This window comes from Streptomyces sp. NPDC037401, assembly GCF_055602345.1.
In genome coordinates, this window is record NZ_JBVJWO010000003.1 from 125026 (window position 1) to 182696 (window position 57671).

Here is a 57671-nt window from a genome sequence, read left to right on the forward strand (position 1 = left end):
CTGCCCGCCCCTCCTCCTCCCCCTCCCCGCCCTCCCCCCCCCCCCCCCCCCCCCCCCCCCCCCCCCCCCCCCCCCCCCCCCCCCCCCCCCCCTCTCCCCCCCCCCCCCCGCTCCCGTCGTGTACGCGGCGGAGAAGCCGGTGGGGGTCAGGCGCGGCAGGGCGGGCATCGGGCCGCTGCCGGGCGGGCGCTAGATGACGTTCAGGGCTGCGGCCCCGCCCACTCCCCCTAGCAGCATGAACACCGGCATGAGGACCTTCAGCTCGACCCAGCTGCCCGCACGGAACCGCATGGCCTTCGGCGGGCCGAGCGGGTACCAGCGCTTGCCCGCGATGGGGATCGGCCACAGGACCGGGCAGCCGGAGACGGTCAGCGCGTCCCCGATGTCGTGCACCAGCGCGCCCAGCACGATCGGCAGGCCCAGCCACAGGTACTCCTGCCCGGGGGCGGAGAACAGCCAGTCGGCGCCGTTGCCCGGCTGGTCCAGCACACCGGCGAGGATCCAGGCGCTGGTCGCCCCCAGCAGCCAGACCAGCACGTCGCTGGACATCCGGGCGGCCCGCCACAGCAGGCCTTCCACGGCCAGCACCAGGTGTATGAAGAGGAGCGTGAGCACTCCCCACCGGTCGGCCGTGACCGCGATCGCGGAGGCCCCGGCACCGATCAGCACGGCCCAGACCCAGGTGTGGGTCAGGGTCCGGTGGCCTCCGGAGCGGCGCGGGTCGCGGGTGGTGCGGGTGGCCTTGTAGACGGCGTACGAGATCTTGTCGACCACCTCGCACAGGCCCCGGGACAGCGGGCCGAAGGCGCGCGAGATCGTCGCGGACTTGTGGTCGAGGTCGGGAGCGAGGGCCGCGCCCGCGCAGATCAGCGCTCCGACGACGAGGACGGGCCAGGGCATCGGGTGCCCGGCGGCCGCGGTCGCCGCTCCCACCCCCAGCCAGGCCGCCGCGCCGGACAGGGAGTGCGCCGGTCCCATCATGGTCGTTCCCGCCCCAGGTCAGTGGTGTGCGGGCCCTGTTGACGGATGCGGTCGGGCCCGGTCGACGGCACAGCGTACCTTCGATGATCTTCACTACGTCGTCCGGTTCCCTCTTCCGGCGAGAAGCCAGGCAAGATGGGGGGTGTGACCCTCATTGATCAGCTGCCGCCGAACGCCGACCCCGACGCCCTCTTCGAGGCCTTCTCCTCGTGGGCGGAGGGACAGGGCATCGCCTTGTACCCGGCGCAGGAAGAGGCGCTGATCGAGGTCGTGTCCGGGGCGAACGTGATCCTTTCCACCCCGACGGGCTCCGGGAAGAGCCTGGTCGCCGCCGGTGCGCACTTCACCGCGCTGGCCCAGGACAAGGTGACCTTCTACACCGCCCCGATCAAGGCGCTGGTCTCGGAGAAGTTCTTCGACCTGTGCAAGCTCTTCGGGACCGAGAACGTCGGCATGCTCACCGGCGACGCCTCCGTCAACGCCGACGCCCCGGTCATCTGCTGTACCGCCGAGGTCCTCGCCTCCATCGCCCTGCGCGACGGCAAGAACGCCGATATCGGCCAGGTCGTCATGGACGAGTTCCACTTCTACGCCGAGCAGGACCGCGGCTGGGCGTGGCAGATCCCGATCCTGGAGCTGCCGCAGGCGCAGTTCGTCCTGATGTCGGCGACGCTCGGCGACGTCTCCCGCTTCGAAGAGGACCTCACCCGCCGCACCGGCCGGCCGACCTCCGTGGTGCGCTCCGCGACCCGGCCCGTCCCGCTCTCGTACGAGTACGTCACGACGCCCATCACCGACACCATCACCGAGCTGCTGGAGACCCGGCAGGCCCCGGTCTACATCGTGCACTTCACTCAGGCCCAGGCGGTCGAGCGGGCGCAGTCGCTGATGAGCATCAACATGTGCACGCGCGAGGAGAAGGACAAGATCGCCGAGCTGATCGGCAACTTCCGCTTCACCACCAAGTTCGGCCAGAACCTCTCCCGCTACGTCCGGCACGGCATCGGCGTCCACCACGCCGGCATGCTGCCCAAGTACCGTCGCCTGGTCGAGAAGCTCGCGCAGGCCGGTCTGCTGAAGGTCATCTGCGGTACGGACACCCTCGGCGTCGGCGTCAACGTCCCGATCCGCACGGTGCTGTTCACCGCCCTCACCAAGTACGACGGCAACCGGGTGCGCACGCTGCGGGCCCGTGAGTTCCACCAGATCGCCGGCCGCGCCGGCCGGGCCGGCTTCGACACGGCGGGCTACGTGGTCGCGCAGGCGCCCGAGCACGTCATCGAGAACGAGAAGGCGCTCGCAAAGGCGGGCGACGACCCGAAGAAGCGCCGCAAGGTGGTGCGCAAAAAGGCTCCCGAGGGCTTCGTCGCCTGGTCGGACACCACCTTCGAGAAGCTCATCGCCGCCGACCCGGAGGCTCTGACCTCTCGCTTCAAGGTCACCAACATCATGCTGCTGTCGGTGATCGCCCGGCCGGGCGACGCCTTCCGGGCGATGCGTCACCTGCTGGAGGACAACCACGAGCCCCGCAAGGCCCAGCTGCGGCACATCCGCCGGGCCATCGCGATCTACCGCTCGCTGCTGGACGGCGGCGTGGTCGAGAAGCTCGACACCCCGGACGCGGAAGGCCGCACCATCCGGCTCACCGTCGACCTCCAGCAGGACTTCGCGCTCAACCAGCCGCTGTCCACCTTCGCCCTGGCCTCCTTCGACCTGCTGGACCCGGAGTCCCCCTCCTACGCGCTGGACATGGTGTCCGTCGTGGAGTCCACGCTGGACGACCCGCGCCAGATCCTGGCCGCCCAGCAGAACAAGGAACGCGGCATCCAGGTCGGCCAGATGAAGGCCGACGGGATCGAGTACGAGGAGCGGATGGAGCGTCTCCAGGACGTCACCTATCCCAAGCCGCTCGAAGAGCTCCTCTCGCACGCCTACGACGTGTACGCCAAGAGCCACCCTTGGGTGCGCGACCACCCGGTCTCCCCCAAGTCGATCATCCGCGACATGTACGAACGCGCGATGACCTTCACCGAGTTCACCTCCTTCTACGAGCTGGCCCGCACCGAGGGCATCGTGCTGCGCTACCTCGCGAGCGCGTACAAGGCGCTGGACCACACCATCCCCGACGACCTCAAGTCGGACGACCTCGAGGACCTGATCGCCTGGCTCGGCGAGATGGTCCGCCAGGTGGACTCCAGCCTGCTCGACGAGTGGGAGCAGCTGGCCAACCCCGAGGTGCAGACCGCCGAGGAGGCCGTGGAGAAGGCCGACCAGGTCAAGCCGGTCACCGCCAACGCGCGCGCCTTCCGGGTGCTGGTCCGCAACGCGATGTTCCGCCGGGTCGAACTGGCCGCCCTGGACCACGTCAGGGAACTCGGCGAGCTCGACGGCGAGTCCGGCTGGGACGAGGACCGGTGGGGCGACGCCATGGACGCCTACTGGGACGAGTACGAGGACCTGGGCACCGGCCCCGATGCCCGCGGTCCGAAGCTGCTCATGATCGAGGAGGACCCGGCGCACGGCCTGTGGCGCGTCCGCCAGACCTTCGCCGACCCGAACGGCGACCATGACTGGGGCATCAGCGCCGAGGTCGACCTCGCCGCCTCCGACGAGGAGGGCCGCGCCGTGATCCGTGTCACCTCGGTCGGACAGCTGTGAGAGTGGAGGACGAGGGATGACGAACCCGGCCGAGAGACTGGTCGATCTGCTCGATCTCGAGCAGATCGAGGTCAACATCTTCCGAGGGCGCAGTCCGCAGGAGTCGCTGCAGCGCGTCTTCGGCGGCCAGGTGGCCGGCCAGGCCCTGGTGGCCGCCGGCCGCACCACCGAGGGGGACCGGCCGGTCCACTCGCTGCACGCGTACTTCCTGCGCCCGGGCATCCCGGGCGTGCCCATCGTGTACCAAGTGGAGCGTGTCCGCGACGGGCGCTCCTTCACCACCCGCCGGGTCACCGCCGTCCAGCAGGGCCGCACGATCTTCAACCTCACCGCCTCCTTCCACCAGCCGGAGGAGGGCAGCATCGAGCACCAGCTGCCTCCTCGCCTCGACTTCCCGCATCCCGATGCGCTGCCGAAGGTGGCGGACGAGATCCGCGAGCACCTGGGCGCACTGCCCGAGGCACTGGAGCGGATGGCCCGCCGCCAGCCCTTCGACATCCGTTATGTGGACCGGCTCCGCTGGACCCCGGAGGACCTCAAGGACGCCGATCCGCGCAGCGCGGTGTGGATGCGCGCGGTGGGGCCGCTCGGCGACGACCCCCTCGTGCACACCTGCGCGCTCACCTACGCGAGCGACATGACGCTCCTCGATGCCGTGCGCATCCCCGTGGAACCCCTGTGGGGCGTGCGCGGTTTCGACATGGCCTCGCTCGACCACGCCATGTGGTTCCACCGGCCGTTCCGGGCCGACGAGTGGTTCCTGTACGACCAGGAGTCCCCCATCGCCCACGGCGGCCGGGGCCTTGCCCGAGGCCGCATCTACGACGTGGAGGGCCGCCTGCTGGTCTCCGTGGTCCAGGAGGGCCTGTTCCGTCCGTACGCCCCCGCCTCATCCAAGAAGGGATGACCCTGCTCCCATGAGCTCCGCCGCCCCGTCCCCCTGTCCCTGCGGACTGCCCGCCGCCTACGCCCTGTGCTGCGGGCGCTTCCACGCGGGCACCGCGCAGGCGCCGACGGCCGAACTGCTGATGCGCTCGCGCTTCAGCGCCTTCGCCGTCGGCGACACCGCCTACCTGCTGCGGTCCTGGCACCCGGACACCCGGCCCGCCCGGCTCGACCTCGACCCGGGGCAGCGCTGGGAGAAGCTGGAGATCCTGGGCGCGCAGCACGGGGGCGTGTTCGAGACGGAGGGTGCGGTGGAGTTCCGGGCGCACTACCGCGAGGGCGGGCACAGCGGCTCACTGCACGAGCACAGCCGCTTCACCCGCGAGGGCGGCGCATGGGTCTATGTCGGCCCCCTCTCGCCCGTCGTCTTCGACTGAGCCTCCCGGGTCCGGGCCGGCTCCGGCCGTGCGGGCCACGGCCAGCTCGGTGTCGAGGCTGGTCCGGAACCGGAGGATCTCGTCCGGCTCCTGCGCGCGCAGCAGCCGGGCGGCCACCTCGGCTGCGGCCGGCCGCTTCGGGTAGCCGTACGGCAGCGGCGGGGCGAGTCCCGCGAGCACGACGCGCGCCGCCTGATCCGGTACGGCGCGGGCCAGTTCGTCCGGGGCCAGCAGCGCGGCCGGCACCGCGGCCCGCTCCCACGGGTCCGTACACCGGCGCAGCACCAGCTCGGCGTACCGGGCGCGCCAGGTGCGGGCCCGCAGGTCCGCGCCGGCGGCGATCCGCTCGCGGTCCGCTTCCCTCGCTCGTCCGGTGAGCAGGGTCGGATCCCGCCGGGCCAGGTCCCGGACGTCGTCGGCGAGATAGAGCCAGACGACGGCCCGGTAGCGGTTGACCCGGAATCCGGCCGGGGGCAGGTGCCCGCAGCGGGCGAGGCGCGTGAACCTCCCCTCGCTGATGCCGAGCAGCACCGCCCCGGAGACCGTTCCCACCGTGCGGACCCGCTCGCGCAGTTCGTCCGGGAAGCCGGCGCCGGCTTTGATCCGGTCCAGATCGGCCCGGCCGAACCGCGGAGTGCCGTCGGGTCCGCGCGCGGCCGCCCGTACCAGCCCCAACTGCACGGCCATCTCGAACTCGGCACGCCTGAGCACCAGTTCCGAAGCGGCGCGCGCAGCCGCGCACCCGGCAGGGGCCGCATCCGGGGCCCCGGCTCCCGCTGCGGCCACAGCTGCGGCCACGGCTTCTGCACCGGCTTCCGACGTCCTGAAAAACACCATGACGGCCCTCCCCCACGAGCGGCAGTGACTCTGTGTGAAGACCGTAACTCAGCGCAATGACATCGCGCCGGGCCTGTGGATAACTAATCCAGGCGGCTGCGCTCCGCGACACCGAGGTGCTCCCCGACGCGGTTGACGAGCAGGGTCATCTCGTACGCGACCTGCCCGATGTCCGCCTCCGCGGCGCTGAGCACGCACAGGCTGCTGCCTTCGCCCGCGGCCATCACGAAGAGGACCCCTTCGTCGTACTCCACCATGGTCTGGCGCACCTGACCGGCCCGGAAGTGCAGTCCGGAGCCCTTCGCCAGGCTCTGCAGCCCCGCCGAGACCGCCGCGAGGTGCTCCGCGTCCGCACGCGCCAGGCTGCTGCTCGCGCCGGTCACGAGTCCGTCGTTGGACAACACCACGGCGTGCCGCACCTGATGAACGCGCCGTGTCAGATCGTCGAGAAGCCAGTCCAGTTGCTTGTCCAGGGCCATCTCGGTCCCCCTCCCCCTTCGCGCGGTCGCCCCCGCCCCCGCGTCATCGTTTCGCCAGCCTTCCCCACCAGCGGCTTTCGGGCAAGGATGATGTCCGCATGGCGAAGAGAATGACTCAAGAGGAGTGGCGCGCCTTCGCGTCGCATTCCACCCGAACCGGCAAACTCTCCACCGTACGTGCGGACGGCAGCCCGCACATCGCCCCGATCTGGTTCGTTCTCGACGGGGAGACGTTCGTCTTCACCACCGGGAAGGACACCGTCAAGGGGCGGAATCTGGCCCGCGACGGACGGGGCGCGCTCTGCGTGGACGACGACCGGCCGCCGTTCTCGTACGTGGTGCTGCAGGGCCGCGCCGAGATCAGCGAGGACCCGGAGCAGCTGCTCGACTGGGCCACCCGGATCGGCGCCCGGTACATGGGCGAGGAGCGGGCCGAGGCCTTCGGCAGGCGCAATGCCGTTCCGGGTGAACTGCTCGTCCGCGTCCGCATCGAGAAGGTGGTCTCGGAGTCCGGCGTGGCCGACTGACGCCGCCGTGCGCAGGGGCGGGGGCGGGGCGGGCGTCACACCGGTCCGGCCGGATGACCGACCGAGTCCAGCAGCCGGGCGGTGTGCACCCGCCCCGCGTACTCGACCAGCCTGATCAGGACTTCCTTCCCGGAGTCCTTGTCCCGGGCGTCGCACAGCACCACCGGGGTCCCCTGGTCCAGGTCGAGTGCCCGCGAGACGTCGGGCGCGCCGTAGCGGCGGGCCCCGGCGAAGCAGTTGACGGCCACCACGAAGGGGATGTGGCGGTGCTCGAAGTAGTCGACGGCCGGGAAGCAGTCCTCCAGCCGCCGGGTGTCCGCGAGGACCACCGCTCCCAGGGCGCCCTGGGACAGCTCGTCCCACAGGAACCAGAAACGATCCTGCCCGGGGGTCCCGAACAGGTAGAGCGACAGCCCGGACCGGATGGTGATCCGGCCGAAGTCCATGGCGACGGTGGTCGTGGTCTTCTGGTCGACGCCACCCGTATCGTCCACCAGCTCACCGGCCTCGCTGAGGAGTTCCTCGGTGCGCAGCGGCCTGATCTCGCTGACCGCGCCGACCAGCGTGGTCTTGCCCACGCCGAAGCCGCCCGCGACCAGGATCTTCAGCGCGAGGGCGGCCGATTCCTCGCCGGGTGCCGCCCCTGTTCCAGGTCCCGGTCCGCTGCCGTCGGTTCTCATCACAGCGCTCTCAATCCCTCGATGACTTCACGCAGAATCCGTTCGTCCGGCAGCTGCGCGGGCGGTACGGGCCGGCTCACGCGGACGTGACCGGCCTCCAGCAGGTCGCCGAGCAGCACGCGGACCACTCCGACCGGCAGGTCCGCGTCGGCCGAGAGCTCGGCCACGGACTGGGTTTCCGACCTGCACAGTCCCAGCAGCGCCCGGTGTTCGGGGCCGAGCAGCGATTCGGCCGCCGCGTCGGTGCCGTCCGGGTCCACGACGACGAGCGCGATGAGGTCGAAGCGCACTCCGCTCGGGCCCGGCTTGGTACGGCCGCCGGTCATCGCGTACGGGCGGACCAGGGGGCCCGCATCGGCGTCGTACCAGCGGCCGCCCGCCTCGCCCGGTGCGGCGGCGGCTCCGCCCGTGCTCTCTCCGTGCCCGGTCATGTGCGGGCCGCCCTCAGCCGGCGGCCGGAGGCCGGGCGGCGAACCGCGGTGGCGTGTAGAGGTGTTCGCCGACCCGCTTGACCAGGCGGGCCATCTCGTACGCGATCAGGCCGATGTCGGCGGAGGCGGCGCTGAGGACGGCCAGACAGGAGCCGTCACCGGCAGCGGCGACGAACAGGAAGCCGTCGTCCATCTCCACCATCGTCTGGCGCACGCCCCCGGCGTGGAAGTGCCGCCCCGCGCCCTTGGCCAGGCTGTTGAACCCGGAGGCCACGGCGGCCAGGTGCTCCGCGTCCTCGCGGCTCAGCGCGCTCGACGCGCCGACCGCCAGGCCGTCGTTGGACAGGACGACGGCGTGCCGGACCTCCCGGACCCGCGCCACCATGTCGTCCAGCAGCCAGTCCAGTTCCCCTGAACGCCGTGCGCCGTCCATGTCGATCCTCTGGTGTTCGATCACGACTGTTCTCCTTCACTGCCTGCGTGGGCGGCGTCGGCCGAGCCGCGGGCCCAGCCGGCGCGGTAGGCCGTCATACGGTCCCTGGCCTCCTCGGGGCTGCGCCCGTCCGGGTCCCCGGGCGTACGGGCGGGCTCGGGCGGCGCGGGGACGGGGGCTTCGCGCAGCTGGGGGACGAGGCTGGCCTGCCGGACCCGGCGGGGCAGTTCGGTGACTCCGGCGGGCAGCGCAGCTGCCCCGGCCGCCGGGCCGGCGATTCCGCCGCCGGGGCCCGGCGAAGCGCCGCCCGGGTGGCCCGCCGGCGCGCCCGAGCTGCCCGTACGCCCTCCGGGACCCGCGGGTCCCCGCGGCCGCAGGGTGGCGACCGGCGCCGGGGGCTGCTCCTGCACGACCGAGGGGGCGGGCGCGGGGCCGGAGGCCGGGACGCCGGGTCCGGGAACCGCCACGGGCCGGCGCCCGGGGATCCGCGGCGCGGGCTCCCCCGCCGCGGCCACGGCCGGGCTCGGACGGGCCCCGGCTGCGGGGCCGGTTGCGGAGGCGGCCTGACCGGGGGCGGTGGCAGCGTCGGCGGCCGGAGCGGGCGCCGACGCCCCGCCCGCGGTCAGCGCGCCCTGGAGGAGCGCGTGCGGGATGAGCACCACGGCGGTCGTACCACCGTACGGTGACGTGCGAAGGTGCACTTTCACACCGTGCCGGGCCGACAGCCGGCTCACCACGAACAGGCCGAGCCGGTCGCTGTCGAAGAGGTCGAGGGCCTCCGACTGCTCGATCCGCCGGTTCGCCTCGGCCAGCGACTCGCGGCCCATGCCGAGTCCGCGGTCCTCGACTTCCAGCACGTACCCGGCGCCCACGGGCTCGCCGCTGACCCGCACCTTGGTGTGCGGGGGCGAGAACTGGGTCGCGTTCTCGACGAGTTCGGCGAGCAGGTGGGTGAGGTCGGCGACGGCGGCGCCGACGACGGCGGCCTCGGGCAGCTGGCGCACCTCCACCCGCGGATAGTCCTCGATCTCCGAGACCGCGGCGCGGACGACGTTGGTCAGCGGTACGGGCATCCGCCAGGCCCGCCCGGGTGCCGCACCGGAGAGGATGATGAGGCTTTCGGCATGCCGGCGCATCCGGGTGGTGAGGTGGTCGAGCCGGAACAGGTCGCCGAGTTCGTTGGGGTCGTCGGCGCGGCGCTCCATCGAGTCGAGCAGGTTCAGCTGGCGGTGGACGAGCACCTGGCTGCGCCGGGCGAGGTTGACGAAGACGCCCGATACCCCGCTGGCCAGTTCGGCGCGTTCCACGGCGGCGCTCAGCGCGGCCCGGTGGACGGTGGCCAGCGCCTGGCCCACCTGCGCGATCTCGTCCTCCGCCGGGGGCTCGGCGGGGGCCTCGGCGGCCACGTCGATGTCCTGACCGGCGCGCAGCCGGTCCATGGCGTCGGGGAGTTTGCGGTGGGCGATCTCCAGGGCGCCGTTGCGCAGGGAGACCAGTTCCACGACGAGCGCACGGCCGATGCGGACCGAGATGACGAGGGACGCGGCCACGGCGAGCAGGCCGAGCAGCACCGCCGCCCCCGCGACGCTCACCGCTCCCTCGGCCAGCGGGTCGGCCCGGTCCGCGGCGCCCGCCCGCGCCGTGTTCTCGATCTCCCGCATCGCCTCGGCGACCTCCCCGGCGACGGAGTCCCATCCCGCGGGCACGGTACGGGCCGCCTGCCCGCCGGTGCCCGCGGCGAGCAGCCGGTCCTCGGCAGCGATGAGCGCGGCGTACGCGGCGCCCTTGGCGGTCGCCTGCCAGGCCGTGCGCGCGTCGGCCGGAAGGTCCGCGGCTGCGGCGTCGGTCAGCGTACGGCGGCTCTCGGCGGCCGCGGTGAAACGGCGGAGCTCCTCGGCGCCGAGTGCGGTCCGGCCCGTGCGGCCGGCGAGCAGGGCGTCCTCGCGGGCCAGCTGCTCGGCGGCGCGCCCGAATTCGAGCAGGACGCGGGTGCCGGAGCCGTGGCCCGCCGCAGCCGCCGCGGCACCGGCCCCGCTCGCGTCGCCACTGCCGGCGAGGCTGCCGCCGACGGCGAAGGCCGAGCCGATGACCCGTGCGTACGCCTCGAAGGCCGCGTCCGAGGTGGCCTTGCGGGCGTCGATGTCCGCACGCACCGGGGTGAGCGATTGCGCGGCGGTGATGAACTCCCGCAACCGCTCCGCCACCGCGGCCGGGTGGTCGCCGGAGTCCGCGACGGTGTGGTCGTCGCCCAGCCGGAGCCGGGCCACGGCGGCGTCGGTGCGCCGCCCCTGGCTCTCCAGCGCGGCCGCGAGGTCTCCGGTCGGCGTCGCCAGGAACCGTACGGCAGCCCGGCGTTCAGCCTGGAGTTCGGTCACGGCCCGGCCGACGGGGAGGCGGATCTCCTCGTCCACGCGCTGGATCCGGCTGAGCCGGGCCACGTCCTGGGCCGTGCTGACGGTGGCGAACGCCCACAGGGCGAGCAGCGAGACCACGGGCACCATCAGCAGCGAAACGATCTTCGCGCGCACGGTGCCGGGGCGCAGTCGCAGACCGCGTACCGGAGCGGACGCGGCGGGACGGGAGCCCGGTCCCGCCGCACCGGTGCCCGCGCGGGGCCGGTCGTCCGGGTGCTCGTCGGCCGGGGGGCCGGCGTGCGCCCGTCGGCCGCGCGCCGGCGGCGCGGGCAGCCGGGACGACGGGGCGTCCGGTGTCCTGCGGGGTGTGCGCATGGGCTCCTCGTTCCGGATGGCGGTGCGGTTGCTGCCTTTGTTGCCTGTACGCGGTACGGCGGTGCGGTGGTACGGACGGGCACGGATACGGGTACGGCGCCCCCGTCGCCCGGGCGGCTCAGGAGCTCAGGGGTTCAAGAGCTCAGGGACTTCGGGGGCTCAGGGACTCCGGGGGCTCAGCGGGAAGCCGCGGCCCGGCCGCCGAGGCGCTGCGCGGAGGCGGAGGCGGCGCGTTCGTCCGCCGTCGGGGAGAGGGCGACGAAGGCGGAGGTGAGGAAGAGGTACGAGCCGAGGCCGACGGCGAGCGGGAAGATGAACTGCATGGCCGTGGCCCCCGGCAGGGCGGCATCGGAGGGGGTGACCTCGACGCTCACGGCCATCATCCCGGTGTAGTGCATGCTGCTCACCGCGGCGCCCATGACCAGGGAGGCCACGGCCACCGCGACCGGAGCCTTGATGTTCAGGGCGGCCCACAGGGCGGCGGTGGCGGCGACGACCGCGATGGCCACGGAGAACCCGACCGTCAGCGGGGAGTAGTCGACGTCCCCGTGCAGGCGCAGGGCCGCCATGCCGAGGTAGTGCATGCTCGCGACGCCGAGTCCGGTGGTCAGCCCGCCGAGCACGAGCGCCCGGCCGCGGTCGCGGCCGTAGCCGACGGCGAACACCCCCGCACCCACCACGGCCATCGCGACGAGGAGGCTGAGGATGGTCAGCGGCACGTTGTAGTGGATGTCGGTGCCGGTGACGCTGAAGCCGAGCATGGCCACGAAGTGCATGGTCCAGATCCCGGTGCCGATGGCGGAGGCGGCGGTGAGCAGCCAGTTCCGCCGGGAGCGTCCGGTGGCGGCGAGCGCGCGGACGGTGCAGCGCAGCCCGAGGGCGGCGCCTATGGAGGCCATCACGTATGACAGCACGGGTGTCAGCCAGCCGAAGGCTGCGTGGTCCAGGTGTCCCATGGCCCAGGGACGCTAGTCCGGGTGAAGGCGCGAACAGGGGGCGCATTTCGAAAGCTGATGGAATATGACAGAGCTACGTTCGCGTTCGATCACACGCGGTGCCATCCTGCACACGGAATGTGGGGACGCCGGGTGAGGGATCATGGGCACATGAGCGAAGACCACACAGAAGTCCAGGAGTTCTTCGGGACCCGTGCCGCCGACTGGGACAGCCGGTTCCCCGACGACGGCCCCAAGTTCGCCGTCGGGGTGGCCGAGCTGGGCCTGCGTGCGGGGGACCGCGTACTCGACGCGGGGTGCGGCACGGGCCGGGCGCTGCCGCACCTGCGCGAGGCGGTCGGCCCCGGCGGAACCGTGATCGGCCTCGACCTCACGCCGGCGATGCTGACGGAGGTCGTACGGGCCGGCCGGGACCGCGGCGCCGCCCTCGTCCTCGGCGACGTGGCGCGGCTGCCGTTGCGCGACGCGTCACTCGACGCGGTGTTCGGCGCCGGACTCATCTCGCACCTGCCCGAACCGGCACGGGACCTGGCCGAGCTCGCCCGCGTCGTGCGCCCGGGCGGCAAGCTCGCGCTCTTCCACGCCATCGGGCGCAAGGCCCTCGCCGCGCGCCACGGCCGCCAGATCACCCCCGACGACCTGCGGGCCGAGGACAACCTCGGCCCGCTGCTGGCCGGTTCGGGCTGGCGGATGCTGTCGTACGCGGACGAGGACGCCCGCTTCCTCGCACTGGCCGTCCGTACGGACTGACCCGATCCGGGGCCGGGGCTGCTCAGCCGACGGCAGGGGGCTGCTGCTCTGCCGCGGCCGTCCCCGGCGTTCCCGTGCGGCGCGCGTGCGGGACCGGGCAGCCGGCGCGCCCCGGGACCGGGAAGGTGCCGAGCTCGGCCACGACGTACCCGCCCGGGTAGCTCTTGATCTCGGGGTTCTGGCGGGCGTAGTGCGGCCGGCTGCGCGGGGGCAGCAGGCGTACGGCGCGGCCGCGCAGCCGCAGCGCCCCCCGCACCAGGGAGCGGAGGGCGGGGCGGGGCGGGGCGTAGCGGAAGGCCGTGAGCAGGGAGTCGTCGAGGAGGGCCAGGCTCGCTCCGCGCACCAGCGGGGCGAGCGGCGCTGGATACCAGGAGGCCATCAGGCCGAGGGTCGCGTCGGAGACCCGGCGGCCGCCTTCGTCCCAGCCGAAGTGCTCCGACTCGTAGGCGTCGAGGTAGCTCTCGAACTCCTCGAAGGAGCCCGGGATTCCCTCGATGCCCATGTGGCGGCCGAGCGTGGCGTAGTAGTGGGCGGCCGCCTGCTTCTCGTGGTTCGTGAGGGGGCGCCATCCGTACGCGTCCATCCAGCGCTTCGGAATGACCACGAACGTGCACAGGACGTAGCGCATGTCGTCGTTGCCGATGTCGTAGCTGCGGTGCATCTGGTTGACGCGGCGGATCGCCGTGCGGGCGGTCTCGCTCTCGAAACCGTGCTCGATCACCGCGTCGAGCAGCAGCGCCGTGTCGTCGTAGCGCTTCTGCGGGCGGTCGGTGAACTCGGCGGTCTCGGCGAGCAGCCGGCCGATCGACGGCACGGCGTAGGTCCGGTAGAGGGCGAGCTCCAGGGCCCGGGTGTAGTCCCAGGGGAACTCGTACGTCGCGGTGAGCCGGTAGATCGTGAGGAAGTCCTTCTCCGGGTCGAGCCGGAGGATCTCCCTGAGCCGGTCGTAGCGCGTCACCGCATGGTCCCCTTCCGTGGCCGATACCCAACTCTACGTGCGCGGACAGACCTTGCTGCCCGCACCGGGCCGGGAAGGGGGGCGGGGGCCGCCGGAGCGGAAATCGCGTCCGGCCGCCTCTCGACGGCTGGGTTACTCACTGGTTAGGGTGCGCCGACGAACAGCAACGGGAGGGCACGTGACCGGGACGGACGAGGACGCCGGAGCAGGCGGCGCGGTGGCGGGCGCCGGCGCGGACGACGAGGGCGGGGACGGCGCGCTGTACGTGCTGTCGGCGCTGCTGCTCACGCCGGCGCAGTTCCCGAGCGTGCTCGGCGACGACTACCCGGAGGCCTGCCGGGCGCTGGGCCTGGAGACGCGCGCCGGCGGCTACGGACTGGTCCTGGGACAGGACGGGGAGGGGGCGCGCTGGACCGTGGTCGTCGACGACGTCTCGCTGGTCGCGGTCGCCATCGCCTCCTGGGACTGCGGGATGGAGTACGACCTCTCGCCGGACGAGCGCACCATCGTGGTCTCGCTGGCGGGCTGGCCGCTGGACCTGGCCGTGGCGGCACCCGGGCTGCCGGATCCCCATGATCCCGAGCAGGGCGCGGACGGGACCGGGCGGGTACCGCTCGCGCCGCCGCGGGCCGACGTGTGGGGGCCGGCGCAGCGGCGGCTGGGGGCCGACGAGATCGCCCGGCAGTGGACCGCCTGGCGGGAGCAGTACGAGGCGCCGGCGTCCGGGGCCCCGGCGGCCGGTTCTGCCGTCCCCGCCGACCCCGCGGACTCCGCCGGGGCCGTCGCCGGGGGCGCGGAGGCCGCGGAGGCCGCCTCGCGGGCACCGGCGCACGCCGGGGTACGACGGGTCCTGGACGAGGCCCGCGGCTACACGCAGGACCCTCCGCCGCCGGGCCGGATCCGGTCGGCCTTCGCCGCGGGAGACGCGCGCACGCTGCGGGTCGACGGGCCGGGATGGTCGATGGTGGCACGGACCGACGACATGGCCTTCGTCCTGCTCGACGACGAGCCGGGAGAGGTGCGCCCGGTCGGTCGGGGCCCCGAACTGCCGGGTCTGCTTGCTGCGTTGGACCGGATCGCGGTCCGCCCGGCCTGACGGGTGCCTCCGCTGCCCGGTGCACCCGGCTGCGATCATGGAGCGGCAGCCGAAGACACGACGGGTGGAGGACGGGCATGGCGGAGCAGGGACAGCGCGACGGCGGACGTCAGTCGGCGGTGGAGTGCCTGCCGGTGGGCCGGGTGGTCGGCGGCCGGGTGGAGACCACGGACGACGACTGGGGCGGCGAGGCCGCGGTGATCCGGCTGGATGCAGGGCAGTTCGGGCCGGAGGCCCTGTTCGGCCTTGCGGACTTCTCCCACCTCGAAGTGGTCTACCACTTCGACCGGGTGCCCGTTGAGAAGATCGAGACGGGCGCCCGCCATCCGCGCGGGAACACGGACTGGCCGCTCGTCGGCATCTTCGCCCAGCGCGGCAAGAACCGGCCGAACCGGCTGGGCGTCTCACGCTGCCGCCTGCTGAAGGTGGACGGCCTGGACGTCTACGTGGAGGGCCTGGACGCGGTGGACGGGACGCCCGTGCTCGACCTCAAGCCGTACCTCGCGGAGTTCGGCCCCCGGGGCGAGGTACGGCAGGCCGAGTGGTCCGTGGAACTCATGCGGGACTACTACTGACGCCCCGCACCGACGCCCCGGCGGGCCGGGGTGTCAGACCCGCTGGAGCGGTACGTGCGGACCCTCGGGAGCCCGGACCCGGATGGAGTCGCCGGGGCGCACCACACCCCCCTTGCGGACCACGCCCATGATCCCGGCCTTGCGCACGATCCCGCCCGCTTCGTCACGGCCGACGACCTGCTTGAGCAGGCCCTCGCGGAAGTTGTCGATCTGCAGGCAGGGGTTGCGCAGTCCGGTGACCTCGACGACGGCCTCGTCGCCGAGCCGGAGGAGGGTTCCCGCGGAGAGTGCGAGCAGATCGATGTCCTCCGTGGTGACGTTCTCCCCCAGATCGCCGGGCGACACGTCGAAGCCCGCCTGCGCGACCTCCTCGAACAGCTCCCGGTGGATCAGGTGCACCTGGCGGAGGTTGGGCTGCGCCGGGTCCTGGGCCACCCGGGAACGGTGCTTGACCGTCACTCCCGCGTGGACGTCGCCCTCCACACCGAGCCCGGCGAGCAGCGTGATGCTCTCGCGGTTGGGCTTGGTGAACGCGTACGTGCCGTTGCTGCTGACCGCCGTGACGGAGCCACTCATCTCTCGACATCCTCCCCCTGTAGGTCCGGCTGGACCGGCCGGACCGAGGATTGCGAGCCTATGTGATCACGCCACCGGGGCTCCTACCTGCCTATCTGCTTGCGCGTGACACCCTTGACCCGGCGCCGCTGGGACGGGTCGAGGAGGAAGTACGCCGCTGCCGGCACACCGATCAGGACCAGCAGTCCCGCCCAGAACCCGACCGCCCAGAACAGGACGATCGCCGCCACCACTCCTGCGGCGGCCACCTTCGCGCGTGTCGACATCGCGAGGCCTCCCTTCCCACTGCCGGACGGCGCCCCACGGCGGTGCGCCTCCTGCCTCCTCAACGCCCGGCCCGGCCGGGGCGTTCCCCGCCATCCCGCGTGATCGGGTTCACGGCGCGGCCGACGCCGTCCCGGGTGTGCCGTGGGGTAACCTCGGCCGCCCCGGTCATCGGTAGTCAAATTTGAGGAATGCGTGCTTCAGGAGATCTCCGACCTCGTCCGCTGCTCCGCCGTCTTCCTGCCCGGTGACCCGGCCCGCACCGGCAGGGTCGCCTTCTGGCACCCGGACGGCGAGGTCCCCGCCGTCCCCGCTCCCCTCGGTACGGCCGCCGTGACGCCCGGCGGGGCCGGTGCCGGGGACGGGGCCGCCGAACTGACCGTGCTGACCGTGCTCACCCCGTCCCTGCGGCCCGTGACCGTTCCCGCCCTGCTCCTCCCCCTCCGCACGGCCCTCCCCCTGCTGACGCGGGCGCGGGCCGCGGCCCTCGCCGATCCGGAACTCGCCCGTACCTCCGCCGCCTTCTGGGGCGCCGCGGCCCTGCTCGCCCTGGAGTTCACGGCACGCGGCCTGCTGCTGCCCGGTCTGAGCGCGAGCGGCCACGACGCCTGGCGGGCCGGGCCGCTGGACGCCGAGGACCTGGAGCGGGTCCGCGCACTGGCGGCCGCCATGCCGCCCGACGCCCACGGGGTGCCCCTGCCGGGACCGGACCCCCTGCGGCTGCCGGCGCCCGGCGAGCTGCTGCGCGCGTTCCTGGACTCCGTGGCCGACTCCTTGCCGCGCACCCCGGCCGCCGCCGCGGCCGCGGGCGGGCCGGCCTTCGCCGCCGTCGAGCCGCAACTGCTGCCGGAACACCGCGCCTGGGCAGCGGCCGTGGCCGCCGCTCACGACGCGGGCGTCCGCATCTCCCTGCGCATCGAGGTGTCCGGCCTTCCCGACACGAAGGACCTCCCCGATGTCGAGGACCACCCCGACGCGGAGTACCACCCCGACGCGGAGGACCTCCCCGATGCCGAGGACCCACCGGCCCCCGCGGGCTCCGCGGACGCGGCGCCCCTCGTCCGGCCCGCCTTCCGCGCCGTGCTCCAGATGCACAGCCTCGCCGACCCGTCCCTGGTCGCCGACGCCGCCGACGTCTGGGCCGGATCCGCGCGGGACGGCGGCGCGGACGTCGGTGCCCCGGCCGGCGGCGGCGCCTTCACCCCGCAGGCCCGGATGGACGCCCTGCTCTCGCTGCGCCGCGCGGCGCGGATCTGGCCACCGCTCACCCCGCTGCTGACTGCTGCCGTTCCCGATGCGGTCGCGCTCGCGGACGAGGAGGTCGCCGAACTGCTGGGCCCCGTCTCGGCAGCCCTCGCCGACGAGGGCGTCCAAGTGCACTGGCCGCGCTCGCTCGCCCGGCGCCTCACCGCGCGCGCCGTCGTGGGCCTGCCCGAGGACACGGCCCCCGGCGGAGCGGGCCGCCCGGATGTGGCCGCACTGCCCTCCTTCCTGTCCCCCGACGCCCTGCTCGCCTTCAACTGGCGCTTCGCGCTGGGCGACGACGAGCTCACCCGCGCCGAGCTGGACCGGCTCGCCGAGGCCAAGCGCCCGCTGGTCCGGCTGCGCGACCGCTGGGTGCTGATCGACCCCGCGGAGGCCCGCCGCGCCCGGGCCCGCGGGGACCGCGTGCTCGCCCCGGTGGACGCCCTGTCGGCCGTACTGACCGGCTCCGCCGAGGTGGACGGCGTACGGGTCGACGTACAGGCCGTCGGCGCGCTGGAGCGGCTGCGCGCACGGCTGGCCGACCCGGAGGCACCGGGCCGCGGATCGGACGCAGGACCGGACGCGGCACCGGTGCCGCAGCCCGCCGCCCTCGACGCGACCCTGCGCGACTACCAGCTGCGCGGGCTCGACTGGCTGGCCCGCACCACCGCGCTCGGACTGGGCTGCTGCCTCGCCGACGACATGGGCCTCGGCAAGACGGTCACGCTCATCGCCCTGCACCTGCACCGCGCGCAGGACCCCGGCACCGCCGGACCCACCCTCGTGGTGTGCCCCGCTTCCCTGATGGGCAACTGGCAGCGCGAGATCGAGCGGTTCGCGCCCGGCACGCCGGTGCACCGCTACCACGGCACGGCACGCAGCCTGCCGGACCCGGCCGCACCGCCGGCCGGCGGCTTCGTCCTCACGACGTACGGCACGATGCGCCTCGACGCGGCGGCGCTCGCCACCGTGCCGTGGGGCCTGGTCGTCGCCGACGAGGCCCAGCACATCAAGAACCCGCGCTCCGGCACCGCCAAGGCGCTGCGCACGATCGGCTCCCGGGCCCGGGTGGCCCTGACCGGCACCCCGGTGGAGAACAACCTGTCCGAGCTGTGGGCCGTCCTGGACTGGACGACGCCCGGTCTGCTCGGCCGTCCCGGCGCCTTCCGCGAGCGGTACGCCCGTGCCGCCGAGGGCGGCGATCCGCGGGCCGCCGAGCGGCTCGCCGCGCTGGTGCGCCCCTTCCTGCTGCGCCGCCGCAAGTCCGACCCGGGGATCGCGCCCGAGCTGCCGGCCAAGACGGAGACCGACCACCCGGTGTCGCTGACGCCGGAACAGGCGGGGCTGTACGAAGCGGTGGTACGGGAGACCCTGGCCGAGATCGCCGGGGCGGACGGGCTCGCGCGGCGCGGGCTGGTGCTGAAGCTCCTCACCTCTCTGAAGCAGATCTGCAACCACCCGGCCCAGTACCTCAAGGAGGACCGTCCGCGGCTGCCCGGCCGGTCGGGAAAGCTCGAGCTGCTCGACGAGCTCCTGGACACGATCCTGGCCGAGGAGGGCGCGGTCCTGGTGTTCACGCAGTACGTGGCGATGGCACGGCTCGTCGAACGCCACCTGGCGGCGCGAGGGATCCCCTGCGCGCTGCTGCACGGCGGCACGCCCGTCGCGCGGCGGCAGGAGCTGGTGGACCGCTTCCAGGCGGGCGGGGCACCGGTGTTCCTGCTGTCGCTGAAGGCGGCGGGGACCGGGCTGAACCTGACCCGGGCCGGGCACGTCGTGCACTTCGACCGCTGGTGGAACCCGGCCGTCGAGGCCCAGGCCACCGACCGGGCGTACCGGATCGGCCAGACGCAGCCTGTGCAGGTCCACCGGCTGGTCTCCGAGGGAACGGTCGAGGACCGGATCGCCCGGCTGCTGGAGCGCAAGCGGGCACTGGCGGACGCGGTGCTCGCCGGCGGCGAGAGCGCCCTGACCGAACTGACCGACGCCGAGCTGGCGGAGCTCGTGGAGCTGCGAGGGAGCGCCCGATGAGCGGAGCACGAGACGGCTACGGGGACGTGCACGGAGACGGTGACGAGCGGACGTTCGCGGCGCTGCCGCCCGCCCGGGGCCGCGGGTTCGCGGTCACGTGGTGGGGTCAGGCCTGGCTGCGGGCGCTGGAGGACAGTGCGCTCGACGGCGAGCAGGTGCGCAGGGGCCGGCGCTACGCGCGCGGCGGCGCGGTCGGCGCGGTGTCGGTGCGGCCGGGGCGGCTCACGGCCGTGGTGACCGACACCGACGGGGCGGCGCACCGTACGGACGTCCTGCTCCAGCCCTTCGGCGACGCGGACTGGGACCGGTTCCTGGACGCGGCGGTCGCGGAGGCCGGGCACATCGCGGCGCTCCTGGACCGGGAGATGCCGCCGGAGCTGGCCGAGGACGCGTCGGCCGCCGGGGTGGAACTGCTGCCCGGTCTGGGCGATCTGGACCCCCGGTGCGACTGCGGGGAGTGGGACCACTGCGCGCACACGGCGGCGCTGTGCTACCAGCTGGGGCGGCTGCTGGACCGGGATCCGTTCCTGCTGCTGCTCATGCGGGGGCGCTCCGAGCGGGCGGTGCTCGACGAGCTGCAGGCGCGCAGTGCGCAGCGGGCGGCCCCGGAGACCGGGGGCCCGGGCGGCGCGCGTCCGGCGGGGGTGTCGGCGGCGGAGGCCTTCGCCGCGCGGGAGTTCCTGCCGCCGCTGCCCGCTCCCCCGGAGCTGCCGGCGGGGCCGGGCCAGCCGCCGCTGCTCGACACCGAGGCGGAGCCGGGGCCGGGCCTCGACGCCGGGGCGGTGGAGTTCCTGGCGGAGGCGGCGGCCGGTGAGGCGTACCGGCTGCTCGCCCAGGCGCTGACCCCGGGGCACGAGGACCAGGTGCCCGGCCCGGAGCCGGATCCGGCCGGCGACCTCGTACGGCTCGCGGCCGCGGCTGCCGATGTCCGGGTCCTGGCCCGGCTGGCCGCGGCGAGCGGGCGGGAGCGGGCGGAACTGGCCCTGGCCGTGACCGCCTGGCGCTTCGGGGGCGAGGCGGCGGTGTCCGTACTGGAGGAGGAGTGGACGCCGGGCCGGGAGGCGGCTGCCCGGGCGCGGGCGGCGCTGGCCTCGGCGTGGCAGGACGAGGAGCCGGCCCGGCGGCCGGTGCTGCGGGGGGTGCGCAACCGGTGGACGGTGGCGGGTTCGGACGCCCAGCTGCGGCTGGGGCGGGACGGGCGGTGGTGGCCGTACCGCAGGGAGGGCGCCGGCTGGGCCCCGGCGGGTCCGGCCGAGGCGGATCCGGCGGCGGCACTGGCGGCACTGGATCCGGCGGAGGCGTAAGGCGGCGACGGGGCGACGGCGGCGAGAGGCCGGCGGCGGAGGCGCAGGGGGGCAGTGCCGGCGGCGAGGGGGCGGCGTGGCGTGGGCAAGCGGCCGGCGCGCGGGAACCGGCCCTGCGGGAACCGGCCGTGCGAACCCTTCCTCCGGCCGCACGCTGGCCGACGGGACGCTTGCCGCCCCTCCCTGCCGGTACGACGATGGGGGCGCGCCGGGGTGGGACGGGGCCCGCGCGGGGGTGAAGGCCGGGCCGGGAGGGCGAGTTGGGCGAACCGTGGGTGGCGCTGCCGGCCGGGGCCGATCCGGCCGAGCGGCAGCGGGAGCTGCGCCGGGCTCATCGGACCTTCACCGCGGAGGGGCGTGTCGAAGCCCGGGTGCGGCCGGTCGTCGCGGAGTCGTGGCGGCGCTGCGCGCGGGCGCGGATCAGCCCGGAGTGCAGTGCGCGGGTGGAACTGCCCGAAGGCGAACTCCGGGCCTACCGGGAGCAGCATCCGCTGGCCCGGGTGATGCCGCTGTTCCGCGAGCTGATGGGCGCGTTCGCCGCGGACGGGGAGCACCTGCTCGCGGTGTGCGACGCGCAGGGCCGGCTGATGTGGGTGGAGGGGCACGCGGCCACGCGCCACCGGGCGGACGGGCTGGGGTTCGTGCCCGGGGCCCGCTGGGCGGAGTCGGCGATGGGGACCAATGCGCCCGGCACGGCCGTGGCCGTGGACCGGCCCGTCCAGGTCTTCGGCGCCGAGCACTTCAGCAGGCGGGTGCACCCGTGGACCTGCGCTGCGGCTCCGGTGCACGAACCGCGGACCGGGCGGCTGCTCGGGGCGGTCGACGTCACGGGCGGCGAGGGGCTGGCGCATCCGCACTCGCTGGCGTTCGTACAGGCCGTCGCCCGGGCCGCGGAGTCGCAGCTGGCACTGCTGGCTCCGGGCCCGCCCGCGCCGGACGGGCTGTCGGCGCTGGGCCGGGACGAGGCCGTGTTCGCCACCGGTGGCCGGGAGGTCCGGCTGGGGCGCCGGCACAGCGAGATCCTGGTGCTGCTGTCGCGGCATCCGGGCGGGCTCAGCGGTGACGAGCTGCTGATCGGGCTGTACGAGGACGAGTCAGTGTCACCTGTGACATTGCGCGCTGAAATGTCACGCCTGCGCGCGCTCCTCGAGCCCGGCGCCCTCCTGTCCCGCCCCTACCGGCTGGCCGCGCCGGTGGCCACGGACTTCGCGGACGTCACCCGCCACCTGGCACTGGGCGCCACCTCCGCCGCCCTCGCCGGCTACCAGGGCCCGCTGCTGCCCTCCTCCACGGCGCCCGAGGTCGTCCGGCTGCGCGGACGGCTCGAAGACCAGCTGCGCGCCGCGCTCCTCGCCCGCGCCGATCCCGGACTGCTCACCGACTGGGCCTACAGCCCGTGGGGCGAGGACGACCTCGTCGTGTGGCGGGCGCTCGCCGCGTCCCTGCCGCCCGACCGCAGGGGCGGCGCCCTGGCCCGCGTCCGCGGCCTCGACGCGGAACTGCGCGGCTGAGCCGCGCATCCGGGCCGGGCGCCGGGGCTCCGCAACGTGCGCGCAACGTACCCGCTCCTAGCCTCGCGCCGAGCGCAGTCCGGCACGGACCGCGCCCTCACCGGGAGGACACAGGGATGACCCGTTACGCAGCGCCCGGCAGCGAAGGCTCGATCATGTCCTACGAGTCCCGCTACGACCACTGGATCGGCGGGCAGTACGTACCGCCCGCCAGGGGGCAGTACTTCGAGAACCCCTCCCCCGTGAACGGCCGGCCCTTCACCGAGGTCGCCCGCGGTACCGCCGAGGACGTCGAACGCGCCCTGGACGCCGCCCACGCCGCCGCCCCCGGCTGGGGCCGGGTGCCTGCCGCCGAGCGCGCCACGATCCTGCTGCGCATCGCCGACCGCATGGAAGAGAACCTGGAGCGGCTCGCGGTCGCGGAGAGCTGGGAGAACGGCAAGCCCGTCCGGGAGACCCTGGCCGCCGACATCCCGCTCGCCGTCGACCACTTCCGCTACTTCGCGGGTGCGGTGCGGGCCCAGGAGGGCGCGCTGAGCGAGGTCGACGACGACACGGTCGCCTACCACTTCCACGAGCCGCTCGGCGTGGTCGCGCAGATCATCCCGTGGAACTTCCCGATCCTCATGGCGGTCTGGAAGCTGGCTCCGGCCCTCGCCGCGGGCAACGCCGTCGTCCTCAAGCCCGCCGAACAGACCCCGGCCTCCGTGCACTTCTGGCTGAGCCTGGTGGCGGACCTGCTGCCGCCCGGTGTCGTCAACATCGTCAACGGCTTCGGCGAGGAGGCGGGCAAGCCCCTCGCCTCCAGCCCCCGCGTGGCCAAGATCGCCTTCACCGGGGAGACCGCCACCGGCCGCCTGATCATGCAGTACGCGGCGGAGCACCTGAAGCCCGTGACCCTCGAACTGGGCGGCAAGAGCCCGAACATCTTCTTCGACGACGTGTGGGCGGTCGACGACGACCTGCGCGACAAGGCGCTGGAGGGTTTCACGATGTTCGCCCTCAACCAGGGCGAGGTGTGCACGTGTCCCTCCCGCGCGCTGATCGAGCGCGGCCGCTACGGCGACTTCCTCGACGCGGCGGTCGCCCGCACCGAACTGATCGTCCCCGGGCACCCGCTGGACACGGAAACGATGATCGGCGCCCAGGCCTCCCAGGAGCAGCTGAAGAAGGTCCTCTCGTACCTGGAGATAGGCCAGAAGGAGGGAGCCACGATCCTGACGGGCGGTCAGCAGGTCGAGTACGACGGCGAGCTGGCGGGCGGCTACTACGTCCAGCCGACGATCTTCGAGGGCGACAACCGCATGCGGGTCTTCCAGGAGGAGATCTTCGGCCCGGTGGTCTCGGTGACGTCGTTCCAGGACTTCGAGGACGCCATCCGGATCGCCAACGACACGGCGTACGGCCTCGGCGCCGGCGTCTGGACCCGCGACATCAACACGGCGTACCGCGCGGGCCGCGCGATCCAGGCCGGCCGCGTCTGGACCAACTGCTACCACGCCTACCCGGCCCACGCGGCCTTCGGCGGCTACAAGCAGTCGGGCATCGGGCGCGAAACCCACAAGATGATGCTGGACCACTACCAGCAGACGAAGAACCTCCTGGTCAGCTACTCCCCGAAGAAGCTGGGCTTCTTCTAGCCCACCGAAGTCCGTCGTCCGTCGTCCGCGGGCCCGCCGCCGAGTACGCGCCGGTAAACACTCGGGATGATCCTGCGCGTCGTGAATTCGACGCCAAGGATTCCCGCGTTCCGGCCCCTCAACTGGTTCCCGGCAGGTAATCCTCGGTTCATTTCGGCCAGCCGTCTTCCGGCAGAAGTTGCGAACGCACCGGAAGGCTGCGGGAAATTCCAGCACGCGCAGAGCTCCGCCGGACCGGAGCGGCGGGGTCCCTCCTCTCACGCGCCCGGCGGGCACCCCGCCGCACGGCGCCACCGGGGAGGGGGAGGGGGCGGAGCCGCACGGACCCGAGCGCGGCCCGACCGACCGCGCCGGGACCCCTCCGGGCTGCCGGTGCCGACAGCCCGGAGAACTCCCGTCATCGCAGGTCACACGGCCCGTCTGCGCCGTCATGGCACCCGCAGGCGATCCGCCCGTCGTGGATCCGTCTTCGCAACTTGACCGCAAATTGCACACATCCCCCCTCCGGACGGGCCCCGATGCTCTAGATTGACACGTGCTTCAGATGCCTGGACACGAGCCGACAAATAATGATCTATGGGTCCCGCACCAGGGACGGCCTACGGCCGCTCCCTCGATGCCGGACGTTGAAGTGATCAATTCCTGGAGCCCGGGGGGGCGCGCGAAGCATCCGGAATTCAACGGGTTCCCGCGCACCTCGAAACTCTGATAGAAAATGCGAGTCCGCTTCCGCCTGAGCGGGGTTCACGTAGTGCTGCAATAGCCGGTAGGCCATTCTCGGGAGCGTGGCGTCTCCCGAGGGAGTAAACAGTGTGAGGCGAATTCGCCGAACCGCTGTCGACCTGGGGGGGTCCTGTGCAGCAGAGGGAGTTAGTCAGCCCGTTTCCGGCGACGCGTGGGCGGCCGGCGAACGGGAAAATCAATCGGCCTGCAATCGACTGGGAGCAGCGGTACCGCCGGACCGTCATCGCCGGCGATACGGTGGCCACCGCCTTCGTGGTGGCGGCGATCGGCGTCTTCTTCGGGGCCAGGGACGCGGCCAACTGGCACGAGAAGTGGGGAATTCTCGCCTTCGGCACCGAGCTGCTGGTGCTGGGAGCACTCGCCGTGAGCCGGGCGTGGGCACCGGCCGTACTCGGCCAGGGCGCCGAGGAATTCCGCCGGCTCGGACGCTCTCTGTTCACGGCGGCCGTCGTACTGGCGCTCGGCGGGATCGCCCTCACCTCGCGCAACATCAAGCTCTGGATCTTCGTCGCGATCCCGGCGATCGCGCTCGTCACCATGACCGCGCGATACGTACTGCGCCTCCGGCTGCACAAGCAGCGGCAGGAAGGGCGGTGCCTGCGCCCGGTGCTCGCCGCCGGGAGCCCGGCCACCGTGCGCGACCTGATCACGCGGACCCGCAAGTTCCCGCACCTCGGCTGGCGGGTGGAGGCGGTGTGCACGCCGGATGGTCTCGGGTTCGACGGTGACCGACTGGACGGGGTGCCGGTCGTCGGCCGGCTGACGGCGGTCGCGGGCCACGTCCGCCGCGACGGCTACCGCGTCGTCGCCGTCACACCGGACCCGCACTGGTCACCGGACCGGCTGCAGCGGCTGGCCTGGAACCTCGAAGGCAGCGATGCCGAAATGGTCGTGGCCCCCGTGCTGATGGAGGTGGCCGGCCCGCGGCTGCACGTCGACGCGGTGCTCGGGATCCCTCTGCTGCGGGTCAGCATGCCGGCCTTCACCGGGGGCCGCCGGGCGGTCAAAGAGGTCGTCGACCGGATGGGCGCGGCGGTCCTGCTGATGCTGTTCGCGCCGCTGATGGTGCTCGTCGGGGCGGTCGTGCTGGCGGACAGCCGGGGTGGGGCGCTGTACCGCCAGCGCAGGGTCGGCAAGGACGGCCGCGAGTTCACCATCTTCAAGTTCCGCACCATGGTCGCCGGGGCCTGCGGGGCACGTGCCGAGCTGGCCGACCGCAACGAGGGCGCCGGCCCGCTGTTCAAACTCCGCCGGGATCCGCGGGTGACCCGGGTGGGAGCGGTGCTGCGCCGGTACTCGATCGACGAGCTCCCGCAGCTCTTCAACGTGCTCACCGGATCGATGTCGCTCGTCGGTCCGCGGCCTCCGCTGCCCGAGGAGTGCGCTGCGTACGACCCGGACATCCGGCGGCGGCTGCTGGTCAAGCCCGGGCTCACCGGCCTGTGGCAGATCAGCGGACGCAGCGACCTGCCGTGGGAGGAGGCCGTCCGGCTGGACCTGCGGTACGTGGAGGACTGGTCGCTCGCCCTCGACACGGTGATTTTGTGGAAGACCCTGCGTGCGGTGCTTCAGGGGCAGGGGGCCTACTGATGCGCGGGGAGCGTCGTCCGGTCGGCTCGCGGACGGCAGGCCAGAAGGGCCTGCCCGGGGGGAGGAACGGATCATGAAGGTCAGCGTCTTAGGACTCGGGTACGTGGGCTGCGTGTCGGCCGCGTGCCTGGCCAGCCTGGGCCACGAGGTCATCGGGGTGGACGTGAACCAGGTGAAGGTCGACCTGGTCAACGACGGCAAGGCCCCGGTGGTCGAGGAGCGGATCGGCGAGCTCATCGCCGAGGTCGTGCGGACCGGGGCGTTGCGCGCCACCGGCGACGTCCGCGAGGCGATCATGAACAGCGAGGTGTCGCTGGTCTGCGTGGGCACGCCGTCGGAGCCCAACGGCAGCCTGTGCACCACGTACCTGGAACGGGTCACCGAGCAGATCGGTGCCGCGGTGACGGATCTCAGTGGGCGCAGTGGGCGGCACACCGTCGTGTTCCGCAGCACCATGCTCCCTGGCACGTGCCTGAACCTGCTGACTCCGATCCTGGAGAAGTACACCGGCGGCACGGCCGGGGTGGACTTCGGGGTCGCGGTCAACCCGGAGTTCCTGCGCGAGGGCACGAGCGTGCGGGACTTCTTCGACCCGCCCAAGACCGTCATCGGCGAACTCGACCCGGCCAGCGGCGACGTGGTGGCGGCGCTGTACGAAGGAGTGCCCGGTGAGGTGTTCCGGGTGCCGGTCCCGACGGCCGAGGCGATCAAATACGCGGACAACGCGTTCCACGGCCTCAAGATCGGCTTCGCGAACGAGCTGGGCGCCGTGTGCCAGGCGCTCGGGGTGGACTCTCACCAGGTGATGGACGTCTTCCTCGCCGACCGCAAGCTGAACATCAGCCCCGCCTACCTCCGGCCCGGGTTCGCCTTCGGAGGCTCCTGCCTGCCCAAGGACCTGCGCAGCCTGGTCCACGCGGCGCGGCAGGCCGACGTTTCGGTGCCCATCCTCGCCCACGTGCTGCCCTCCAACTCCGAACACCTGCAGCGCGCGGTGGAGCTGGTCGAGCGCACCGGCAAACGCCGGGTGGGCCTGTTCGGGCTGTCCTTCAAACCCGGCACCGACGACCTCCGCGAGAGTCCGCTCGTCGAGCTGGCGGAGAGGCTCTTCGGCAAGGGTTACGACCTGCGGATCTACGACCCCAACGTGAACCTCTCCCGGCTGCTCGGCGCGAACCGCGAGTACATCGAGACCCGGCTGCCGCACCTCGCGCAGCTGCTCACGGACTCCGTGGGAGAGGTACTCGAGCATGCCGAGGTGTGCCTGGTCGGGACCGGGGATCCGGCCGTGCTGTCCGCGTTGCCGCCCCGTGGCTACGGCCCGGTGATCGTCGACCTCATCCGCCTTCCCGACGCCGAGGCGCGCCGGGCCGAACCGGGGTACATGGGCCTTGCTTGGTGACGCGGCGTTTGATGACACGACCAGCGGCGGCGGGCCGGCCCGTCGCGCGCTGATCCTGGTGGAGAACCTGTCCGTGCCGTTCGACCGGCGGGTGTGGCAGGAGTGCACGACGCTGCGCGACGCGGGCTGGGAGGTGCACGTCATCTGCCCCCGGGGGGAGAAGCGGGACACCGAACCGGAGGCGGTGATCGACGGGGTGCGGATCCACCGCTATCCGTTGCGCGCGGCCACCGGAGGGCCGGCCGGCTTCGCGCAGGAGTACGGAACGGCGCTGTGGCACACGTTCCGGCTGGCCCGCAAGGTCGGCCCCGTCCACGTGGTCCACGCCTGCAACCCGCCGGACCTGCTGTTCCTGCCCGCGCTGTGGCTGAAGCGGCGCGGGACTCGGTTCGTCTTCGACCAGCACGACCTGGTGCCCGAGCTGTACCTCTCCCGGTTCGACCGCGGCAAGGACCTGCTCTACCGCGCCGTGCTCGCGCTGGAACGGCTGACCTACCGGACCGCGGACGTCGTGCTCGCCACGAACGAGAGCTACCGGGACGTCGCGCTGCGCCGTGGCCGCCGGCGGCCGGAAGACGTCTTCGTGGTGCGCAGCGCGCCCGACACCGACCGGTTCAAGCCGGTGCCGCCCGAGCCGGAGCTGAAGCGCGGCAAGCCCCATCTGCTGTGCTACCTCGGCGTCATGGGCCCGCAGGACGGCGTCGACTACGCCTTGCGTGCCCTCGCGAAGCTGCGTGACGAGCTCGGGCGGACCGACTGGCACGCGGTGTTCGTCGGCGGGGGCGACACCTTCGACGCGATGGTGGAGCTGTCCCGGCAGCTCGGGCTCTCGGAGCAGGTGCAGTTCACCGGGCGCATTCCGGACGCCGACCTGGCGCGCTACCTGTCCACCGCGGACGTGTGCCTCTCCCCCGACCCGCGCAACCCGCTCAACGACGTGTCGACCATGAACAAGGTCCTGGAGTACATGGTGATGGGCCGGCCGATCGTCTCGTTCGACCTCCGGGAGGCCCGGGTCTCCGCCGGCGACGCGGCCGTCTACGCGCCCGCCAACGACGAGGGCGAGTTCGCCGGGCTCATCGCGCTGCTGCTGGACGATCCGGAGAAGCGGGCCCAGATGGGCAAGATCGGCCAGGAACGGATCAACGGGCCGCTCTCCTGGCGGAACTCGCAGGCGTCGCTGCTCGCCGCCTACGCCGCGGCCTGCCGTGGCCGCGCTCCGGTGCCGGTGGCCGGACGGGACGGGCAAGGAGGAGACCGCTCCGTTGAGCGATGACACGATACGCCTGGTCACGATCGGTCGGATCATCGGTCGGCGCCGGCGGCTCCTCACCATCCTCGCCGTGGTGGGTGCGCTCGTCGGCTACGGCACCTCGCTGCTGCTGCCACCGCGTTACACGACGTCGGCATCGGTACTGCTGCCGGGGGCGTGGGAGGAGCGCGAGCTGCTGACCCAGGCGGAGATCGCGGCCAGTTCGGTGGTGGTCGACCGCGCGGCCGCCACGCTCGGCTGGACCGGGGTCGGCGGCGGCGAGCTGCGGGACCGGGTGAGCGCCAAGGCCGCCGACGGGAACATCGTCAGGATCTCGGGTACGGCCGACACCCCGGAGCGCGCACAGCAACTCTCCGACCAGGTGGCCCGGCAGTTCGTCGCGTTCGCCGCGAGGATCGCGGGAGACAACACCGACCCCGAAGCGGCGGCGGGACCCGAGGCGCTGCGGGAGATGGTGGTGCAGACCAACCGCCGCATCACCGATCTGGCCGAGGCCGCCGATCCGGGGCGGACCGTGGAGAGCGTGCAGACCCGCACCGAGCTCGCGAAGCTGCGCACCGCACTGCAGGCGGCCGTCAACAAGCTGGACCAGGCCGACCCGGCTGCCACCAAGGCCAACATGGTCGTCATGGGCCCGGCGGCCCGGCCGGACGGCGAGGCACCGCCGACGCGGACGCAGCTCGTCGTCGGCGGGGCGCTGTTGTTCTTCCTGCTCGCGGTCATCGGCCATCTCACCGCCGCACGGATGAGTCGCCGGCTGCGCACCGAGCCGGAGATCGCCGCGGCGCTGGGCGCGGCGCTGCTGGGTACCGTCGACGTACCCGAGGAGGGGCCCGCGCACCGGCCGGAGGACCGTGGCGCACGGGCCCGGATCCGCCGGCTGCTGGGCGTCGACATCCGGTGGGACGTACCGGCCCCGCAGGCCTCAGGCGACGAGCCCGGCCGGCAGATCCGCTACCGGCGGGTGTGCGCCCGCCTCCGGGACCGGCTGCCGGCCTCCCGGGGGCTGCTGGTCGTCGTCCCCGACGGCGACGAGATCGCCCGCCGGGCCGCCGGGCAGCTCGTCGCCGAGGCCGGGAGCGATCCTTCCCCGAGCTCTTCCGGCAGGGGAAACCCCGTGCTGCGGGTGGTGGGGGTTTCGGTGTCCCGGCCGCTGGTGCCGGACCGCGACGACGAGTCCGGTGCGCTGGTCGTGCTCAGCGCGGGCAGCTGGACCGCAGCGGAGCTCGCCGGCATCGCCGAGGCGTGTGCCGACGCCCGGTACGAGCTCGTCGGCACCGTCCTCGCCGGCACGGTCAGGGCCCGTCCGGCGCGGTCTGCCGGCCCTGCTCCGGAGGGCGCCGCGCCGGCGCTCGCGGTGGGCGACGACGCGAGGCGAGGTTCGGTGTGACGACGAGCACGACTGCGGAGTCTCCGGCCGCCGCTCCGCTGCTGGACCTGCAGGCGCTGGTGGTCGCGGTGCGCAGGCGCCGCCGCCTCTGGTTGTCCCTGGCGCTGCTGGGGCTGCTGGCCGGCGCGGCGGTGGCGGTCCTCATGCCGCAGCCGCCGGCCGCGGTGACCAAGGTGCTGGTCGCGCACCAGGCGGACCAGCCGAACGACCCCGGAACGCTGATCCGCACCGACGTCGCGCTGCTGCACACCACGCGGATCGCGCGTCACGCCCTCCGGTCCCTCGGGTCCCCGGAAAAGCCAGAGGACTTCATGCAGGACTACGGGGGTATCGGCTTGACCAACAACCTGCTGCAGATCGATGTGACGGGTGACAGCGACGCGGAAGCGGTGGCCCGGGCCGAGGCGCTGGCCGAAGCGTTCGTCGCGGACCATGTGAAGCGGATACAGGAAGCCGCGACCGCCGAGGCCAAGGCCCTGCTCGCCCAGCGTGACCGCATGCGGGACGAACTCGCCCAGGTCGACAAGGCGATCGGAGACGGACCGCCGGACAGCGGGCCGAAGGCGTCGGCGACCATGGAGTCGCTCTTCGCCCGCCGGGCCGAACTGACCTCGCGGATCACCGATTTCGGCCGGCGGGCCGCGGAGGCGCGCATCGGCACGCCCCAGCTCGTCGCCGGCACACAGATCGTGGACGCCCCGCGCGCGGTGCGGCACTCCCTGCCCAGGACCGCCGGCACCAACGCCGCGATCGGGCTCGTCCTCGGGCTCGTCCTCGGGCTCGCGGTGGCTGCGGTCGGCGCGGTGGTGGCGGACCGCCCCGTGCTGCGCCGGGAGATCGCGGCGAACCTCGGCGCCTCGGTCATCGCGGAGCTGCGCCGCACGCCCCGCCGGCCGGCCGGGCTGTGGCAGCGCCGACGGACCCGGGCGGCACGGACACGGCTCACCACGACCCTGGCCCGCACCGTACGCGGCTCCGCGGAGCCGGTGTCACTGCTGGAACTGGGCTGTGCCCGCAGCACGACGGGGATCGCCCTGGACCTCGCCGGTGCACTGGCGGAGGAGGGGCCGGTGGTGATCGTCGACGGTCTGCCCGGCCTGCCGCTCGCCAACCGCCGCCCGAAGCCGGGCGACCCCACCGTGGTCAGCGGCGAGCGTGCCGCGGCCGGGTCGCATCACGAACGCCGGATCGGCGTCGGCTCGGTGGCGCCCGGCGCGGCGTGGACCGACCTCCAGTACCTCGGTACGCGGACCGTGCTCGTCGTACGTGCCGGGCACGGCAGCGCCGCATGGCTGCACACCGTGGCGCGGCAGCTCGCGGACCTGCGCATTCCGGTGCTCGGTGTGGTTCTGATCGACCCCGATCCGCGTGACCGGACCGACGGCACGCTGTGGGACGGGCTGGACACCGCGCTGCGCGGCCGCAACGAGCCGCCGGCCCGGCAGAACGGGACGGGCCGGCCGCAGACGGAGCGCCCGTCATGGGCGCGAGTCCCGGACAGCGACCAGGAGGTGCGGTAGGACATGTGTGGTATCGCAGGCACGTACCGATGGCCGGACGGGAAGGCAGTGACCGACCGGCTCACGGATACCCTGGCGCACCGCGGTCCGGACGGGGCGGGCCGGTACGGCCACGCCGCCGGTGACGGCGAAGTGCACCTCGGGCACCGGCGGCTGGCCATCATCGACCTGTCCGAGACCGGCGCCCAGCCGATGGTCTCCGACGGCCTCGCCCTGACGTACAACGGCGAGCTGTACAACGCGCCGGAGCTGCGGGCCGAACTGGCGGCCGCCGGGGTGCGCTTCCGCGGAACCTCCGACACCGAGGTGCTCCTTGAGGCCTGGCGGCGCTGGGGCACGGACTGTCTGCCCCGGCTGCGCGGCATGTTCGCGTTCGGGATCTTCGACGAGCGGACCGGTGAGCTGGTGCTCGCCCGCGACCAGCTCGGCATCAAGCCGCTGTTCCTGCTCCGGCGCGGCGGGGGCCTGGTGTTCGCCTCCGAGCTCAAGGCGCTCGCCGCCGCCACCGGCGGGTCGCTGCAGGTGGACCATGCGGCGCTGGTGGCCTCGCTGCTGTACTACTGGGTGCCGGACTCGCGCTGTGCGTTCCGCGAGGCGGAGAAGCTGCCGCCGGGGAGCTGGCTCCGGTGCCGGCCCGACGGCCGGGTGGAGCGCGGCCGGTTCTGGCACCTGAAGGACGTCGCCGCCGAGGGCCGGGAACGGGCGCAGAGCGGTGATCGGCCGGACATCGCCGCCATCGTCGAGGAGTCGACCCGACGCCACCTGCTGTCGGACGTACCCGTGGCGACCTTCCTCTCCGGCGGGCTGGACTCCAGCTACCTGACCGCGCTGGCGGCCCGCGACCGGCCCGGCATCTCCGCTTACACGATCGGCTTCCGCGCCGAGGACGCCAGGTTCGAGGCGATGCCGGACGACCTCCGCTACGCCCGGCAGGTGGCCGAGCGGTTCGGCGTCGACCTGCACGAGATCGAGATCGCTCCGAACGTGCTCGACCTGCTGCCGCAGATGACGTACCACCTGGACGAGCCGATCGGCGACCCCGCCGCGATCAACACCTTCCTGATCTGCTCGGCCGCCCGGGAGGCCGGGGTCAAGGTGATGCTCTCGGGGATGGGCGCCGACGAGCTGTTCGCCGGGTACCGCAAGCACCTGGCCAACCTGCTCGCGCTGCGCTACCAGCGCGTCCCGCGGCCCCTGCGGCGCGGGCTGTCCGGCGCCGTGGACCGGCTGCCGGTCGCCACGGCCCGCCGCGGGTACCGGTCGGTGCGGTTCGCGAAGCGGTTCCTGTCCTTCGCCGATCTGCCGGAGGAGACCGCGTTCCGGCGCAGCTACACCATGTACGACCAGGACGAGCTGCTCGCGCTGATCGACCCGGACCTGGCCGGTACGGTCGAGGACGTGCTGACCGAGCACGCGGACGTCTACCAGGACAACGACCTCGACGACTTCGTCAACCGCATGTGCCTGGGCGACGCCCGGATGTTCCTTCCGGGCCTGAACCTCGCCTACACGGACCGGTCGAGCATGGCCGCGTCGACCGAGGTGCGGGTGCCGTACGTGGACGTCGAGGTGGTCAGGGCGGCGTTCGCCGTGCCCGGCGATCGCAAGATCGTCGGGCGGCAGGGCAAGGCCGTCCTCAAGGAGGCGGCCTCCTCGGTCCTGCCACGGGAGATCGTGTACCGGCCCAAGGGCCTGTTCAGCGCCCCGCTGCGCGCCTGGATGAGCCGGGATCTGGCACCGCTGGTGCGCGAGGTGGTGCACGACGGCGTGCTCGTCAATTCCGGGTTCCTGCGCCGCGACGCGCTGGCGCGCATGGTCGCCGAGGACGCCGCCGGGCAGCGGGACTTCTCCAAGCATCTGTGGCATGTGCTGACCCTCGAGTACTGGTACCGCGGCGCGACCTCTGGCTCGGGCCAGAGCCAGGCGGCTTGACAGCGCAGAAAGCGCAGAAACAAGGGGAGCTCGGTGAAACAGGTTGTTCAGAACTACAAGAGCGGCGAGCTGGCGGTGCTCGACGTGCCGGTGCCGGGGTGCAAGCCGGGCGGTGTGCTGGTCCGTACCGCCTACTCGCTGATATCCACCGGGACCGAGCTCATGAAGGTGTCCGAGGCCGGCATGTCGATGCTGGGCAAGGCCCGCTCCCGGCCCGACCAGGTGGCCAAGGTCATGCAGAGCGTGGCCACCAACGGGGTCCCCGCCACCTACCGCAAGGTGATGGGCAAGCTGGACTCCTACACGCCGCTCGGCTACTCGCTGTGCGGGGTGGTCGAGCAGGTCGGCGCCGGGATCGACGACGTGAAGGCCGGCGACCTGGTGGCGTGCGCCGGCAACGAGCAGGCGCTGCACGCCGAGTTGAACTGGGTGCCGAAGAACCTCTACACCCCGGTGCCGGACGGCCTCGCGCCGCAGCACGCGGCCTTCGGCACCGTCGGGTCGATCGCGATGCAGGGCGTACGCCAGGGCGAGCCGCAGCTCGGCGAGGTGGCCCTGGTCATCGGTCTCGGGCTGATCGGTCAGCTGGTGGCTCAGCTCCTCACCGCATCGGGCGTCCGCGTCGTCGGCGTCGACCCCGACCCGGCGCGCTGCGAGCTCGCCGAGCGCCTGGGCGCCGCGGCCTGCGGCGATCCCGCGTCCGCGGCCGTGGAGGCCGCCGTCACCGAGCTCACCGGCGGGCACGGCGTGGACCAGGTGTACCTGGCCGCCGGCGGCGGCAGCAACGAGCCCGTCGAGCTGGCCGCCCGGCTCTGCAGGGACCGCGGGCGGGTCGTCGACATCGGCAAGTGCCGCCTGGACCTGCCGTGGAACGCGTACTACGAGAAGGAGCTCGACGTCCGGTTCTCCCGTTCGTACGGCCCCGGGCGCTACGACCCGGAGTACGAGATCGAGGGGCGGGACTACCCGATCGGCTACGTGCGCTGGACCGAGCGCCGCAACCTGGCGTGCTTCCTCGATCTCCTCGCCCGCGGCCGCGTCGACGTGGAGCCCCTGGTCTCCCGCGTCGCCGACTTCGACGACGCCGTGGAGACGTATCGGAGCCTGAAGGACGGCGACTTGAAGGCTGTGGCCGTACTGTTCCGGTACCCCGGGCAGAAGGGGGGAGCGGCGGCCCCGGCTCCCCTGACCGTGCCCGCGGTGCGGCGCGGCAGCGGGGCGTCCACCCCGGCCCGGCCCGCCCACGCGCCGGTGCGGCTGGCGTTCGTCGGCGCGGGGAACTACGCGACGTCGATGCTGCTGCCGCACCTGGCGGAGCGCGACGGCGTCGCGTTGTCGACGGTCGTCACCACGACGGCGCTGTCCGCGGCCAACGCACAGCGGAAGTTCGGCTTCGCCCGGGCGACCACCGATCTCGACGCCGCGCTCGGCGACCCGTCGATCGACGCGGTGTTCGTGGTCACCCGGCACAGCTCGCACGCCGATCTGACCCGCAAGGCGCTGCTGGCCGGCAAGACGGTCTTCGTGGAGAAGCCCCTTGCCCTCACCGAGGACGAGCTGGCCGGTGTGCTCGCGGCGGTGGAGGAGTCGGGCAACGACCGCCTGCAGGTGGGCTTCAACCGCCGGTTCGCTCCGCTGCTCCAGGAGGCCGGGAAGCGGTTCGGCGCCAGGACCGGTCCTGCGAGCCTGCGCTACCTGGTCAACGCGGGGCGGCTGCAGCACGGCAGCTGGTACCTCCGGCAGGGCACCGAGGGCTCGCGGTTCGCCGGCGAGGGCGGGCACTTCATCGACACGGCGAGCTGGCTGATCGGGGCCGACCCGGTCTCGGTGTACGCGGTCGCCGCGCCCGGCAACGAGGACGTGCAGGTCGTGCTGCGCTACCCCGACGGGTCCACCGCCACCATCAGCTACGTCACCACCGGCGCGGCCGGCTTCCCCAAGGAGACGCTGGACCTGGTCGCGGACGGCAAGGTGCTGCGGCTCGACGACTTCGTCCGCGCTTCGGTGTACGGGCAGAAGCGGTGGGTCAGCTCGCGGCTGCCCAAGGCCCGGGACAAGGGGCAGAACGCCGAACTGGCCGCGTTCATCAGGGCCGTGCGGACCGGCGGGCCGATGCCGGTGCCGCTGGAGTCGCTGGTCGCCACCACGGCGGCCACCCTCGCCGTGCAGGCCGGCCTGGCCGCAGGCGCGCCGGTGGAGTTGGCGAGGGCACGATGAGCATGGGCGCGGGCTGGTACCTGCGGCGGCTGTCCCGGATGGGACCGCGGGAGGTCGGCGGCCGGGTGGGCGACGCGGTGCGCAGGCGGCGGTGGCGGTCGGCGCTGCCGGACTGCCCGGGCGTCACCGGCGCCCGGTTCACCGCGGTACTGCCCGCCGGGACGGTCGCCGCAGTGCCGCCGGACGCCGCGAAACGCCTCATCGCCGAGGCGGACCGGCTGATGGCCGGGCACGCCGGGTACTTCGGGGTGGACCGCGACGACCTGGCCGACCCGGACTGGTGGTACGACCCGAAGACCGGGCGCCGGGCTCCGTCCGGTTACGCCTTCGACGTGCCGTACCGGAGCGAGGACGCGGTCGGAGACGTCAAGCAGATCTGGGAGCTGTCCCGGCACCAGTACCTCACCGTGCTCGCCGCCGCCTACGCGATCACCGGGAACGAGCAGTACGCCGAGCGCGTGGCCGAGCACCTGCGGTCGTGGTGGGCGGCCAACCCGCCGCTGCGCGGCGTGCACTGGATCAGCGGCATCGAGCTGGGCGTCCGGCTGCTGTCCTGGGTGTGGGTCCGCCGGCTGCTCGACGGCTGGCCGGGCGCGGCCGGGCTGTTCGAGGGCAACCCGGTGGCGCTGAACCAGATCTGGCACCACCAGCGCTGGCTGGCCGCCTTCCCCAGCCGGGGGTCCTCGGCGAACAACCACGTCATCGCCGAGGCCGCCGGGCAGTTCGCCGCAGCCTGCGCGTTCGGCTGGTTCCCCTCCTCGGCGCGCTGGCGGGCCGGTGCACTGCGGTCCCTGGAGCGGCATCTGCGGAGCAACACCTTCGGTTCCGGCCTCAACCGCGAGCTGGCCACCGAGTACCACGGACTCGTGCTGGAGCTCGGCCTGGCCGCGGTGGCCGAGGCGGATGCCGCCGGTGTGCCGGTCCCCGCACCGGTCCGGCTGGTGCTGCTGCGGATGACCGACGCGCTCGCGGCCGTCGTGGACGACCGGTTACGGCCGCCGCGCCAGGGAGACGCGGACGACGGGCACGGTCTGGTCGTGGACGGCGCGGGCACCGACCGCTGGGCCTCGCTGCTGGCCACCGGGGACGCGGTGTTCGGCCGGCTCGCCTGGTGGCCGGCGGTGACCGGCACCGATGTGCGCACCCCGCTGCTGGCCGCGCTCATCCGGCCCACCGCGCCGGCCGTGACCCGCCCGGCCGGCCGGCCGGACCACTTCGCCGACGCGGGCATGACCATCCTGCGCGGTGCGGCGGAGATCTGGTGCCGCTGCGACGCCGGTCCGCACGGGTTCCTGTCCATCGCCGCGCACGCCCACGCGGACGCGCTGTCCGTGGAGGTCCGGCACGACGGGGTCGACGTGCTCGCCGACCCGGGGACGTTCTGCTACCACGGGCAGCCCGAGTGGCGGCAGTACTTCCGGTCGACCCTCGGCCACAACACCCTGCAACTGGACGGCGGTGACCAGTCCGTCTCCGGCGGCCCGTTCCTGTGGACCCGGCATGCCCGCAGCCGCGTCCTGGTCGCGGACACATCCGGCGGTTCCGCCGGGGGGACGGCCCGCTGGTGCGCCGAGCACGACGGTTACCAGCGCTCCGTGCACCGCCGCCGGGTGGAACTGACCGCCGCGAGCCGGGAGCTGCGGGTGGTCGACGAGGTGCGCGGCCCGCACCGGGCCGTGCGCCTGGCGTTCCACCTCGGCCCGGCGATCGCCGCGGACCTGGTGGGGAACCGGGCGGTGCTCACCTGGACCCGGGACGGCGAGGACCGCTCCGCCGTGCTCGACCTGCCCGCTCGGCTGTCCTGGCGGGCGCATCGCGGCGAGACCGACCCGCCGCTGGGCTGGTACTCCGCCGGCTTCGGACGCAAGGAACCCGCCACGACGCTGATCGGCACCGCCGACGGCGGTGCGCTGTCGGGGGAGTTCACCACCGTACTCAGGTTCGGCGGCTAGGGGGGTGTGGTGATAAAGAGGCGGCACTGGGCGTTGCCGGCGGCACCGCTGGCGCTGGTCCTGCTGGCGGCGACCGGCTGTACGAGTGCGTCGGACGCCCCGGCGGAGCCGACCGGTACGCCCTCCGCGTCCGGGGCGCCCTCCACGTCCGTGGCCCGGGTGTGCGCCGAGCCCGCGGCCGGGCCGGCGAAGCCGCCGGCGGGCGCGGTGACGGTCGACCCCGCGGTGGTCGGCGACCTGGCCGCGAAGACCAGGAGCAGCCCACCGAACACCACGTTCTGGCTCCGGCCGGGGACGCACCGGCTCGCACCCGACCGCTACGCCCAGGTCGTCCCCAAGGAGGGGAACAGCTACCTCGGAGCGCCGGGCGCGGTGCTCGACGGCCGGAAGACCAACCAGTACGCGTTCGGCGGTGCCGCCGGCGAGGTCGCCATCCGCTACCTGACCGTGCAGGGTTTCGTCGCGCCGCACAACGAGGGCGTGGTCAATCACGACTCGGCCGACGGGTGGGTGATCGAGCACGCGACGATCCAGAACAACTCCGGCGCCGGGCTGATGGCCGGTGCCCGCCAGCGGGTCCGCGCCAGCTGCCTGCGCGGCAACGGACAGTACGGCCTGAACGCGTACAAGGCCGGGGACCCGATCAGCGGCCTGGTGGTCGAGGGCAACGAGATCACGGCCAACAACACCGGCGACTGGGAGCGGCGCCGGCCGGGCTGCGGCTGCACCGGAGGCGTCAAGTTCTGGGCCGTCAACGGCGCGGACGTACGCGGCAACTGGGTGCACGACAACCGCGGCCCCGGGTTGTGGGCGGACACGAACAACAACGACTTCCGCATCGAGGACAACGTGCTCGAGGCCAACGACGGTGCCGCGTTGATCTACGAGACCAGCTACAACGCCGTCATCCGGAAGAACACGATCCGGCGGAACAACTGGGTCGAGGGCCGCGGGAAGGCCGACCGCGGCGACAGTTTCCCGTTCGCGACCGTCTACCTGTCCGAGTCCGGCGGCGAACCACGGATCCGGGCCCGCACGGACAAGATCGAGATCTACCGGAACGTGCTGGAGAACAACTGGTCCGGGGTCACCCTGTGGGAAAACGCCGACCGGTTCTGCAACAGCCCGGCCAACACCTCGTCCGGTGACTGCACGTTGCTGGTGAAGGACACCGGCCGCTGCGCACAGCCGGCGATCGCCGCCGCACCGCTCTACGCCGACTGCCGGTGGAAGACCCAGCGGGTGGACATCCACAGCAACCGCTTCGTGCTGGACACGTCCGTCGTCGGGTGCACGGTGAAGTGCGGCCGCATGGCCGTGCTGGCCAACTACGGCACCTATCCGGACTGGTCGCCGTACAAGGGCGAACCGGTGGCCGAGGCGATCACCCACAAGCAGCAGAACCGCTGGCACGACAACGTCTACATCGGGCCGTGGAGCTTCGTCGCCCACGACCCGAGCCGGGAACTCGACTCCGGGCAGTGGCAGGGCACGCCCTACCGGCAGGACGCGGGCAGCACCTTCCGCGCACGGGCGGGTGGTTGAGATGCGCCCAGACCCCACGGACCACCCGGACCTCACAGGCCGCACCCCGAAGACCGTCGGGATCGTCTGGGGGCTGCTGATCCTCAACACGCTCGGCTCCACCGGGGCGAAGACCATCGTCCCGCTGCCCCGCTCCCTCATCCAGATGGTCACCATGGGCGCGCTGGTCGCCGCGTTCACGCTGGCGCTCGCCCTCAATCTCCGGCTGCGCATCCGGGCCAGCGCCTTCCTGTTCCTGCTCACCCTGCTGCTGGTGCCGAGCGTGATCTCCAGCGCGAACCTGGAGTCCGGGTTCGGCGCGCTGTTCCGCTGCACCCGGCTGGCTCTCTTCGTCGGCACGCTGTGGCTGCTCAGCCGCTGGTGGGACGGCAGCCCGACGTTCGTCCGGCACCACGTCCGGCTGTACTTCGCGGTGCTCGCGTCGGTGGCCGCCGGGCTGCTCATCTCACCGGGCGCGGCCATGCCCGAGCTCTACGGCGGGCGGCTGGTCGGCGCGTTGTGGCCGCTCACCCCGCCGCAGATCGGACAGTACGCCGCGGTGATCACCGGGCTCACCGTGCTGCTCGTGCTGGGCCGCCGGACCGACAGGGGCAGCGCGGCGCTGGTCATCGTGCCGGCACTCGTCCTGCTCGCGCTGACCCATACCCGGACGGCCACGCTCGGCCTGCTCATCGGGCTCGTGCTGGCGATCGGCTCGCTCGTCCTGACCAGCGCCACCGCCCGCCGGTTCTTCGCCTGGGCGGTGCTGTGCGCCACGGTGGCCGCGGTGGCGTTCAACTCCGCGCTGCAGGCGTGGTTCCTGCGCGGGCAGAGCCAGGAGAACTTCTCCAACCTCACCGGTCGGGCCAAGGTCTGGGACGCCCTGCTGGCAGCCCCCCGGACGACCTCGGAGCAGCTGTTCGGCGCGGGCCTGGGCGACAAGTCCTTCGGCGGGCTGCCGATCGACAACAGCTGGCTGGCCGTTTACCACGAGCAGGGGCTGACCGGCACGGCCATCGTGGCCGCGGTCGTCATCGTGCTGGGCGGTGTCGCGTTGCTGCGCCCGCCCTCGGTGCAGCGGGCCTGCGCGATCTTCCTGATCAGCTACTGCGCGATCGCGTCGTACACCGAGGCCGGGCTGGGCGACGCCTCGCCGTACCTGCTGCACCTGACCGTGGCCGCCTCGCTGCTGGCGGCACCTGCCGCGGCCACTCCCCTCTCGACGCCCGAAGTCCCCCGACGGCGCATACCGCAATGGGCCCGGAAATCGGAGGTGACCTGAGCATGCACGTTCTCGTGGTGCACAACCGCTACGCCTCGGCGCAGCCGAGCGGGGAGAACAACGTCGTCGACCAGGAGGTGGGGCTGCTGCGCGAGGCCGGCCACCGGGTCGGGGTGTTCGAGCGACGCAGCGACGACATCGCCGCCCGGTCCCTGATGTCCAAGGCCGCGCTGCCGCTGCTCGTGCCGTGGAACCCGGCGGTCCGCACGGAGCTCGCCGCCCGGCTCCGCGCCGAGCGGCCGGACGTGGTGCACGTACACAACGTCTTCCCGCTCCTGTCGCCCGCGGTGCTGGCCGCCTGCGCCGACGCCGGCGTGCCCGCCGTCGCCACACTGCACAACTACACCCAGGTCTGCCCGCCCGGCACGCTGCAGCGGGACGGCCGGCCGTGCGCCGAGTGCGTCGGGTCGGCGCCGCTGCCCGCCGTGCGGCACGGCTGCTACCGGAACTCCCGGCTGGCGACGGTGCCGCTCGCGGTCAGCCTGTCGGTCAACCGGCGGCGGTGGTGGTCCGGCGTGGAGCGGTTCTTCTGCATCTCCGCGGCGCAGCGCGACGTCCTGGTGGAGTCCGGCATGCCGGCCGAACGGCTGGCGGTGAAGCACAACTTCGTGCCCGACCCCGGCACCTGCCGAGCGGGCGCGGGGGAGCACGTGCTCTACCTCGGCCGGCTCGCGGAGGCCAAGGGCGTGCGGCTGCTCATGGCCGCGTGGGACGAGATCGCCGCCGGCGGCGGTGTGGGCGTGCCGCTCGTGGTCGCCGGCGCGGGGCCGCTGGAGCGAGAGGTGACCGCCTGGGCGGCGGGCCGGGACGACGTGCGGTTCGTCGGCCTGTACGACCCGGACCAGTGCCGGCAGGCCGTCGCGCGGTCGGTCGCCGTGGTGGCGCCCTCGACGTGGCTGGAGGCGTTCGGCCTGGTGGTCGTGGAGGCGATGGCGGCGGGGGTCCCGGCCGTCGCCGCGGGCCACGGCGCCTTCGTCGAACTCGTCGAGGACGGGGTGACCGGGCTGCTGCACCGGCCGGGCGAGCCCGCCTCGCTCGCGTCCTGCATCCGCAGGATCACGGCCGGGCAAGCCCGCAACCAGGAGATGGGCCGGGCGGCCCGGCGCCGTTACGAGCAGGGCTTCAGCCCGGCCGTCGGCCTGGAGCGCCTGGTGGAGGGGTACCGCACCGCGATCGCGGGTCGGTCCGGCGGCGCGGACAGCGCGCCGCCGGCAGGAAAGGGAAACGGAAACGCTGGCTCGCGGCGGGGCACCCGCGCGGGCAGGGATGGGGGCAGTAGATGACACGATGCCGACTCTGCGGCTCGGCGGCGATGGGGAGCGTCGTCGACCTGGGGGCGACCCCGCCGTGCGAGAGCTTTCTCGCCGCGGACCAACTGGACCGGCCGGAACCGGCGTACCCGCTGCACCTGCGGGTCTGCACCGACTGCTGGCTCGCGCAGATCCCTCCGCTGATCACTCCGGAGGAGACGTTCAAGGAGTACGCGTACTTCTCCTCCTACTCGACCTCCTGGGTGGAGCACGCACGCACGTTCGTCGCCGACGCCGTACAGCGGCTGGGTCTCGACCCCGGAGCGAAGGACGCCTTCGTGGTCGAGGTCGCGAGCAACGACGGGTACCTGCTCAGGCACGTGGTGGACCGGGGGATCCGCTGCCTGGGCATCGAACCGTCGGTGAACGTCGGCGCCGCGGCGCGGGACGCGGGCGTGCCCACGCTCACGGAGTTCCTGGACCCGGCCACCGGCTCGGCCGTCCGCGCCGAGCACGGCCCGGCGGACCTGGTCGTGGCCAACAACGTGTACGCGCACATCCCCGACGTGGTCGGGTTCACCCGGGGGCTGCGCGCCCTGGTCGCCGACGACGGCTGGGTCTCCATCGAGGTGCAGCACCTGCTGACCCTGATCGAGGAGAACCAGTACGACACGATCTACCACGAGCACTTCCAGTACTACACGGTCGCGTCCGCGGCCCGGGCGCTGGCGAGCGGCGGACTCGCGCTCGTGGACGTCGAGCTGCTGCCCACGCACGGCGGCTCCATCCGGCTGTGGGCCCGGCCGGCCGAGGTGGCCGGCGAGCCGTCGCGGAGGGTGGCCGAGGTGCTGGACCGGGAGAAGGCCGCCGGGCTGCAGGAGCTGTCCGGGTACACGGAGTTCTCCGCCCGGGTGGCCAAGGTGCGCCGGGACCTCCTGCGGTTCCTCATCGAGGCGGCCGAGCGCGGCGAGACGGTCGTCGGCTACGGCGCCCCGGGCAAGGGCAACACCCTGCTCAACCACTGCGGCATCCGGCCCGACCTGCTCCCGTACACGGTCGACCGCAACCCGTACAAGCACGGCAGGTTCACCCCTGGCACCCGCATCCCGATCCTGCCGCCCGAGCAGATAGCCGCCGACGAACCGGACTACGTGCTCGTCCTCCCGTGGAACCTGCGGGACGAGCTGGTCGAGCAGCTGTCCTTCGTGCACGCCTGGGGCGGCCGGCTGGTCTTCCCCATCCCGGAACTGAGCATTGTCGAGGTCAAGCGATGAAGGTCGTACTGTTCTGCGGCGGTTACGGGATGCGGATGCGCAGCGGAGCCTCCGACGACGTGCCCAAGCCGATGGCGATGGTCGGTCCCCGGCCGCTGATCTGGCACGTCATGCGCTACTACGCGCACTTCGGGCACAAGGAGTTCATTCTGTGCCTCGGGTACGGGGCCCACCACATCAAGGACTTCTTCCTCAACTACGAGGAGACGACGTCCAACGACTTCGTGCTGCGGGGCGGGCGGACCGAACTCCTTTCCACCGACATCGCCGACTGGACGATCACGTTCGCGCAGACCGGCATCGAGTCGCCGATCGGAGAGCGGCTGCGCCGGGTGCGGCACCACCTGGACGGCGACGAGATGTTCCTCGCCAACTACGCCGACGTGCTCACCGACGCCCCGCTGCCGGTGATGATCGACCAGTTCGCCCGGCGTGACGCCGGGGCGTCGATGATGGTGGTACCGCCGCAGTCGTCGTTCCACTGCGTGGACCTGGGCGAGGACGGCCTGGTGGGGGGCATCACGCCGGTGAGCGAACTGCCGCTGTGGGAGAACGGCGGCTACTTCGTGCTCCGCCAGGAGGTCTTCGACCACATACCGGAGAACGGGGACCTGGTTGCGGACGGATGCGCACAGCTGGCCAAACGCGGCCGGCTGGTGGCTCATCAGCACCGCGGCTTCTGGAAGCCGACCGACACCGTGAAGGAACGGGCCTCCCTCGACGCCGCCTACGCCCTGGGCGACCGCCCGTGGGCCGTGTGGGAACGGGACGGCGCGGGAGCCGGCGCGACCGGCAGCAGGCACGCCGCCGGGGCGGGGGCCGCGTGATCCGGCTCGGGGCCGGGCGCCTGGACCGGCTCGTCGCGGTGGGGGCGCACTGCGACGACATCGCCATTGGCGCCGGCGGCACGCTGCTCACGCTGTGCCTCGCGCGGCCGGGTGTCCGTATCGACGCGCTGGTGCTCTCCGGCGGCGGCAGCGAGCGGGAGGAGGAGGAGCGGGCCGCGCTCGCCGCCTTCTGCCCGGGCGCCGACCTGCGGCTGACCGTGCTCAAACTGCCGGACGGCCGGATGCCCGCGCACTGGGAGGAAGCCAAGGCAGCGGTCGAGGAACTGCGCGGGCAGACCGAGCCGGATCTCGTCCTCGCCCCGCGCACCGATGACGCGCACCAGGATCACCGCGGCCTGGCGCAGCTGCTGCCGACCGCGTTCCGCGACCACCTCGTACTCGGCTACGAGATCGTCAAGTGGGACGGCGATCTCGGCCGCCCCACGGCGTACCAGCCGCTCTCGCCGGAGATCGCCGAACGGAAGGTGCGGCTGTTGCAGGAGCACTACCCCTCGCAGCGCCACCGGCCCTGGTACGACCGGGAGGCCTTCCTCGGCCTCGCACGGATCCGCGGCATCGAATGCCACGCGCGCTACGCCGAGGCGTTCGCCGTCACCAAACTCACTCTCGATCTGGGGGAATGAACCTTGCGCGTACTGCTGACCGGACACCAGGGCTACCTGGGCACCGTGATGGCCCCGGTCCTCGGCTCCGCCGGGCACGAGGTCGTCGGCCTGGACGCCGGCCTGTTCGCCGACTGCGTCCTCGGCCCGCAGCCCGCGGACCCGCCGGGGCACCGGGTGGACCTGCGTGACGTCACGGCCGACCACCTGACCGGGGTGGACGCCGTGATCCACCTGGCCGCGCTGTCCAACGACCCGCTGGGATCGCTGGCGCCGCAGCTCACCTACGACATCAACCACCACGCCTCCGTGCGGCTGGCCCGGCTGGCCCGCGACGCCGGGGTGCGGCGCTTCCTGTACGCGTCGACCTGCTCGGTCTACGGGGCCGCGGGCGGTGGCGACCTGGTGACCGAGGACGCCCCGCTGCGCCCGGTGACGCCGTACGCGGAGTCCAAGGTGCGGGTGGAGGACGACCTGCACGCGCTGGCCGACGGCGACTTCAGCCCGGTGTTCATGCGCAACGCCACCGCCTTCGGCTACTCGCCCCGGCTGCGCGCCGACATCGTGCTGAACAACCTGGTGGGCCACGCGCTGCTGTCCGGCGAGGTCCTGGTGATGTCCGACGGCACCCCCTGGCGCCCGCTGGTGCACGCCGCCGACATCGCACGGGCCTTCGCGGCCGCGCTGGCCGCGCCGCGCGAAGCGGTGCACGACCGGGCCTTCAACATCGGCAGCGAGACCAACAACGTCACCGTCGCCGAGATCGCCGGTCAGGTCGCCGAGGCGGTGGAAGGCGCGAAGGTCGTGATCACCGGGGAGACCGGGGCCGATCCCCGGTCGTACCGGGTGGACTTCTCCAGGTTCCGCGCCGCGCTGCCCGGCTTCGACTGCGAGTGGACGGTGAAGCGGGGCGCGCTGGAACTCGCCGACGCCTACCGGAAACACGGGCTGACCCGGGAGGACTTCGAGCAGCGCTTCACCCGGCTCGCCGTGCTGCGTGCCGCGTCCGACGCCGGGGCCGTCGACGACACCCTGCGGTGGCGCCGGTGACCTCGGCGGGCGAAGAGATGCACGGGCTGGTGGAGCGGCTGTACCCGCTGTGCCGGAGCATCACCGGCGACGGCGTGCGCGCCACCCTGGAGATCGTGGGCGAGTACGTCCCGCTGCAGGTGCACGAGGTGCCGACCGGGACGCAGGTGCTCGACTGGACGGTGCCGCAGGAGTGGAACATCCGGGACGCGTACGTCGCCGACACCGCCGGAAACCGGGTCGTCGACTTCGCCGCGTCCAGCCTGCACGTGCTCGGCTACAGCGTGCCGGTGTCGCGGACCATGCCGCTGGCCGAACTCCGCGCGCACCTGCACACCCTGCCGGACCACCCGGCCTGGGTGCCGTACCGCACCAGCTACTACGCGCCGGACTGGGGGTTCTGCCTGGCCCAGGAGACCCTGGACGCGCTGCCGGACGGCGAGTACGAGGTGCGCATCGACTCCACGCTCGCGGACGGCCACCTCACCTACGCCGAGCACGTGGTCCCCGGGCAGGTACCCGACGAGGTGATCGTCTCCTGCCACGTCTGCCATCCGTCGCTGGCCAACGACAACCTGGCCGGGATCGCGGTGGCGGTGTTCCTGGCCCGGGCGCTGGCACAGGAGACGCCGTACTACACGTACCGGTTCATCTTCGCGCCCGGCACCATCGGGGCGATCACCTGGCTGGCCCGCAACGCGGAGCGGATCGAGCGGGTCAGGCACGGCCTGGTGCTGGCCTGCGCCGGTGACCCGGGCCGGCTGACGTACAAGCAGAGCAGGCGCGGCGATGCGGAGATCGACCGGGTGATGCGGCACGTGCTGGCGGCCTCCGAACGCCCGCACGGCGTCGCCGAGTTCACTCCGTACGGCTACGACGAGCGGCAGTTCTGCTCGCCCGGGTTCGATCTCGCAGTGGGCTCGCTCAGCCGGACCCCGTACGCCGGCTACCCCGAGTACCACACCTCGGCGGACAACCCGGACTTCGTCTCCCCGGAGGCGATGGCGGACACCCTCGCCGTCTGCCGCGAGGCGTTCTCCGTGCTGGACCGCAACCGGCGGTACCTCAACCTCAGCCCCTACGGCGAACCACAGCTGGGCCGACGCGGGTTGTACGACTCGCTCGGCGGCCGCAGCGACGCGAAGCAGGCCCAGATGGCCATGCTCTGGGTGCTCAGCCTCTCCGACGGCGAGCACGGTCTGCTGGACGTCGCCGAGCGGTCCGGTCTGCCGTTCGACACCGTCGCCGCCGCGGCCGACGCCCTGCACGGCGCCGGGCTGATCAAGGCATGACGCCGATGACCACCCGGAGGGAGAAGACGACGGCCCCGGCGGCCGGGGCCGGACGCGCCCGGTCCACCGCCAAGCGGGCCGTGGTCGGCCGGCTGTCCTGGGGACTGGCCGACCAGGCGGTCTGCAGCATGACCAACTTCGCGGTGGGCATCTACGTGGCACGCTCGCTGGGTCTTGCCGCGTTCGGCGTGTTCAGCCTGGCCTGGGTGACCTACGGCGTGGTGCTCAGCGTCTCCCGGGGGCTGGCCACCGACCCGCTCGTGGTGCGCTTCAGCGGCGTGCCGGACGCGTCCTGGCGCGGGGCGGCGGCCCGTTCGTCGGGTACCGCGCTCGGTGTCGGTGCCGCGATCGGTGCGGCGTTCCTGGCGGTCGGGCTGGGCCTGGGCGGCAGCGTGGGGCCCGCGTTCGCCTGCCTCGGCGTCGTACTGCCGGCGCTGCTGCTGCAGGACGCCTGGCGGTACTCGTTCTTCGCCGCCGGCGCCGGGCGGAAGGCGTTCGCCAACGACCTCCTGGGGGGCGCCGCGCTCGTACCGGCCATGGTGGTGGCGGCCCGTGTGGGCAGCGTGGCCGCCTTCGTGCTCGCCTGGGGCACGTCGGCCGCGGCGGCCTCGGTGTACGGCTGCCTCCAGTCCGGCATCCGGCCCCGGATGACCGGGGCGCGCGGGTGGATCCGCGAGCACCGCGACCTCGGCTACCGGTACCTGGCCGAGAACGTCAGCCTCAGCGGCGCGAGCCAGCTGCGGGCGTACGGGCTCGGCGCGATCGCCGGGGTCGGCGCGGTGGGTGCGGTCCGGGGCGCGGAGCTCCTGCTCGGCCCGTTCCTCGCCCTGCTGATGGGGCTGTCACTGGTCACCGTCGCGGAGGCGGCACGGGTGCTGCGGCAGGCCCCGCACCGCCTCGCCAGGTTCTGCCTCCTGCTCGGCGGCGGGCAGGCCGCCGCCGCGCTGCTCTGGGGCGCGGCGCTGCTGCTGGTGCCGGACCGGGCCGGCGAGCTCGTGCTCGGCGGCGTCTGGCACTCCGCCTCGGAACTCATCCTGCCGGCCGCGCTCGGCGTCGCGGGCGCCGGCCTCGGCACCGGCGCGGCGGCCGGGCTCCGCGCGCTCGCCGCGGCCCGGCGCAGCCTGCGCTGCCAGCTGTTCGCCTCCGCCTGCTACGTCGGCGGCGGGCTCGGCGGGGCGGCCCTGGCGGGCACGGTCGGCTCGGCCTGGGGCGTCGCCGCCGCGACCGTCTGCGCCTCGGCCGTGTGGTGGCTGCAGCTGCGGTCCGCCCTGCGCGAGCGCCGCCACAACCCCCTTCCCGAAGTGAGGACATCATGACCGCCCGACCCCGGCTGAGCATCGGCCTGCCCGTGTACAACGGCGAGGAGTACCTGGCCGAGTCCCTCGACGCCCTGCTCGGCCAGACCTACGAGGACTTCGAGCTGGTCGTCTCCGACAACGCCTCGGCCGACGGGACCCAGGAGATCTGCCGCAAGTACGCCGCGCAGGACTCCCGCATCCGGTACCTCCGGCTGCCCCGCAACATCGGTGCCGCCCCGAACCACAACCACGTGTTCACCCAGTGCCGCGGCGAGCTGTTCAAGTGGGCCTCGCACGACGACCTGTACGCCCGCGACCTGCTGCGGCGCTGCGTGGAGGCGCTGGACGAGCGGCCTGACGTCATCCTCGCCCACGCCGACCAGGCGGTCATCGACGAGGACGGCAAGGTGAAGGTCCCCTACGACTACACGCTCGCCACCGGCTCGCCGCACGCGCCGGAGCGCTTCCGCAGCATGCTGTTCGAGCCCGGCGGCGACGACTTCTACGGGGTGATGCGGGCCGACGTGCTGCGCCGGGTGAAGCCGCACGACAGCTACCACCACGCGGACCGCACGTTCGTCGCCGAGATCGCCCTCCACGGGCGCTTCCACCAGGTGCCGGAGCTGCTGTACTTCCGCCGCGACCACCCCACCCGCGCCGAGCGGGCGAACCCTTCCAAGCGCTCCCGGTGCGTCAACCTGGACCCGCGCCGGGCGGGCCCGCTGCACCCGACGCCCCGGCTGCTCGCCGAGTACGTCTGGGGCTTCGCCTCGGCGATCCGGCGGGCGCCGCTGTCGTCGGCCGACCGGCGCGCGTGCCACCGCCATTTGGCCGCGTGGATGACGAGCCGGGTCCGGCCGGGCGCCGGCGAGCGGGTCGAGGACCGCACCCCGGTCGACCCTGCCCTGTCCACCGTCTCCGTCGACGCCCTCGTCGCCGGCCGCGAGGGGAGGCGGGCATGATGTCCGCGGGCGGAACTCCGGTGCGCGTCGGGGTGTTCGGCCTGCTCGGCTCCGGCAACCTCGGCAACGACGGGTCGCTCGAGGCCGTGCTCGGCTACCTCCGCGCCGAGCACCCGCAGGCGGCCGTGGACGCGCTGTGCGGCGGGCCGGAGGTCGTCGCGACCCGGTACGCGATCCCCGCGACGCGGCTGCACTGGTACCGCGGGGAGTACCGGACGGCGTCGCGTGCGGGCGCGGTCGCGGGCAAGGGCCTGGGCAAACTCGTCGACGTCTTCCGGACCGCCGCCTGGGTGCGCCGGCACGACGTGGTGATCGTGCCGGGCATGGGCGTCCTGGAGGCCACGCTGCCGCTGCGGCCGTGGGGCTTCCCGTACTCGCTGTTCCTGCTGTGCGCATCCGGCCGGCTGCTCGGCACCCGGGTCGCGCTGGTCGGCGTCGGCGCCGCCGCGATCGGCGACCGGCCGACGCGGGCCCTGGTGCGGTGGTCGGCGCGGCTGGCCTCGTACCGCTCGTACCGGGACGCCCCGTCCCGCGACGCGATGCGGGCGATGGGCGTGGACACCGCACGCGACGAGGTCTACCCGGACCTCGCCTTCGCCCTGCCGACGCCGGCACCGAGCGCCCCCCCGGGGTTTGTTGCGGGCCCGCCGGGCCCGGTCTGCGTCGGCGTCATGGACTTCCACGGCGGCAACGACGACCGGGCGCGGGCCGAGGAGATCCACCGCCGCTACCTCGACGGGACGATCCGGTTCGTCCGCGCGCTGGCCGAGGACGGCAGGCCGGTCCGGCTGCTCACCGGCGACGCGTGCGATGCACCGGTGGTCGCCGCGATCCTCGACGCGGTGGACTCGCCGCTGGTCACCGCTGCCGAGGCGAGCTCACTGGCCGACCTGATGAAGGAGACGGCTGCTGCCGAAACGGTGGTGGCGACCCGGTACCACAACCTGATCTGCGCGCTGAAGGCCGGTACGCCGACGCTCGCCCTCAGCTACGCGGCGAAGAGCGACGCGCTCATGGCCCAGATGGGGCTGGGCGCGTACTGCCACCCGGCCCGCGAGGTGGACGCCGACCGGCTGCTCGAGCAGTTCCGGGCGCTGGAGCAGCGATCGGCGGAGCTGCGGCGGACCCTCACCGAGCGGAACCTGACCGCCGCCCGGCGCCTCGAGCACCAGTTCACTGCCCTGACCGCGGCACTCTTCCCCGCGGCCGGACACCCACATGCCCAGACCCATGCCCACGCTCTGCGGGAGGCCCCATGAAAACGACCGAAGTCCCGGCGATCGCAGGCGCATACCTGTTCGAACCCACGCCGTACGCCGACGAACGCGGATTCTTCTGCCGCACCTTCGACGCCGACGTGCTCCGCTCGGTGGGCCTCGATCCGCACGCCTTCGTCCAGCACAGCATGTCCCGCTCGGCCCGGGGCGTGCTGCGCGGCCTGCACCTGCGCTCCGGCGCGGGCGAGGCCAAGCTCGTGCGGTGCTCGCACGGGAAGGTCTTCGACGTCGTCGTGGACCTGCGGCCCGGCTCGCCGACCTACCGCAACCGGGCCTTCTTCGAGCTGTCCGGCGAGACGCAGACGACCCTGTACATCCCGGCGGGGTGCGCGCACGGCTTCCAGGCGCTGACCGAGACCGCCGACACCTCGTACCGGATCGACCGCCCGCACGATCCGGCCGAGGACGTGACGATCGCCTTCGACGACCCGGAGCTCGCCATTCCCTGGCCGCTGCCGGCCGTATCGATGTCCCAGCGGGACCGGGAGGCACCGAGCCTCGCCGAGGTCCTGAAGCAGAAGGAGAGCTGAAGCCGGCGTGGACGACGAAAAGACCGAAGAGACCGAAGAGTTCCTCCTGCCCCGGTCGCGGACGGCGAACGAGCGGCTGCACGCCATGATCCCCGGGGGGGCGCACACGTACGCCAAGGGCGACGACCAGTACCCCGAGAACCTGGCCCCGGTCATCAGCCACGGCCGCGGTGCCCACGTGTGGGACGTCGACGGCAACCGCTACGTCGAGTACGGCTCCGGCCTGCGGTCGGTCAGCCTCGGCCACGCCCATCCGCGCGTGCTCGAGGCGGTACGGCGGGAACTCGACCGCGGCAGCAACTTCGTCCGGCCGTCGATCGTGGAGGTCGAGGCCGCGGAACGCTTCCTGGCCACGGTGCCAACCGCCGAGATGGTGAAGTTCGCGAAGAACGGCTCCGACGTCACCACCGCCGCGGTGCGCCTCGCCCGCGCCGTCACCGGGCGCCCGCGGGTGGCCATCTGCGGCGACCATCCGTTCTTCTCCGTCGACGACTGGTTCATCGGCACCACTCCGATGTCCGCGGGCATTCCGGCGGCGACCACCGAGCTCACCGTGGCGTTCCCGTACGGGGACCTGGCCGCCACGGAGGAGCTGCTCACCCGGTACCGGCACGAGGTCGCCTGCCTGATCCTCGAACCCGCCGGGCGCACCGAGCCGCCGCCGGGGTACCTGTCCGGCCTGCGCGAGCTGGCCGACCGGCACGGCTGCGTACTGATCTTCGATGAGATGATCACCGGCTTCCGCTGGTCCGAGGCGGGCGCCCAGGGCCTGTACGGCGTCGTCCCCGACCTCTCGACGTTCGGCAAGGCGCTGGGCAACGGGTTCGCCGTCTCCGCGCTGGCCGGGCGCCGCGAACTGATGGAGTGGGGCGGGCTGCGGCACTCCGGCGACCGGGTGTTCCTGCTGTCCACCACCCACGGTGCGGAAACACACTCGCTGGCCGCCGCGATGGCCGTGCAGACCGCGTATGCCGAAGAGGGCATCACCGCGCGGCTGCACGCCCTCGGCGAGCGGCTGGCCGCCGGTGTCCGCGAGGCCGCGGCCGGCATGGGCGTCGGCGACCACATCACCGTCCAGGGCCGGGCCAGCAACCTGGTCTTCGCCACCCTCGACCAGAACCGGCGGCCGTCTCAGGAGTACCGCACCCTGTTCCTGCGCCGGCTCCTGGCGGGCGGGGTGCTGGCCCCGTCGTTCGTGGTGAGCAACGCGCTCGACGAAGCCGACATCGACCTCACCGTCGACGTGGTGGCCCAGGCGTGTGCGGTGTACCGGAAGGCGCTGGACGCCGCCGACCCCACCCCCTGGCTGGCCGGACGGCCGGTGAAGCCCGTATTCCGCCGCTTGGCGTGACGTGGTGCGACGCAATGTGACGTGATGTGACATGACGTGACGTCAGAGACGCTGCTTCCGGCCGGCGTCGGCCGTCCGGTCGACCAGCCACGCGGTCGCCGGTGTCACCGCCAGCGCGGTGCACCAGCCGCCGAGGACGTCGGTCGGGTAGTGCGCGCCCAGGGCGACCTGCGCCCAGCCCATGGCGGCGCCGGCAACGAGCGCCGCGGCGAGCACGAGCAGCGTGCCGGCCGTCCTGCCGAGGCCGGGGCGGCCGGCCGCGAGCAGCGCCATCACGAGGGCGAGCGCGGTGAGGAAGGCGGTGTGCCCGCTCGGGTAGGACAGGTTGTCGCCGTTGATGGTTCGTCCCACCAGGTACTTGAGCAGCGTCGTCGTCCCCACGGTCAGGCCGGTGCCGGCAGCGACGAGCAGCGCTGCGCGAGGAAGCCGGAGCAGCAGGCAGCCCGCCACGGCGGCCAGGACCAGGATCGCCGCTCCGGCGGGCTCCCCCAGGAAGTCCGTGGCCAGGGCGACTTGCCGCCACGGCGGCGGCCGCACACCGCCCACCGCCGACTGGATCCACGCGTCCGTCCGGCCGGGCCGGCTGTGGCCGGCGTACAGGACGCCGAGCGCGACGACCACCAGCGCGGCGAGGGCCGCGAACAGCCCGAGCCACGCGCGCAGCGACGGGGGCAGTACCGCGTGCGCCGGCCGCCCGGTCACCCGCCCACCCCGTCCCTGTCTGCTGCGTACGCCGCGTACGCCGTGTGTGCCGTGTCCGCCGTGTACGCCGTGTCCGACCCACCGTCCAGCGACCACAACTGCCCCCGTTTGTCACCCTAACCAACCCGGTCGCGGCCCACCACGCGATTGCCGGGAGCGGCGCCCTGCGCGTTCCTGCCGGTTTCTCCGGCCGGGTGCGGATACGGCCAACTTGAGGGGCGCGCTCCGCGCGCAGGGTTTCCGGTCGGTGAAAAGTGCGCGAGGCCTGTCCTGGAAGGCGATCCGGGAGGCCGCTGCGCGCCGGTGTCGCACGGTCATCGCGCCGCTGTCACGCAACCGTCATGGTGCGATCGTCGCCCCATCAAACTCGGCTGTCTCAGCGTGACTTGAAATCATGTGCCTCGCTCCCCCACGCCCAGAGCGCTGTTGATCACGTCCCCCCGGCCTCACATACTGCGCTGACCGGCGACGGCGGCGCTGTTGCGTCCCTGGCCGGAAATGACCAAACGACCTCATCCCAAGCTCCTGGGGGAGACTTGCGCCCACATGTGAAGAGTGCACGCGCCTTCACCATCGCAGCCGCCACATCGGTGGCCCTCGTGGCAGGCATGACCGGCCCCGCGACGGCGATCGCTGCGAACACGACGACGACCACACCGAACACCCCACGCCTCGACGGCAACCAGCGGATCCGGCTCATCACGGGCGACCGCGTGGTGGTCGGCGCCGAGGGCCAGGTGGTGGGCTTCGAGTCCGCCAAGGGCCGTGAGCGCATACCCGTGCACGTGCAGCGCACCGAGGACCACACGCTGGTGGTGCCCGCGGACGCGCAGCGCCTGATCGCCGCCGGCAAGCTGGACCAGCGGCTCTTCGACGTCAAGGAGCTGGCCGACCCGCTGCTGCGCAAGAGCCATGGTGACGGGCTCAAGCTGATCGTGCAGTACGTCGCGGGCGCCAGTGCCGCGCGGGCCGAGGTGCGTTCCGCCGGTGACACCCGGGTGCGGCGCACGTTCCCCACCCTCAACGCCGACGCCATCCGTACGTCGCAGGACGACGCGGCCAGAGTGTGGGAGGCACTGACCGACCCGCAGAAGGGCGGCATGCGCGCCACCGCCTCCGGCATCGGCAAGGTGTGGCTGGACGGGGTGCGCAGGGCGAGCCTGGACCGCAGCGTCCGCCAGATCGGCGCCGACAAGGCGTGGCGGGCCGGGTACGACGGCAAGGGCGTCAAGATCGCCGTCCTCGACACCGGCGTCGACAAGACCCACGACGACCTGAAGACGCAGGTCGTCGGTGAGAAGAACTTCTCCAGCTCCCCCGACACCGCGGACCGTGTCGGACACGGCACGCACGTCGCCTCGATCGCCGCCGGTACGGGCGCCAGGTCCGGCGGCAGGTACAAGGGCGTCGCCCCCGGCGCCAAGGTCATCAGCGGCAAGGTGCTGGGTGACAACGGGTTCGGGGACGACTCCGGCATCATCGCGGGCATGGAGTGGGCCGCCGCCCAGGGCGCGGACGTGGTCAACCTCAGCCTCGGCAGCCCGGACTCCCCCGGCGTCGACCCGCTGGAGGCGACGGTCGACAAGCTGTCGGCCGAGAAGGGCATCCTGTTCGCCATCGCGGCGGGCAACGAGGGCGAGGGCGGCGACTCGACGGTGGGCTCGCCGGGCAGCGCGGACGCCGCGCTGACCGTCGGCGCCGTCGACAAGGACGACAAGCTGGCGCCGTTCTCCAGCATCGGCCCGCGCACCGGTGACGGCGCCGTCAAGCCGGACGTGACCGCGCCCGGCGTCGCCATCGCCGCGGCCGCCGCCCCCGGCAGCGCGCTCGACATCCGCCCCGGCACTGTGCACCCGGCCCCCGGCTACCTGCAGATCGACGGCACGTCCATGGCCACGCCGCACGTGGCGGGCGCGGCGGCGATCCTGAAGCAGCAGCATCCGGGCTGGAAGGCCGCCGAGCTCAAGGGCGCGCTGACCGGGTCCGCCAAGGGCGGCAACTACACCGCCTTCCAGCAGGGCTCGGGCCGCATCCAGGTCGACAAGGCGCTCGCCCAGAAGGTGATCGCCGATCCGGTCTCGCTGAGCTTCGGTGTCGCGCAGTGGCCGCACGCCGACGACCGGCCCCTCACCAGGAAGGTCGGCTACCGCAACCTCGGCACCAGCGACGTCACCCTCAACCTGTCGGTGTCCACGCTGGACCCGGCGGGCAAGCCGGCACCGGCCGGGTTCTTCAAGCTCGGCGCCGCCAAGGTGACCGTGCCCGCCGGCGGCAGGGCCGAAGTGAACCTGACCGCCGACACCAGGATCGGCGCCGCCGACGGCACCTACTCGGGCTACGTCACCGCCACCGGCGCGGGCCAGTCCGTCCGTACGGCCGCGACGGCCGTGCGCGAGGCGGAGTCCTACGACCTCACGCTCAGGACCATCGGCCGCGACGGCACCGACGCCCGGAACTTCGCCATGACCCTGACGGGCGTCGGCGGCCCCGGCAAGGGCTTCCAGGCCCGCATCGACAGCGAGCCGGGCTCGCACAGGATCCGGGTGCCGAAGGGCTCGTACACGTTCGACACGGCCGTGTACCAGGACCCGTCGGACCTCGCCAAGGGCACCGACTGGATCTCCCAGCCGAAGCTGGACGTCGCCCGCGACACCAAGGTCACCGCCGACGCCCGCACCACCAAGCCGGTGGACATCACCGTGCCCGGCATCGCCAAGGCGGACTTCGGGGGCGCGTACTACGAGCGTGCGACCGAGATCGGCCGCGTCGGCAACGGCTGGGTCCTGTCCGGATTCACCAACTTCCGTACCGCTCACCTGGGTCCGGCCGTCACCGACGGCTCGCTCCTGCAGACCTGGGACGCGCACTTCCTCAAGGGCGCCACGGCCCAGTACTCGGTGGCCTTCGGCGGCAAGACGCAGAAGCTCGCGACCGGTTACACCAAGCACGTGAAGGCGGGCGGGCTGGCGACGCTCAAGGTCGCCGTCGGTGCCTCCGCTCCCGGGAAGACCGCGCTCACCTCCCCGTTCGCCCACCTGCCGGGGGCGCCGGAGGGCAACGGCTTCTCGGCACCGCAGGCGACCCCCAGTACGCGCACCTTCTACGTCTCCACTGCCGACGGCGTCAAGTGGCAGACGAAGTCGGATCAGTTCGGCAAGCCCGACGCGTCGGGCCACCCCGTCTTCGACGCCGCCTACGAGACGGCCGCGCCGAAGCGCTACGAGGCCGGCAAGGCCTACCGGGAGACGTTCAACACGGGTGTCTTCGGCCCGCTCCTGGGCAAGAAGTCGGGCGTCTTCCGCACCGCTCCCGACCCGGCCACGGGCGAGCAGCAGCTCGTCGGCGCCGTGCCGCTGTTCTCCGACGGCCAGGGCCACCCGGGCCTCTCGGCGTACACCTCGGCCACGTCGACGCTGTACCGCAATGGCGTCAAGGTCGGCGAGAACGACGACCCGCTGAGCGGCTGGAAGCCCTTCACGGTCGGCTCCGGCGACGCCGAATACCGGCTGACGACCTCCGTCAAGCGCTCGGCGCAGGCCTCCGCGGTCTCCACCCGCATCGACACCAGCTTCACGTTCCGCTCCCAGCAGGTCGCAGCCACCACGGCGCTGCCGGTGTCCACGGTCCGCTTCGCGGTCCCCGTCGACCTCACCTCCCGCGCCCCGGCCGGCGAGACGGTCCAGGTCCCGGTGACCGTGCAGGGTTCGGCGGCCGGAAGCAACCTCAAGTCGCTCGCGGTGTCCGTGAGTTACGACAACGGGCAGACCTGGAAGCTCGTCAAGGTCCGGAACGGCAAGATCTCCGTGAAGAACCCGGCGAAGGGCAAGAGCGTCTCGTTCTCCGCCAAGGTCACGGACAAGCAGGGCAACCAGTCGGCGCTGAAGATCCACAACGCGTACCACGGCAAGTGACCTTGCCCGTGTGACGGTCTCCGCGTGACGACGACGTGCCGGAAGGCGTTCAAGGACGCTTTCCGGCACGGTCGTTCACCGCCGTCCCGCGGGCGCGCGGAGCCAGCCGCGCGCGCCCATGGGACGGCGGTTCTCGATGTCGGGCTGGTAGTGCCCGAAGTACAGGAGCCGGACGAGTCTGCCCCGGCTGTTCGCCCCGGTCTTGTCGAAGACCTTCTTCAGGTGGTCCCTGACGGTGTGCGGGGAGACCCTCAGCCGGGTGGCGATCTCCGCGTCGGACAGGCCGTAGACGACCAGCTGGGCGACGTCCTGTTCCCGCGAGGTGAGGTCGTACGCCGTCATCAGGAGCCCGATGGTGTGCTCGGGACGCCCGGCCTCGATGATGACGGCGACCCGCCCGTCCGTGTCCATCCGGGTGGCGGTGAGCGAGACCCGTCCCCCGCTCCGGTCACGTAGGTGCACGCGGACGTCGCCCGTCGTCCGGGCCCGGGTCCACGCGTGCAGGACCGGCTGCGGCAGCCGGCCGGATCCCGGGC

The 57671-nt window shown here is 73.1% G+C and carries 46 protein-coding genes (1 of these 46 running past the window's edge); 33 read left to right on the forward strand and 13 right to left on the reverse strand.

Translation table 11 applies throughout. The features are described 5' to 3' along the window. Positions 1-189 precede the first annotated feature (189 nt). Entirely contained in the window at positions 190-981 is a 792-nt protein-coding gene (locus tag ACZ7H1_RS03500; RefSeq protein WP_470783337.1) for a metal-dependent hydrolase, read from the reverse strand. 144 nt (positions 982-1125) lie between these two features. Between ACZ7H1_RS03500 and ACZ7H1_RS03505 the strand changes: the two genes are divergently transcribed. Genes ACZ7H1_RS03505 through ACZ7H1_RS03515 form a run of 3 tightly spaced genes read left to right on the forward strand, consistent with a single transcriptional unit; the run spans position 1126 to position 4961 of the window. Then, complete coding sequence (locus tag ACZ7H1_RS03505; protein WP_470783339.1) at positions 1126-3639, forward strand: DEAD/DEAH box helicase; 2514 nt, start codon at positions 1126-1128, stop codon at positions 3637-3639. 16 nt (positions 3640-3655) lie between these two features. Beyond that, complete coding sequence (locus tag ACZ7H1_RS03510; protein ID WP_470783340.1) at positions 3656-4546, forward strand: acyl-CoA thioesterase; 891 nt, start codon at positions 3656-3658, stop codon at positions 4544-4546. Between the two features lie 10 nt (positions 4547-4556). Further along, positions 4557-4961 carry a YchJ family protein gene (locus ACZ7H1_RS03515; protein WP_470783342.1) on the forward strand — a complete coding sequence of 135 codons (405 nt, stop codon included), beginning with the start codon at positions 4557-4559 and terminating at the stop codon, positions 4959-4961. Here the strand turns inward: ACZ7H1_RS03515 and ACZ7H1_RS03520 are convergent. Together ACZ7H1_RS03520 and ACZ7H1_RS03525 are read right to left on the reverse strand one after the other, a co-directional pair. Next, positions 4878-5798 carry a DUF6397 family protein gene (locus tag ACZ7H1_RS03520; RefSeq protein WP_470783343.1) on the reverse strand — a complete coding sequence of 307 codons (921 nt, stop codon included), beginning with the start codon at positions 5796-5798 and terminating at the stop codon, positions 4878-4880. The two genes, ACZ7H1_RS03515 and ACZ7H1_RS03520, sit on opposite strands and share 84 nt — an antisense overlap. A gap of 83 nt (positions 5799-5881) precedes the next feature. Beyond that, a complete protein-coding gene (locus ACZ7H1_RS03525) occupies positions 5882-6277 on the reverse strand; it encodes a roadblock/LC7 domain-containing protein (RefSeq protein WP_470783345.1) in 396 nt (131 codons plus the stop codon). A gap of 98 nt (positions 6278-6375) precedes the next feature. Between ACZ7H1_RS03525 and ACZ7H1_RS03530 the strand changes: the two genes are divergently transcribed. After that, positions 6376-6804 (forward strand): PPOX class F420-dependent oxidoreductase, encoded by a 429-nt coding sequence (locus ACZ7H1_RS03530; protein ID WP_470783346.1) that lies wholly within the window; start codon positions 6376-6378, stop codon positions 6802-6804. A gap of 35 nt (positions 6805-6839) precedes the next feature. On the opposite strand, the gene ACZ7H1_RS03535 is transcribed toward ACZ7H1_RS03530, so the two are convergent. The 5 genes from ACZ7H1_RS03535 to ACZ7H1_RS03555 all read right to left on the reverse strand — a co-directional run bounded on the left by ACZ7H1_RS03535 (position 6840) and on the right by ACZ7H1_RS03555 (position 12033). Beyond that, entirely contained in the window at positions 6840-7484 is a 645-nt protein-coding gene (locus ACZ7H1_RS03535; RefSeq protein ID WP_470783574.1) for a GTP-binding protein, read from the reverse strand. Beyond that, on the reverse strand, positions 7484-7915 hold the full coding sequence (locus ACZ7H1_RS03540; protein ID WP_470783347.1) for a DUF742 domain-containing protein: 432 nt from the start codon (positions 7913-7915) through the stop codon (positions 7484-7486). The genes ACZ7H1_RS03535 and ACZ7H1_RS03540 overlap by 1 nt, the downstream gene beginning before the upstream one ends. Before the next feature lie 13 nt (positions 7916-7928). Beyond that, positions 7929-8348, reverse strand: a complete 420-nt coding sequence (locus ACZ7H1_RS03545) for a roadblock/LC7 domain-containing protein (RefSeq protein WP_470783576.1) — start codon at positions 8346-8348, stop codon at positions 7929-7931. A gap of 20 nt (positions 8349-8368) precedes the next feature. Beyond that, complete coding sequence (locus ACZ7H1_RS03550; RefSeq protein ID WP_470783349.1) at positions 8369-11077, reverse strand: sensor histidine kinase; 2709 nt, start codon at positions 11075-11077, stop codon at positions 8369-8371. A 176-nt stretch (positions 11078-11253) separates the two neighbouring features. After that, positions 11254-12033 carry an MHYT domain-containing protein gene (locus ACZ7H1_RS03555; protein WP_470783351.1) on the reverse strand — a complete coding sequence of 260 codons (780 nt, stop codon included), beginning with the start codon at positions 12031-12033 and terminating at the stop codon, positions 11254-11256. 150 nt (positions 12034-12183) lie between these two features. Here ACZ7H1_RS03555 and ACZ7H1_RS03560 point away from each other — a divergent pair, with 150 nt between their 5' ends. Continuing rightward, on the forward strand, positions 12184-12783 hold the full coding sequence (locus tag ACZ7H1_RS03560; RefSeq protein WP_470783352.1) for a class I SAM-dependent methyltransferase: 600 nt from the start codon (positions 12184-12186) through the stop codon (positions 12781-12783). Between the two features lie 22 nt (positions 12784-12805). On the opposite strand, the gene ACZ7H1_RS03565 is transcribed toward ACZ7H1_RS03560, so the two are convergent. Continuing rightward, positions 12806-13741, reverse strand: a complete 936-nt coding sequence (locus tag ACZ7H1_RS03565) for an oxygenase MpaB family protein (RefSeq protein ID WP_470783354.1) — start codon at positions 13739-13741, stop codon at positions 12806-12808. A gap of 178 nt (positions 13742-13919) precedes the next feature. On the opposite strand from ACZ7H1_RS03565, the gene ACZ7H1_RS03570 reads away from it, so the two are divergent. Then, positions 13920-14837 (forward strand): hypothetical protein, encoded by a 918-nt coding sequence (locus ACZ7H1_RS03570; protein ID WP_470783356.1) that lies wholly within the window; start codon positions 13920-13922, stop codon positions 14835-14837. A gap of 77 nt (positions 14838-14914) precedes the next feature. Beyond that, positions 14915-15412 (forward strand): SAM-dependent methyltransferase, encoded by a 498-nt coding sequence (locus tag ACZ7H1_RS03575; RefSeq protein ID WP_470783358.1) that lies wholly within the window; start codon positions 14915-14917, stop codon positions 15410-15412. Positions 15413-15445: 33 nt separating this feature from the next. Here ACZ7H1_RS03575 and ACZ7H1_RS03580 read toward each other — a convergent pair whose 3' ends face one another. Together ACZ7H1_RS03580 and ACZ7H1_RS03585 are read right to left on the reverse strand one after the other, a co-directional pair. Then, positions 15446-15988, reverse strand: coding sequence for an MOSC domain-containing protein (locus ACZ7H1_RS03580; protein ID WP_470783359.1), 543 nt, complete (start codon positions 15986-15988; stop codon positions 15446-15448). Between the two features lie 83 nt (positions 15989-16071). Then, the gene (locus ACZ7H1_RS03585) at positions 16072-16254 is read right to left on the reverse strand and encodes a hypothetical protein (protein WP_470783360.1); all 183 of its coding nucleotides are present in this window, start codon (positions 16252-16254) and stop codon (positions 16072-16074) included. A 193-nt stretch (positions 16255-16447) separates the two neighbouring features. Here ACZ7H1_RS03585 and ACZ7H1_RS03590 point away from each other — a divergent pair, with 193 nt between their 5' ends. From ACZ7H1_RS03590 to ACZ7H1_RS03710, 25 genes are all read left to right on the forward strand, one after another. Continuing rightward, the gene (locus ACZ7H1_RS03590) at positions 16448-19528 is read left to right on the forward strand and encodes a DEAD/DEAH box helicase (RefSeq protein WP_470783361.1); all 3081 of its coding nucleotides are present in this window, start codon (positions 16448-16450) and stop codon (positions 19526-19528) included. Then, entirely contained in the window at positions 19525-20832 is a 1308-nt protein-coding gene (locus ACZ7H1_RS03595; RefSeq protein WP_470783362.1) for an SWIM zinc finger family protein, read from the forward strand. Before ACZ7H1_RS03590 ends, ACZ7H1_RS03595 begins: the two co-directional genes overlap by 4 nt. Positions 20833-21092: 260 nt before the next feature. Continuing rightward, on the forward strand, positions 21093-22343 hold the full coding sequence (locus ACZ7H1_RS03600; RefSeq protein WP_470783364.1) for a GAF domain-containing protein: 1251 nt from the start codon (positions 21093-21095) through the stop codon (positions 22341-22343). A gap of 116 nt (positions 22344-22459) precedes the next feature. Continuing rightward, on the forward strand, positions 22460-23983 hold the full coding sequence (gene exaC / locus ACZ7H1_RS03605; RefSeq protein ID WP_470783366.1) for an acetaldehyde dehydrogenase ExaC: 1524 nt from the start codon (positions 22460-22462) through the stop codon (positions 23981-23983). Positions 23984-24838: 855 nt separating this feature from the next. After that, positions 24839-26317 (forward strand): sugar transferase, encoded by a 1479-nt coding sequence (locus ACZ7H1_RS03610; RefSeq protein WP_470783368.1) that lies wholly within the window; start codon positions 24839-24841, stop codon positions 26315-26317. Between the two features lie 73 nt (positions 26318-26390). Next, positions 26391-27719: a nucleotide sugar dehydrogenase gene (locus ACZ7H1_RS03615; RefSeq protein ID WP_470783370.1), complete on the forward strand. Its 1329-nt coding sequence runs from the start codon at positions 26391-26393 to the stop codon at positions 27717-27719. Further along, a complete protein-coding gene (locus ACZ7H1_RS03620; RefSeq protein ID WP_470783372.1) occupies positions 27709-28995 on the forward strand; it encodes a glycosyltransferase family 4 protein in 1287 nt (428 codons plus the stop codon). The genes ACZ7H1_RS03615 and ACZ7H1_RS03620 overlap by 11 nt, the downstream gene beginning before the upstream one ends. Continuing rightward, positions 28985-30382, forward strand: coding sequence for a Wzz/FepE/Etk N-terminal domain-containing protein (locus tag ACZ7H1_RS03625; RefSeq protein WP_470783374.1), 1398 nt, complete (start codon positions 28985-28987; stop codon positions 30380-30382). Before ACZ7H1_RS03620 ends, ACZ7H1_RS03625 begins: the two co-directional genes overlap by 11 nt. Next, complete coding sequence (locus tag ACZ7H1_RS03630) at positions 30379-31902, forward strand: Wzz/FepE/Etk N-terminal domain-containing protein (RefSeq protein ID WP_470783376.1); 1524 nt, start codon at positions 30379-30381, stop codon at positions 31900-31902. Before ACZ7H1_RS03625 ends, ACZ7H1_RS03630 begins: the two co-directional genes overlap by 4 nt. Positions 31903-31905: 3 nt before the next feature. After that, entirely contained in the window at positions 31906-33834 is a 1929-nt protein-coding gene (asnB, locus tag ACZ7H1_RS03635; protein WP_470783377.1) for an asparagine synthase (glutamine-hydrolyzing), read from the forward strand. Between the two features lie 33 nt (positions 33835-33867). Then, positions 33868-36051, forward strand: coding sequence for a bi-domain-containing oxidoreductase (locus ACZ7H1_RS03640; RefSeq protein WP_470783379.1), 2184 nt, complete (start codon positions 33868-33870; stop codon positions 36049-36051). Further along, the gene (locus ACZ7H1_RS03645) at positions 36048-38003 is read left to right on the forward strand and encodes a heparinase II/III family protein (RefSeq protein WP_470783381.1); all 1956 of its coding nucleotides are present in this window, start codon (positions 36048-36050) and stop codon (positions 38001-38003) included. The genes ACZ7H1_RS03640 and ACZ7H1_RS03645 overlap by 4 nt, the downstream gene beginning before the upstream one ends. A gap of 6 nt (positions 38004-38009) precedes the next feature. Continuing rightward, positions 38010-39548: a right-handed parallel beta-helix repeat-containing protein gene (locus tag ACZ7H1_RS03650; RefSeq protein WP_470783383.1), complete on the forward strand. Its 1539-nt coding sequence runs from the start codon at positions 38010-38012 to the stop codon at positions 39546-39548. 1 nt (position 39549) lies between these two features. Further along, positions 39550-40809, forward strand: coding sequence for an O-antigen ligase domain-containing protein (locus ACZ7H1_RS03655; RefSeq protein ID WP_470783384.1), 1260 nt, complete (start codon positions 39550-39552; stop codon positions 40807-40809). 2 nt (positions 40810-40811) lie between these two features. Further along, complete coding sequence (locus ACZ7H1_RS03660) at positions 40812-42092, forward strand: glycosyltransferase (RefSeq protein ID WP_470783386.1); 1281 nt, start codon at positions 40812-40814, stop codon at positions 42090-42092. Further along, positions 42089-43333: a class I SAM-dependent methyltransferase gene (locus ACZ7H1_RS03665; protein WP_470783387.1), complete on the forward strand. Its 1245-nt coding sequence runs from the start codon at positions 42089-42091 to the stop codon at positions 43331-43333. The genes ACZ7H1_RS03660 and ACZ7H1_RS03665 overlap by 4 nt, the downstream gene beginning before the upstream one ends. Further along, the gene (locus ACZ7H1_RS03670; RefSeq protein ID WP_470783389.1) at positions 43330-44160 is read left to right on the forward strand and encodes a glycosyltransferase family protein; all 831 of its coding nucleotides are present in this window, start codon (positions 43330-43332) and stop codon (positions 44158-44160) included. Before ACZ7H1_RS03665 ends, ACZ7H1_RS03670 begins: the two co-directional genes overlap by 4 nt. Continuing rightward, entirely contained in the window at positions 44157-44804 is a 648-nt protein-coding gene (locus ACZ7H1_RS03675) for a PIG-L deacetylase family protein (protein WP_470783391.1), read from the forward strand. Before ACZ7H1_RS03670 ends, ACZ7H1_RS03675 begins: the two co-directional genes overlap by 4 nt. A gap of 3 nt (positions 44805-44807) precedes the next feature. Continuing rightward, the gene (locus tag ACZ7H1_RS03680; RefSeq protein WP_470783392.1) at positions 44808-45833 is read left to right on the forward strand and encodes an NAD-dependent epimerase/dehydratase family protein; all 1026 of its coding nucleotides are present in this window, start codon (positions 44808-44810) and stop codon (positions 45831-45833) included. Beyond that, on the forward strand, positions 45821-47104 hold the full coding sequence (locus tag ACZ7H1_RS03685) for a DUF4910 domain-containing protein (protein WP_470783394.1): 1284 nt from the start codon (positions 45821-45823) through the stop codon (positions 47102-47104). The genes ACZ7H1_RS03680 and ACZ7H1_RS03685 overlap by 13 nt, the downstream gene beginning before the upstream one ends. A gap of 5 nt (positions 47105-47109) precedes the next feature. Beyond that, a complete protein-coding gene (locus ACZ7H1_RS03690; protein ID WP_470783396.1) occupies positions 47110-48420 on the forward strand; it encodes a hypothetical protein in 1311 nt (436 codons plus the stop codon). Further along, positions 48417-49364, forward strand: coding sequence for a glycosyltransferase family 2 protein (locus ACZ7H1_RS03695; protein ID WP_470783397.1), 948 nt, complete (start codon positions 48417-48419; stop codon positions 49362-49364). The genes ACZ7H1_RS03690 and ACZ7H1_RS03695 overlap by 4 nt, the downstream gene beginning before the upstream one ends. Further along, positions 49361-50623 carry a polysaccharide pyruvyl transferase family protein gene (locus ACZ7H1_RS03700; protein ID WP_470783399.1) on the forward strand — a complete coding sequence of 421 codons (1263 nt, stop codon included), beginning with the start codon at positions 49361-49363 and terminating at the stop codon, positions 50621-50623. Before ACZ7H1_RS03695 ends, ACZ7H1_RS03700 begins: the two co-directional genes overlap by 4 nt. After that, the gene (gene rfbC, locus ACZ7H1_RS03705) at positions 50620-51171 is read left to right on the forward strand and encodes a dTDP-4-dehydrorhamnose 3,5-epimerase (protein WP_470783401.1); all 552 of its coding nucleotides are present in this window, start codon (positions 50620-50622) and stop codon (positions 51169-51171) included. The genes ACZ7H1_RS03700 and rfbC overlap by 4 nt, the downstream gene beginning before the upstream one ends. A 7-nt stretch (positions 51172-51178) precedes the next feature. Beyond that, on the forward strand, positions 51179-52522 hold the full coding sequence (locus ACZ7H1_RS03710; protein ID WP_470783403.1) for a glutamate-1-semialdehyde 2,1-aminomutase: 1344 nt from the start codon (positions 51179-51181) through the stop codon (positions 52520-52522). Between the two features lie 42 nt (positions 52523-52564). Here the strand turns inward: ACZ7H1_RS03710 and ACZ7H1_RS03715 are convergent, their stop codons facing one another. After that, the gene (locus tag ACZ7H1_RS03715) at positions 52565-53224 is read right to left on the reverse strand and encodes a phosphatase PAP2 family protein (protein ID WP_470783405.1); all 660 of its coding nucleotides are present in this window, start codon (positions 53222-53224) and stop codon (positions 52565-52567) included. Positions 53225-53772: 548 nt separating this feature from the next. Here ACZ7H1_RS03715 and ACZ7H1_RS03720 point away from each other — a divergent pair. Continuing rightward, positions 53773-57135, forward strand: coding sequence for a S8 family serine peptidase (locus ACZ7H1_RS03720; RefSeq protein ID WP_470783406.1), 3363 nt, complete (start codon positions 53773-53775; stop codon positions 57133-57135). Positions 57136-57210: 75 nt separating this feature from the next. Here the strand turns inward: ACZ7H1_RS03720 and ACZ7H1_RS03725 are convergent, their stop codons facing one another. Further along, positions 57211-57671: the end of a LuxR C-terminal-related transcriptional regulator gene (locus ACZ7H1_RS03725; RefSeq protein ID WP_470783408.1), read on the reverse strand. 583 nt of this gene lie beyond the right edge of the window; the window shows 461 of its 1044 coding nt (coding positions 584-1044); its start codon lies off the right edge, out of view; it ends in the stop codon at positions 57211-57213.

Excerpts from the sequence above, each read along its gene's own strand:
- ACZ7H1_RS03500 (WP_470783337.1), bottom strand. The coding sequence starts at position 981 with ATGATGGGACCGGCGCACTCCCTGTCCGGCGCGGCGGCCTGGCTGGGG.
- ACZ7H1_RS03510 (WP_470783340.1), top strand. The coding sequence starts at position 3,656 with ATGACGAACCCGGCCGAGAGACTGGTCGATCTGCTCGATCTCGAGCAG.
- ACZ7H1_RS03515 (WP_470783342.1), top strand. The coding sequence starts at position 4,557 with ATGAGCTCCGCCGCCCCGTCCCCCTGTCCCTGCGGACTGCCCGCCGCC.
- ACZ7H1_RS03520 (WP_470783343.1), bottom strand. The coding sequence starts at position 5,798 with ATGGTGTTTTTCAGGACGTCGGAAGCCGGTGCAGAAGCCGTGGCCGCA.
- ACZ7H1_RS03525 (WP_470783345.1), bottom strand. The coding sequence starts at position 6,277 with ATGGCCCTGGACAAGCAACTGGACTGGCTTCTCGACGATCTGACACGG.
- ACZ7H1_RS03530 (WP_470783346.1), top strand. The coding sequence starts at position 6,376 with ATGGCGAAGAGAATGACTCAAGAGGAGTGGCGCGCCTTCGCGTCGCAT.
- ACZ7H1_RS03535 (WP_470783574.1), bottom strand. The coding sequence starts at position 7,484 with ATGAGAACCGACGGCAGCGGACCGGGACCTGGAACAGGGGCGGCACCC.
- ACZ7H1_RS03540 (WP_470783347.1), bottom strand. The coding sequence starts at position 7,915 with ATGACCGGGCACGGAGAGAGCACGGGCGGAGCCGCCGCCGCACCGGGC.
- ACZ7H1_RS03545 (WP_470783576.1), bottom strand. The coding sequence starts at position 8,348 with ATGGACGGCGCACGGCGTTCAGGGGAACTGGACTGGCTGCTGGACGAC.
- ACZ7H1_RS03550 (WP_470783349.1), bottom strand. The coding sequence starts at position 11,077 with ATGCGCACACCCCGCAGGACACCGGACGCCCCGTCGTCCCGGCTGCCC.
- ACZ7H1_RS03555 (WP_470783351.1), bottom strand. The coding sequence starts at position 12,033 with ATGGGACACCTGGACCACGCAGCCTTCGGCTGGCTGACACCCGTGCTG.
- ACZ7H1_RS03560 (WP_470783352.1), top strand. The coding sequence starts at position 12,184 with ATGAGCGAAGACCACACAGAAGTCCAGGAGTTCTTCGGGACCCGTGCC.
- ACZ7H1_RS03575 (WP_470783358.1), top strand. The coding sequence starts at position 14,915 with ATGGCGGAGCAGGGACAGCGCGACGGCGGACGTCAGTCGGCGGTGGAG.
- ACZ7H1_RS03580 (WP_470783359.1), bottom strand. The coding sequence starts at position 15,988 with ATGAGTGGCTCCGTCACGGCGGTCAGCAGCAACGGCACGTACGCGTTC.
- ACZ7H1_RS03585 (WP_470783360.1), bottom strand. The coding sequence starts at position 16,254 with ATGTCGACACGCGCGAAGGTGGCCGCCGCAGGAGTGGTGGCGGCGATC.
- ACZ7H1_RS03595 (WP_470783362.1), top strand. The coding sequence starts at position 19,525 with ATGAGCGGAGCACGAGACGGCTACGGGGACGTGCACGGAGACGGTGAC.
- exaC (WP_470783366.1), top strand. The coding sequence starts at position 22,460 with ATGACCCGTTACGCAGCGCCCGGCAGCGAAGGCTCGATCATGTCCTAC.
- ACZ7H1_RS03615 (WP_470783370.1), top strand. The coding sequence starts at position 26,391 with ATGAAGGTCAGCGTCTTAGGACTCGGGTACGTGGGCTGCGTGTCGGCC.
- asnB (WP_470783377.1), top strand. The coding sequence starts at position 31,906 with ATGTGTGGTATCGCAGGCACGTACCGATGGCCGGACGGGAAGGCAGTG.
- ACZ7H1_RS03645 (WP_470783381.1), top strand. The coding sequence starts at position 36,048 with ATGAGCATGGGCGCGGGCTGGTACCTGCGGCGGCTGTCCCGGATGGGA.
- ACZ7H1_RS03655 (WP_470783384.1), top strand. The coding sequence starts at position 39,550 with ATGCGCCCAGACCCCACGGACCACCCGGACCTCACAGGCCGCACCCCG.
- ACZ7H1_RS03660 (WP_470783386.1), top strand. The coding sequence starts at position 40,812 with ATGCACGTTCTCGTGGTGCACAACCGCTACGCCTCGGCGCAGCCGAGC.
- ACZ7H1_RS03665 (WP_470783387.1), top strand. The coding sequence starts at position 42,089 with ATGACACGATGCCGACTCTGCGGCTCGGCGGCGATGGGGAGCGTCGTC.
- ACZ7H1_RS03670 (WP_470783389.1), top strand. The coding sequence starts at position 43,330 with ATGAAGGTCGTACTGTTCTGCGGCGGTTACGGGATGCGGATGCGCAGC.
- ACZ7H1_RS03690 (WP_470783396.1), top strand. The coding sequence starts at position 47,110 with ATGACCACCCGGAGGGAGAAGACGACGGCCCCGGCGGCCGGGGCCGGA.
- ACZ7H1_RS03695 (WP_470783397.1), top strand. The coding sequence starts at position 48,417 with ATGACCGCCCGACCCCGGCTGAGCATCGGCCTGCCCGTGTACAACGGC.
- ACZ7H1_RS03700 (WP_470783399.1), top strand. The coding sequence starts at position 49,361 with ATGATGTCCGCGGGCGGAACTCCGGTGCGCGTCGGGGTGTTCGGCCTG.
- rfbC (WP_470783401.1), top strand. The coding sequence starts at position 50,620 with ATGAAAACGACCGAAGTCCCGGCGATCGCAGGCGCATACCTGTTCGAA.